Annotated in this window: 45 protein-coding genes and 1 pseudogene (1 of these 46 running past the window's edge); 22 read left to right on the top strand and 24 right to left on the bottom strand. The window is 64.4% G+C overall.

All coding sequences use genetic code 11. From position 1 onward, the window contains the following. Positions 1 to 852 carry the 3' portion of an MFS transporter gene (locus B8446_RS13760; RefSeq protein WP_084712352.1) on the top strand. The gene continues 312 nt to the left of window position 1, outside the view, so 852 of the gene's 1,164 nt are visible here — the last part of the coding sequence; the start codon falls outside the window, past its left edge; its stop codon occupies positions 850 to 852. 713 nt (positions 853 to 1,565) lie between these two features. Here B8446_RS13760 and B8446_RS13755 read toward each other — a convergent pair. Together B8446_RS13755 and B8446_RS13745 are read right to left on the bottom strand one after the other, a co-directional pair. Beyond that, a complete protein-coding gene (locus B8446_RS13755) occupies positions 1,566 to 2,930 on the bottom strand; it encodes a glycosyltransferase family 61 protein (protein ID WP_048850558.1) in 1,365 nt (454 codons plus the stop codon). A 1,055-nt stretch (positions 2,931 to 3,985) separates the two neighbouring features. Continuing rightward, positions 3,986 to 4,195, bottom strand: a complete 210-nt coding sequence (locus B8446_RS13745; protein ID WP_048850554.1) for a heavy-metal-associated domain-containing protein — start codon at positions 4,193 to 4,195, stop codon at positions 3,986 to 3,988. A gap of 359 nt (positions 4,196 to 4,554) precedes the next feature. Here B8446_RS13745 and B8446_RS13740 point away from each other — a divergent pair, with 359 nt between their 5' ends. Next, complete coding sequence (locus tag B8446_RS13740) at positions 4,555 to 6,807, top strand: putative bifunctional diguanylate cyclase/phosphodiesterase (RefSeq protein WP_084712350.1); 2,253 nt, start codon at positions 4,555 to 4,557, stop codon at positions 6,805 to 6,807. Between the two features lie 145 nt (positions 6,808 to 6,952). Here the strand turns inward: B8446_RS13740 and B8446_RS13735 are convergent, their stop codons facing one another. Beyond that, positions 6,953 to 8,041 (bottom strand): branched-chain amino acid aminotransferase, encoded by a 1,089-nt coding sequence (locus B8446_RS13735; protein WP_048850826.1) that lies wholly within the window; start codon positions 8,039 to 8,041, stop codon positions 6,953 to 6,955. A gap of 176 nt (positions 8,042 to 8,217) precedes the next feature. Between B8446_RS13735 and B8446_RS13730 the strand changes: the two genes are divergently transcribed. Both B8446_RS13730 and ada read left to right on the top strand, forming a co-directional pair. Next, the gene (locus B8446_RS13730) at positions 8,218 to 9,288 is read left to right on the top strand and encodes an XdhC family protein (RefSeq protein WP_048850551.1); all 1,071 of its coding nucleotides are present in this window, start codon (positions 8,218 to 8,220) and stop codon (positions 9,286 to 9,288) included. 1,074 nt (positions 9,289 to 10,362) lie between these two features. After that, a complete protein-coding gene (gene ada, locus B8446_RS13725; protein ID WP_048850824.1) occupies positions 10,363 to 11,421 on the top strand; it encodes a bifunctional DNA-binding transcriptional regulator/O6-methylguanine-DNA methyltransferase Ada in 1,059 nt (352 codons plus the stop codon). A gap of 455 nt (positions 11,422 to 11,876) precedes the next feature. Here the strand turns inward: ada and B8446_RS13720 are convergent, their stop codons facing one another. The 4 genes from B8446_RS13720 to B8446_RS13705 form a co-directional block, all read right to left on the bottom strand. Further along, positions 11,877 to 12,800, bottom strand: coding sequence for a S1/P1 nuclease (locus B8446_RS13720; RefSeq protein WP_048850549.1), 924 nt, complete (start codon positions 12,798 to 12,800; stop codon positions 11,877 to 11,879). Further along, positions 12,797 to 14,101 (bottom strand): alkaline phosphatase family protein, encoded by a 1,305-nt coding sequence (locus B8446_RS13715; protein ID WP_084712349.1) that lies wholly within the window; start codon positions 14,099 to 14,101, stop codon positions 12,797 to 12,799. The genes B8446_RS13720 and B8446_RS13715 overlap by 4 nt, the downstream gene beginning before the upstream one ends. An 80-nt stretch (positions 14,102 to 14,181) precedes the next feature. Continuing rightward, a complete protein-coding gene (locus B8446_RS13710) occupies positions 14,182 to 16,362 on the bottom strand; it encodes an AsmA family protein (protein ID WP_084712348.1) in 2,181 nt (726 codons plus the stop codon). A 55-nt stretch (positions 16,363 to 16,417) separates the two neighbouring features. Continuing rightward, positions 16,418 to 16,717: a hypothetical protein gene (locus B8446_RS13705; protein WP_048850547.1), complete on the bottom strand. Its 300-nt coding sequence runs from the start codon at positions 16,715 to 16,717 to the stop codon at positions 16,418 to 16,420. Positions 16,718 to 16,863: 146 nt separating this feature from the next. On the opposite strand from B8446_RS13705, the gene B8446_RS13700 reads away from it, so the two are divergent. From B8446_RS13700 to B8446_RS13690, 3 genes are all read left to right on the top strand, one after another. Then, positions 16,864 to 17,433, top strand: a complete 570-nt coding sequence (locus B8446_RS13700; protein ID WP_148506010.1) for a biliverdin-producing heme oxygenase — start codon at positions 16,864 to 16,866, stop codon at positions 17,431 to 17,433. A gap of 369 nt (positions 17,434 to 17,802) precedes the next feature. Further along, positions 17,803 to 18,045 (top strand): hypothetical protein, encoded by a 243-nt coding sequence (locus B8446_RS13695; protein ID WP_048850816.1) that lies wholly within the window; start codon positions 17,803 to 17,805, stop codon positions 18,043 to 18,045. Between the two features lie 36 nt (positions 18,046 to 18,081). Continuing rightward, positions 18,082 to 18,387, top strand: a complete 306-nt coding sequence (locus B8446_RS13690; RefSeq protein WP_048850544.1) for a hypothetical protein — start codon at positions 18,082 to 18,084, stop codon at positions 18,385 to 18,387. Between the two features lie 239 nt (positions 18,388 to 18,626). Here the strand turns inward: B8446_RS13690 and B8446_RS13685 are convergent, their stop codons facing one another. Together B8446_RS13685 and B8446_RS13680 are read right to left on the bottom strand one after the other, a co-directional pair. Then, the gene (locus tag B8446_RS13685; RefSeq protein ID WP_053053894.1) at positions 18,627 to 20,147 is read right to left on the bottom strand and encodes a DHA2 family efflux MFS transporter permease subunit; all 1,521 of its coding nucleotides are present in this window, start codon (positions 20,145 to 20,147) and stop codon (positions 18,627 to 18,629) included. After that, a complete protein-coding gene (locus tag B8446_RS13680; RefSeq protein WP_241767794.1) occupies positions 20,131 to 20,706 on the bottom strand; it encodes an HAD family hydrolase in 576 nt (191 codons plus the stop codon). The genes B8446_RS13685 and B8446_RS13680 overlap by 17 nt, the downstream gene beginning before the upstream one ends. A 269-nt stretch (positions 20,707 to 20,975) precedes the next feature. On the opposite strand from B8446_RS13680, the gene B8446_RS13675 reads away from it, so the two are divergent. Together B8446_RS13675 and exaC are read left to right on the top strand one after the other, a co-directional pair. Next, entirely contained in the window at positions 20,976 to 22,355 is a 1,380-nt protein-coding gene (locus tag B8446_RS13675) for an NAD(P)/FAD-dependent oxidoreductase (RefSeq protein ID WP_048850542.1), read from the top strand. Between the two features lie 762 nt (positions 22,356 to 23,117). Then, entirely contained in the window at positions 23,118 to 24,629 is a 1,512-nt protein-coding gene (exaC, locus tag B8446_RS13670) for an acetaldehyde dehydrogenase ExaC (protein ID WP_048850539.1), read from the top strand. 12 nt (positions 24,630 to 24,641) lie between these two features. Here exaC and B8446_RS13665 read toward each other — a convergent pair whose 3' ends face one another. Then, on the bottom strand, positions 24,642 to 25,274 hold the full coding sequence (locus tag B8446_RS13665) for a TetR family transcriptional regulator (protein WP_048850538.1): 633 nt from the start codon (positions 25,272 to 25,274) through the stop codon (positions 24,642 to 24,644). Positions 25,275 to 25,895: 621 nt separating this feature from the next. Here B8446_RS13665 and B8446_RS13660 point away from each other — a divergent pair. From B8446_RS13660 to B8446_RS13640, 5 genes are all read left to right on the top strand, one after another. Further along, positions 25,896 to 28,130: a TonB-dependent siderophore receptor gene (locus B8446_RS13660; RefSeq protein ID WP_241767793.1), complete on the top strand. Its 2,235-nt coding sequence runs from the start codon at positions 25,896 to 25,898 to the stop codon at positions 28,128 to 28,130. A 19-nt stretch (positions 28,131 to 28,149) separates the two neighbouring features. Further along, positions 28,150 to 28,419, top strand: coding sequence for a hypothetical protein (locus tag B8446_RS13655; RefSeq protein WP_148506009.1), 270 nt, complete (start codon positions 28,150 to 28,152; stop codon positions 28,417 to 28,419). After that, positions 28,407 to 29,897 (top strand): PepSY-associated TM helix domain-containing protein, encoded by a 1,491-nt coding sequence (locus B8446_RS13650; protein WP_241767792.1) that lies wholly within the window; start codon positions 28,407 to 28,409, stop codon positions 29,895 to 29,897. The genes B8446_RS13655 and B8446_RS13650 overlap by 13 nt, the downstream gene beginning before the upstream one ends. 6 nt (positions 29,898 to 29,903) lie before the next feature. Beyond that, entirely contained in the window at positions 29,904 to 30,284 is a 381-nt protein-coding gene (locus B8446_RS13645; protein ID WP_148506008.1) for a hypothetical protein, read from the top strand. Positions 30,285 to 30,548: 264 nt separating this feature from the next. After that, positions 30,549 to 31,745 carry a restriction endonuclease gene (locus tag B8446_RS13640; RefSeq protein ID WP_084712346.1) on the top strand — a complete coding sequence of 399 codons (1,197 nt, stop codon included), beginning with the start codon at positions 30,549 to 30,551 and terminating at the stop codon, positions 31,743 to 31,745. A 150-nt stretch (positions 31,746 to 31,895) separates the two neighbouring features. Here the strand turns inward: B8446_RS13640 and B8446_RS13635 are convergent, their stop codons facing one another. Beyond that, entirely contained in the window at positions 31,896 to 33,638 is a 1,743-nt protein-coding gene (locus tag B8446_RS13635) for a glycoside hydrolase family 32 protein (protein WP_048850528.1), read from the bottom strand. 266 nt (positions 33,639 to 33,904) lie between these two features. On the opposite strand from B8446_RS13635, the gene B8446_RS13630 reads away from it, so the two are divergent. Beyond that, positions 33,905 to 35,326, top strand: a complete 1,422-nt coding sequence (locus B8446_RS13630) for a glycosyltransferase family protein (protein WP_158507598.1) — start codon at positions 33,905 to 33,907, stop codon at positions 35,324 to 35,326. A 100-nt stretch (positions 35,327 to 35,426) separates the two neighbouring features. Here B8446_RS13630 and cls read toward each other — a convergent pair whose 3' ends face one another. Then, positions 35,427 to 36,875, bottom strand: a complete 1,449-nt coding sequence (gene cls / locus B8446_RS13625; protein ID WP_048850524.1) for a cardiolipin synthase — start codon at positions 36,873 to 36,875, stop codon at positions 35,427 to 35,429. 206 nt (positions 36,876 to 37,081) lie between these two features. Here cls and radA point away from each other — a divergent pair, with 206 nt between their 5' ends. After that, the gene (gene radA / locus B8446_RS13620; RefSeq protein ID WP_048850809.1) at positions 37,082 to 38,476 is read left to right on the top strand and encodes a DNA repair protein RadA; all 1,395 of its coding nucleotides are present in this window, start codon (positions 37,082 to 37,084) and stop codon (positions 38,474 to 38,476) included. A 216-nt stretch (positions 38,477 to 38,692) separates the two neighbouring features. Beyond that, positions 38,693 to 39,502: a hypothetical protein gene (locus tag B8446_RS13615; protein WP_048850522.1), complete on the top strand. Its 810-nt coding sequence runs from the start codon at positions 38,693 to 38,695 to the stop codon at positions 39,500 to 39,502. Between the two features lie 92 nt (positions 39,503 to 39,594). Here B8446_RS13615 and B8446_RS13610 read toward each other — a convergent pair whose 3' ends face one another. Beyond that, positions 39,595 to 40,332: a Crp/Fnr family transcriptional regulator gene (locus tag B8446_RS13610; RefSeq protein ID WP_241767791.1), complete on the bottom strand. Its 738-nt coding sequence runs from the start codon at positions 40,330 to 40,332 to the stop codon at positions 39,595 to 39,597. A 187-nt stretch (positions 40,333 to 40,519) separates the two neighbouring features. Between B8446_RS13610 and B8446_RS13605 the strand changes: the two genes are divergently transcribed. Then, a complete protein-coding gene (locus B8446_RS13605; RefSeq protein WP_048850519.1) occupies positions 40,520 to 41,293 on the top strand; it encodes an OmpW/AlkL family protein in 774 nt (257 codons plus the stop codon). A 186-nt stretch (positions 41,294 to 41,479) separates the two neighbouring features. On the opposite strand, the gene B8446_RS13600 is transcribed toward B8446_RS13605, so the two are convergent. Further along, positions 41,480 to 43,801 (bottom strand): FdhF/YdeP family oxidoreductase, encoded by a 2,322-nt coding sequence (locus B8446_RS13600; protein WP_048850517.1) that lies wholly within the window; start codon positions 43,799 to 43,801, stop codon positions 41,480 to 41,482. A 127-nt stretch (positions 43,802 to 43,928) separates the two neighbouring features. Between B8446_RS13600 and B8446_RS13595 the strand changes: the two genes are divergently transcribed. Continuing rightward, complete coding sequence (locus tag B8446_RS13595; RefSeq protein WP_048850515.1) at positions 43,929 to 44,162, top strand: hypothetical protein; 234 nt, start codon at positions 43,929 to 43,931, stop codon at positions 44,160 to 44,162. Positions 44,163 to 44,561: 399 nt separating this feature from the next. Here B8446_RS13595 and B8446_RS13590 read toward each other — a convergent pair whose 3' ends face one another. The 4 genes from B8446_RS13590 to B8446_RS16325 all read right to left on the bottom strand — a co-directional run bounded on the left by B8446_RS13590 (position 44,562) and on the right by B8446_RS16325 (position 48,526). Further along, positions 44,562 to 45,917, bottom strand: coding sequence for an 8-oxoguanine deaminase (locus B8446_RS13590; RefSeq protein WP_048850513.1), 1,356 nt, complete (start codon positions 45,915 to 45,917; stop codon positions 44,562 to 44,564). Between the two features lie 460 nt (positions 45,918 to 46,377). Next, positions 46,378 to 46,965 (bottom strand): IMPACT family protein, encoded by a 588-nt coding sequence (locus B8446_RS13585; protein ID WP_048850511.1) that lies wholly within the window; start codon positions 46,963 to 46,965, stop codon positions 46,378 to 46,380. Further along, entirely contained in the window at positions 46,965 to 48,335 is a 1,371-nt protein-coding gene (locus B8446_RS13580; RefSeq protein WP_048850509.1) for a sodium:solute symporter family transporter, read from the bottom strand. Before B8446_RS13580 ends, B8446_RS13585 begins: the two co-directional genes overlap by 1 nt. Next, positions 48,332 to 48,526, bottom strand: a complete 195-nt coding sequence (locus B8446_RS16325; RefSeq protein ID WP_048850507.1) for a DUF3311 domain-containing protein — start codon at positions 48,524 to 48,526, stop codon at positions 48,332 to 48,334. Before B8446_RS16325 ends, B8446_RS13580 begins: the two co-directional genes overlap by 4 nt. A 412-nt stretch (positions 48,527 to 48,938) precedes the next feature. Between B8446_RS16325 and B8446_RS13570 the strand changes: the two genes are divergently transcribed. Further along, positions 48,939 to 49,850, top strand: a complete 912-nt coding sequence (locus B8446_RS13570) for a lysophospholipid acyltransferase family protein (protein ID WP_048850807.1) — start codon at positions 48,939 to 48,941, stop codon at positions 49,848 to 49,850. Positions 49,851 to 50,374: 524 nt separating this feature from the next. Here B8446_RS13570 and B8446_RS13565 read toward each other — a convergent pair. The 6 genes from B8446_RS13565 to B8446_RS13540 all read right to left on the bottom strand — a co-directional run bounded on the left by B8446_RS13565 (position 50,375) and on the right by B8446_RS13540 (position 55,912). Beyond that, a complete protein-coding gene (locus B8446_RS13565) occupies positions 50,375 to 51,370 on the bottom strand; it encodes a peptidoglycan -binding protein (protein ID WP_048850505.1) in 996 nt (331 codons plus the stop codon). Positions 51,371 to 51,376: 6 nt separating this feature from the next. Then, complete coding sequence (locus B8446_RS13560; RefSeq protein WP_048850502.1) at positions 51,377 to 52,543, bottom strand: hypothetical protein; 1,167 nt, start codon at positions 52,541 to 52,543, stop codon at positions 51,377 to 51,379. Beyond that, a complete protein-coding gene (locus B8446_RS13555; protein ID WP_148506006.1) occupies positions 52,540 to 53,328 on the bottom strand; it encodes an OmpA family protein in 789 nt (262 codons plus the stop codon). The genes B8446_RS13560 and B8446_RS13555 overlap by 4 nt, the downstream gene beginning before the upstream one ends. 53 nt (positions 53,329 to 53,381) lie before the next feature. Further along, positions 53,382 to 54,194 carry an inositol monophosphatase family protein gene (locus tag B8446_RS13550; protein WP_048850498.1) on the bottom strand — a complete coding sequence of 271 codons (813 nt, stop codon included), beginning with the start codon at positions 54,192 to 54,194 and terminating at the stop codon, positions 53,382 to 53,384. A gap of 55 nt (positions 54,195 to 54,249) precedes the next feature. Next, complete coding sequence (efp, locus tag B8446_RS13545; protein ID WP_048850496.1) at positions 54,250 to 54,813, bottom strand: elongation factor P; 564 nt, start codon at positions 54,811 to 54,813, stop codon at positions 54,250 to 54,252. A gap of 91 nt (positions 54,814 to 54,904) precedes the next feature. Beyond that, complete coding sequence (locus B8446_RS13540) at positions 54,905 to 55,912, bottom strand: lysine-2,3-aminomutase-like protein (protein WP_241767790.1); 1,008 nt, start codon at positions 55,910 to 55,912, stop codon at positions 54,905 to 54,907. Positions 55,913 to 56,245: 333 nt separating this feature from the next. Between B8446_RS13540 and epmA the strand changes: the two genes are divergently transcribed. Next, positions 56,246 to 57,265 (top strand): EF-P lysine aminoacylase EpmA, encoded by a 1,020-nt coding sequence (gene epmA / locus B8446_RS13535; RefSeq protein ID WP_048850806.1) that lies wholly within the window; start codon positions 56,246 to 56,248, stop codon positions 57,263 to 57,265. Between the two features lie 125 nt (positions 57,266 to 57,390). Then, positions 57,391 to 57,671 (top strand): annotated as a pseudogene (locus tag B8446_RS13530) (hypothetical protein); the annotation flags it as partial.

The raw sequence follows: 57,671 nt of genomic DNA, 5'->3' as shown, positions 1-57,671 counted from the left end.
GGCGTGTTCCTCGCCTCGGGCGTCTATCTGGCATTCGGGCAGTATGGCTGGCGGTTCGTCTTCCTGCTCGGCGTTCTTCCGCTGGTTGCGGTCATTGCCGGACGGTTCTTCATCCGGGAGTCCGAGCGCTTCGAACACCTGCAGGACGTTCGGGAGGCACAGCGCGCAGGCAATGCGGACGCTGTGGCACATCTGGTGCAGCATCATGATGTGGATGTGGCAGCGCTCGAACGCGTGAGCCTGAAAGAGCTTTTTCTGACGCCCGGCCCTGTGCGCCGTCAACTCGTGGTCCTGTCCTGCGCCTGGCTGATCTACGCCACGAGCTTCGTCGCCTCGAATTTCTACATCACCTACTGGCTCACCAATTTCAAACATTTCTCGAGCGCGTCGGCCAGCACACTGATGCTGGTCAGCGGCGGCATCGGCTTCTTCTTCTACGTGCTCGGCGGCATGCTTGGCGAGAAATACGGCAGGCGTGAGGTGATCATCTGGACGAGCGCGCTGGTCGCGCCGCTGAGCCTGTTGTTCCTTCTCGTACAGGCACACTGGCTGGTCGCCATCGTCTATTTCTGCCTTTACCAGGCAACGAATGGAACATGGTCCGGTGCCGGCTACGCCTATCAGGGCGAGAGCTTCCCGACCCGGGTTCGCGGCACGGCGATCGGTTTTCTCAGCGCGGTCCAGGTCCTGGGGTTCATGGTGGGCACCGTGCTGTGGATGATCCTCAGTGCCTCGTCTCCGCCTTACATGACGTGGCTGGTGCTTGCGGTGATCGTTCCTCTGGGCCTGTGGATCACGGTCCTGTTCCGCAAGATCCCGCCTGGGCAGGAACTGGAGGAGATCAGCACCTGACGGGCGTTACGCACTTCGTGTCGGGCCTGCGGTATTACCGGTAGGAAGGCCCGAAGAGCGTCGGGTCGCGATTTCGCCTGGAAGAAACATGTTTCGTAGAAAAGGATCTTTTTCACGCTCGCCTGCTTTCTGGCAGAACGCCCACTCACGCCCGGCCGTTTGACGACGCATGATTCCTGCTGCAGGCAAAGCGCTGGTCGACGGAAGCTGCTGCAGAACTGATGCGGGTTGCCTTCTGACTTCGACAGCGAGAATTCTAGCCGTTCGTCAGCGCCGGCTGGCGTGACATTCAGGCTGCGGATAGCCGAGCGTTTCCGCCAGACCGTACGCATGATGGACCTGCGTCCGGTGCTGTCCGGAAATCGATCCTCTTTCTGGTCATGGCGCGTCGGAGCGGAATCTTCATAATTGCTTGGACGCTCAGGAAAAAGCGAAAATATGACCCGACTACGTTCGCGATAAGATCGGGAGAGATGCAGTGGCATTTATGGCGTGCGAGAGGCGGGTCTGACACGCTCCCTCTGCCATGTTTTCCCGACAGTTCCAGCGCATTATCTCTTCAGGCGGCTCCCGTTATGGCTGTCCGACGAATGCGGGGCTCATTTTCCCTTCAGCCTCTGCCCGTATGTCGATGCGCGGGTTCGTATTCGTCGGACATTTTCAGACAAAAGCGCATCAGACAGAATGCCAGTCTTCAAGCCGGACAATCGGCTTCATTTCGCTTCCGACGTCAGAGAGCGCTGAAGCAATGCGTATCGTTCTTCCAGAAAGCTCTGCTGCTCGGCCGAGGGGGGAACAAACGCAATGTATTCCCATCCCTGGAGGATATTCGCGCTGAAATGCGCATCATGGTTCCGGGTGTCCGGGACGATGGTCAGCAGCAAGCCGGTATCCGGCCGTCTGAGCCCACACTCGGTACGTGCGTCGTCTTTCCAGGCCAATTCACATTCAAGCCAGGCCGAGAGCAGACTTCCCTCTGTCCAGGCAATGGCAAAAGGCAGTGGCGAGGCCGCGAACAGGCGTATGCGCCCTTCCAGCATGATCGCCGCGATCGGAAAAGCGGAATCCGAATTCGACATATCGGCATATGTTGCGCACAACGCTCCGTCTGAAGAGCGCGCGCAAAGATGCTTTCCATCGGGACTGACGGGAAAGCGAAACACGTGCGCAGTTTCCTCCTGCGAAGCATGCTGTGGAAGCGGCCTGCGTGCCGCGCGCAGTTGTTCGTGACGTCGCGCAATTTCATCCGCCAAAAGGACAGGTTCCTGAAACCTGAATGAGCGGGAGAAGCCTGGTGCGGACTCGACTTCCTGTATGGTATTCGAGAAGAAGTAGGAGAAATCTGCGTTGTTGGCTTTGTCGGCGTAATAAAAACTGTCGGAAATGTGCGCGCCGATATTCAGGCAAGTTCCGAACGGCCTTCTCGCGAAAATGCTCGTGTGCATGTTCGACCCGAGTATCCCGGAGACGCCACCTTTCTGTTTGAATAGGGAAATTTGCTGACCGAGAGGAAGTTCTTCCGGACTCTCAATGCGAAAGCCAAGTTCCTCGAGCCGACGGCAGAGTTCATCCTCGTTGAGGAAGTTGATGACGCCGGATTTCAGGTTTCGTTTTGTCAGAAATACCGGCTGCTGACCGAGTCCGGTGTCGTGCAGCACGTTGTCGCCAACCCAGTTCGTGAACGCGGTGAAAGCGGGATGCGCAAAGCCATTGATCTGGAAGGTCGGATCGGGGATGAAAAGATGGCGGACAACACTCGTCTGCCGGGGTGAAATCAAATTACCTTTTCTGATCCCGATCAGCCCCATCAGGTCGCAAAACCAAGGCGTGTTCCAGGCGATCTCCAGGCCAGGCCCACAATGCACGAGAATCTTCGTCGTAGGCCCGGCTTTCTGCTTCAGGTACCAGAGCCTCGGCAGAAATTCCAGAAGAGTGTGGCCATAATGGAGGCCGATGACACCTCCGTAAAATGCACATTCGATTTCAGGAAGAAGTGCCGAGTTGCGCGGTTGATCGACGACCCATCGCTGGCCGCCCCCCAGATTCGTCCGGGAATACAGAAATGCCGCTGGCAGCACGAGACGGCCGGCGCCATCGTAAATTCCCCATATATCAGACCGAAACTGGTCGTTGTGGGGGAAAAACCTGCAATCCTGTATATAATGAATACTGGGTTCTGGTGCGACGATATCGTTTATATGACCAGGCTCTAAGGCAATCTTCGAGCATTATCCGTCGTTACCATGTCGTCTTTCTTTTATCATTCCATGAAACATGGCGCGTATGCAACTGATGCTGCCCGATTGCACCGAATTTGCCCTCGGCGTCAGTCGAAGACGGTTGAGTGATGCGAAGCCGTTATATAATGCGGCGGGGAAGAGGCTGACGAAGGAGCTGATTTTGTCGCAAATCCTTTTCGTCTGCCGTCAGCATCAAGGAATGACCACCGGAGCTGACGCTAAGGACGGTTCCGCTCCTGCAACCTGATCCGCGTTATTCGGTCGTTCCGTGCGCGGCGCTTCGTGATCCGCATGGCTTTCCCTTATATCGCTGCATGTTCGCAATCCTGGGACCGACCAGAACGCCCGGACGCCCGCGCAGGACGCTGCTGCACTTGTTCATTGGACGGCAGGATGCGTCGGGCGCTGCACTCATCGACAGCCGCATGTTCTGCGCGATGCCGCAAAGCGGCACCTGCGTCGCTCACAGGGATGCCAGACGGAGACGTGGGCCGAATTCACGTGTGGCCGGGGACATGTCTGGCCAATGAGTCACTCTGTACGCCACGTTGGCTGATTTCGATCACGAAGCCGCAGTCGGGCGTCTTGCCGCGGAGATCAGGAACGCTGCTGCAGCAGGCCCAGCTTCGGCTGTCGCCAACCGGGCTTCCCCTGACGAGGTTGAGGCTAAAGAACCTCTCGCATTGTCGAATTGTTGGGGGCGCAGGGCGGTCGTCCGTCCTGCGCCCCGATGTCAGGAACATCGCGAGATATTTTTCGGGCTACGACGCTGGCGTCGGTTGGTCTGAATGGATCGCCAGCGCCATGCCCGGACGCTTCCGGACCTGCCCGTCTCAATGCCTGAGGATCTGACATGGGGCGCTGACACCCTTCAGGTGGGTCGCGGCGCAGGGTCAGGACCGAACGTCGAAGCCCGCATCCTCGATCGCGGTGCGCAGGGAACCCAGCGGTGCGCGCGTTGCATCGTGTCGGATGGTCGCCGTACCGGTCGCCAGATTCACATCCGCGACATCGACGCCGGGCACGGCCTTGAGCGCCCGGGCAACCGAACTGGCACAGCCGTCGCAATGCATGCCATCGATATGGAGTGTGGTGTCGGTCATGCTGGCCTCCGCGGGGTCGTATCGGATGTCTGAAAGGATGATGGCCGCCGAAACGCGGCAGACGGCCTGAAATCGCCTTGCAGACGTTTATGCGCCGGCCCGGATCAGCCGAGAACAATTTTCGATCGGATATAGAATATTTTACAGTTCGATAAGCTTAAACCTATCCAGAGCGGGTTGAGGCTGTGATGCGGAACCCGTACCGTATAGTCAATGCAACGAGCCTTGGTTCAGCGAGCGGGCAGGGAAGGGAGCCAGGCGGCGTAAAGCGTACGTTGTGCGGTCCATTTGCAGTGTAGTCATATCGTAACGGTTTATTTGGAATTTCTGCTCGATGATGCCGTCATGACGGTTATCTCATGATGTATCGCAAGCCGTCTCGACTATCGTCCATGCTGTCATGGCGTGTCGTGGGCAGTCTCGCACGTCTGGCGCCTGCCGCCGTGCTGCCCTTCGTTCTGCCCTGGCGGTATCTTGCCGCCAGTCTGCCGGAACTCATGGTTCTGGGCGCGATCGGCATTGCGCGGCTGATCGTGCTGCGTCGCGAGCACCGTATGGGCGAACAGTGGCGCTGGTCACCCCTGTTCCAGGCCGTTACCGGGATCTCGTGGGGAATCCTGATCGTCCTGATCATCCGGGTCGATGCGACCTGGGCGACGAGCAGGTCCGGGCTGTGGCTGATCGGCGGCCTGCTGATCTGGCTCGTCTCGTTCGGCGCGGCAGGCGTGCGGCCCATCGGCAGCGGACTTTTTCTCGGCAGTCTCGGCGCGCTTGTGACCGGAGTGGCGCTCTGGGCCTATCCGGAGCCGTCGGGGTTGTTCGGCGTATTGTCCGTTGCGGACACGATCGGCGCGCTGGTATTCGGTGTTTCGCTGGGATGCTGGTGGGTCCTGCAGGCGCCGGCCCGTTTCGATGCATTCTCCATGCCGGGTCTGACCGTGCCCCTGGACTGGCGGACGGATACCCGGGGACGGCTTCTGGCGCCCTCCCCGGATCTGGCGGATCTTCTGCCCGGTCTGGCGCTTGCGCGTGGAAGCGGCGACCCAAATGCATCCATGACGCTGAGCTATGCGCTGAATGCGCCGCATGTTCCCATGCCGGATGACGACGCCATCCAGCACCGCCTGGATGCGCGCCGGACCTTTGGCGATCATCTGCAACGCGTGGTCGGTGTCGACGGCGCGGCGCGATGGCTTCTGGTTTCGGGCGATCCTGTCATGACCGGATCACGATTCGACGGATTTCGCGGTCGGGTAAGAGACGTCACCCGTGTCGTGAGCGCGCATCGCGACGTCGCGCGCCGGTCGGCCTTTGATCCACTGACGGGCCTCGCCAGCCGGGAAGCCTTCTTCGACGATCTGGCGGCGCATTGTGTCGATGGCACGCCGCATGCCCTGATCCTGTTCGCGTTTTCAGGCTTTCGAGCCATCAATACGGAACTGAGCCATCAGGTCGGCGACTGGCTGATCGAGGTGATGGCCCAGCGGCTGGTCGGAGCCGTCGATGCCAACGCGGTGATCGGCCGCGTGTCCGGCAACTGTTTTGCCGTTCTGCAGCCGATCGAGCCGGGTGGCGCGATCCTGCTGGCGGATCGCTTCGAGGCCGTGCTGCGCGCACCCTGCCTGATCGACGGCATGCGGCTGACCGTCCGGGTCGCCACCGGCGTTGCCATCTATCCGGAGCAGGGCGATACGCCCGAAACGCTGTTCCGTCGGGCGGACCTGGCTCTGCTGATGGCCAGTGACAACCTGGTGTCCGGCCCCGTCCTGTTCACCGAGTCCCTCGAGCGCGATTACGTCGGCGAGATCCGTCTGGGCGGCGAGCTGGCGCGCGCGATCGATACCGGCGAGATCGAGATCGCGCTGCAGCCGATCCTCGATGCAGGAACCGGCGTGCTGTTCGCGGCCGAAGTCCTGTTGCGCTGGCCGCGGCCCGATCAGCAGGCGATCGCACCGCATCGCGTCATCGCACTGGCCGAGGCCACCGGCCAGATCGAGGTGCTCGGCAGCTATATCCTGCGCGAGGCCTGCTTCGTGGCGGCCGAATGGGACACGCCGATGCACATATCGGTCAATCTCTCACCCCAGCAGCTGACGGGCGGCCGCTTCGTGGATGACCTGCGTGCGATCCTCGCAGAGACGGGGCTTGCACCCCAATATCTGCTGCTGGAAGTGACGGAAGGCGTATTTCTGGGCGCAGGCCCCGACGTGCGGGATCAGCTCGAGGCCATCCGTGCCATGGGGGTGGCCCTCATGCTGGACGATTTCGGCACCGGATTTTCGTCCCTGATCTATCTGCGCGACTTCGAGACGGACGGGATCAAGCTCGACGCCGGCTTCATACGGGATCTGCCGGACGCAAGCCGCTCCCGGGCGATCGTCGAGGCCGTCCAGAAACTGACATGCGATCTCGGGATGCAGCTCATCGCCGAGGGCGTGGAAACCCGTGCGCAGTCGGACTGGCTGCTGCAACATGGTATCGCCCTGCAGCAGGGTTACTACTTTGCAAAGCCGTGTACCCCTGAGGATTTTCAGGTCCGGCTTGCGCATGCCCGCACACTGGTCGCCGGGACGACGGCGCCCGCAGATCCTGCCCCGCAGTCCGGAACATAAGGGCCGGGGGAGGCAGCGAACCTCCAGCTTTTCCTGAAAGACACGTCCCTCAGGTCAGCTCGTCCCGAAGAGATGCGCTGTCGGACCTCCGCCCGGCCACGACCCGCACCACGGACAGGCGCGTTTCGGGCCATGGCCACACGGGTCAGAGGATGCGGTGAACCCAGCCGTTGGCGTCGTTGCCCCGGCCTGTCTGGAGCCCGACGAGCTCGTCCTTGAGCGAGAGCGACAGCGCGCCCGGCGTCACGCCATCGCCGAACACGGCTTCGCCGGTCGGACGGCGCAGCTTGCCGATCGGGCTGATGACGGCCGCCGTGCCACAGGCGAACGCCTCGGAAAACTGGCCCGATGCGGCCTTCTCGAACACTTCGTCAATCGGAAGCGGGCGTTCCTCAACCTTGAGACCGCGCGCGCGGGCGAGCATGAGGAGCGTGTCGCGTGTGATGCCCGGCAGGATGGTGCCGCCGAGCGGGGGTGTCACCAGCGTGTCGCCGTCCACGAAGACGACGTTCATGCCGCCCATCTCCTCGACATAACGCTGCTCGCGGCTGTCGAGGAACAGGACCTGATCGCAGCCTTCGCGCTTGGATTCAGCCTGAGCCTGCAGGCTTGCGGCATAATTGCCGCCACATTTTACAGCGCCCGTGCCGCCGGGGGCCGCGCGCGTGTAGGTCTCCGATACCCAGACCGACACGCAGCCGCCGCCGAAATAGGCGCCGACGGGACAGGCGATCACGCAGAACAGGTATTCGGATGCCGGTTTGACGCCGAGGAAGACGTCGTTCGAGATCATGAACGGCCGCAGATACAGGCTCTGGCCTTCGCCCGACGGCACCCAGTCCCGATCCGCGCGCACCAGCGCCTCGATCGCGCCGACGAACAGCTCTTCCGGCAGCTCGGCCATTGCCATGCGGGCGGCGGAATCGCGGAACCGGCGCGCATTGGCGTCCGGGCGGAACATGACGACACTGCCTTCCGGCGTGCGATAGGCCTTCAGACCCTCGAAAATCTCCTGTGCGTAGTGCAGCACGGACGAGGCGGGATCGAGGGACAGCGGGCCGTAAGGCACGACTTTCGCATCATGCCAGCCGCGCCCTTCGGTATAGGAGACGGTGGCCATATGATCGGTAAACACACGGCCGAAGCCGGGATTGGCCATCAGTTCCGCACGCCGCTCGGGCGACACCGGGGCAGGGTTCGGGGTGAAGCTGAATGAGGGCGTCGTGCTGTCCATCGGGCTCATGCATCCGTAATAGGTCGTAAACTTCGGGCGGGCAGCATAGCGGAGGCAGCCCGCCATGGGCGAGAGCGGAATTGTCCTGCGCCGCTCGACGCTTTATTTTGCGCCTGAGTGCCATTTTTGACTCTGCCGACGATCGGCGCCGATGATGGCGCTCCAGGGAGGATGCCATGAGCGATGCGCAGAACAGAGGGGCAGACCAGTCGGGCGATCCGCTCGCCGCGGCTCTTCGCCATGCGCAGGACGGACACGCGATCGCGGTCGCCCGCGTCATCGGCACATGGGGAAGTGCCCCGCGTCCCGTCGGCAGCGTGATGACGATCGACGCCTCGGGCCATATCGCAGGCTCCGTCAGCGGCGGATGTGTCGAGGCGGAGGTGGCGGCCACGGCGTCCGATATCCTGGGGGGTGCTGCGTCCCGTGTGATGTCGTTCCGGATCGGCAGTGCGGACGCACAGGCCGCAGGCCTTGCCTGCGGGGGGGAGCTGGAAGTTCTCGTGGAGCCGGTGCGGCCGGACGGACTGCCGCTCGCTCTGTTGGGCGGGGCCATCGCGGCCCGGCAGGCGCGCCGCCCCTCGGTATTGCTGACCCGGTTGGAGGCTGGCGCCCCCCGGACGACGGCGCTGCTGCTGGAGCACGACTTTTCGGATGCGCCGGCTGGACTGGACGGGGACGTACGTGATGCCGTGGCGACCGGCATCAGCCGCCGTGCGGTCGATACCACGGGCGCACCATGGTTTCTGCATGTGCTGGCGCCGAAGCCCCGTCTCCTGATCGTAGGGGGCGTGCACATCGCTCAGGCACTGGCGCCGCTTGCCACGCGGGTCGGCTACGAGGTGATGGTGATCGATCCGCGGGAAGGGCTGGCGACGGGTGAGCGGTTCCCGGACGTTGCCTGCTCGGATTTGTGGCCCGACGAGGCACTGGAGGCGGCCGGCATCGATGCCGAGACCGCAATCGTGGCCCTGACACATGACGAGAAGCTGGACGATCCGGCACTCGCGATGGCGCTGCGCTCGGGGGCGGCCTATGTCGGGGCGCTCGGATCAAGGCGGACGCAGCGCCTGCGGCTTGAGCGACTAGCGCAGGACGGGCTGGACGAGGCCATGCTCGGACAACTGCGCGGGCCGATCGGCTTGGCGATCGGGGCGGTCGGTGCCGAGGAAATCGCCATCTCGATTCTGGCCGAGATCATTGCCGTACGGCGCGCGGGGCCGCTGGCGCTGCGGCAGGGCTGGTAGTCGCCGACCCAGTGCGCCGCGAAAACAGTGGCTTCGCGGTGATACCCGGTCGGAACGGTGTGTCGACGCCTGCCGTGTCGAGATCATGCACATGCGAAGGGCCGCGTTTTCCATAGACAGGAAGCCGGTAAGGTCAGGATGGACTGGGCTTTCGTCGTGGGTTTCCGGTGACGCGGGGCAGAAGCCAGATGCAGCCGCTTGTCCGGTAGCCGCGACGGAATAACGAGAGCTTGCAAGTCCTGTATCGCGCACGCAATAGCCTTTGGCCTGCGCGAGGATATGCCAGCCGTCATGGCTCGGAACGTTCCAGACCGTGATGGCGCGAGCCTCGGAACCGTCCGTCCCGTGGCGCCCAACGGGTTCGTCGTTCGGGCGAACGGTTCCGCGCCGGTCTGCGTGATCCGCAGCGCATGTCGACCAATGCGCATGCAGGACGGCGTCGCTCCTGTCATTTGATCCGTGCATTCCGGACAGTGAGGCCGGACCAGCCTTGCTCGCTCCTGCGCAAACGTTCTGCCGGGCGTGCGGATTTCGATTTGACCGCAAGATCCGGGAGGCGACGCCGCGTTTTGCGCGCGACCATGGAGGCCTTCAGCAAGGAGGTCTCCGATGTCCATCCGAATGCCCGATCTCGATTGCATGCCGGATCATCCGCATCGCCGCCTGCCCAATGCGATGCAGGCTCCTGCGAGCGCGTGGCCGGCCATTGTCGGGACGCAGACCATAATCTTCAACCGCACCGGCAGCACGGGAGCTGCGCGGATCCTGTCTCCAAGGGGCCTGCGTCGGCTTGACGGAACGCCTTGTTCTGACGACCCCGCGCTTTTTATCCGCGAGAATGAAGCCCTTCCCGTGGCCGTGTATTTCCGGAGGCTTTCCCGGCGAGTTTTTGACGGCTCAGGGGAAGAGCGGGTCAAGGGCGCATGGCTGAACGGGCTGCCGGAACGTGGTATATCCACGTGGTTGTCGTGCTGTCTGCTCGACCTGGAACTGTCCGTCTTCAGCTGCATCACGTCCGGCCAGGGGGCCACTGCGCCCTGTGGACCGGGCGTAGTTGAGAGGAACAAGAGGGCGATGCAGGGCATGACGACGATCGACGACCCGCGCTGGACCCGGATCATGGCGCGGGATGCGACGGCTGACGGAGAGTTCTGGTTCTCGGTCACGACGACCGGCATCTACTGCCGTCCTTCATGTCCTGCGCGCCGCGCCAATCCGGACAACGTCACCATTCACGATACGCTGGATCATGCGAAGGTGACGGGCGCGCGAGCCTGCCGCCGATGCGATCCGGATGCGGCTGCGTCTTTGCGCGACAAGCTCGCGGCGCGGATCTGTCGCGCGATCGAGGCAGCCGAGACGCCGCCATCCCTGACGGCGCTCGCGCGTGCCGAGGGGCTGGGGCCGACCTATTTGCAGCGTGCCTTTCAGGCGGCGACCGGCATGTCGCCCAAGGCATATGCCGACGCCGTGCGCGCGCGCCGGGTTCGTGCGCGGCTGGCGGATGGGGCGCGCGTCACCGATGCGGTTTATGACGCTGGATTTGGCTCGGCCACGCGGTTTTACGATCGCGCGGAGGCCTTGCTCGGCATGGCCCCGGCGCGGTTCCGCGATGGCGGGCGTGGCGAGCGGCTGCGCTTTGCGATCGGCGAAGGATCGCTCGGGACCATCCTTGTCGCATCCAGCGATCGCGGCATTGCAGCCATACTGCTGGGCGATGGCCCGGATGCGGTGCTGCGTGACCTTCAGGGACGTTTTTCAAAGGCGGAACTGATCGGCGGTGACGCCCACTACGAGGCGCTCGTGGCGCAGGTGGTCGCCTTCGTGGACCGCCCGAATGCAGGGCTCGGCCTGCCACTCGATATTCGCGGCACCTTGTTCCAGCAGCGCGTCTGGGCAGTTCTTCAGGCCATACCGCCGGGCACGACAACGACATATGCCGAGATCGCGCAGGCCATTGGCGCGCCGCGTGCCGTGCGGGCCGTGGCAGGCGCCTGCGCTGCCAATCCGCTCGCGGTGGCCGTTCCGTGTCACCGGGTCGTGCGGCGCGATGGCGCGCTGTCCGGCTATGCGTGGGGTATCGAGCGCAAGCGCGCGTTGCTGGCGATCGAGGCGCCGCAGGCCAATATGTGAACAGTCCAAGGCCTTGTCATGCTTCTTTGCGGCAATGCACGCGCAGGCAAGGTCTGACCGGTCGGAAACCGTCCGTCCGGTGAGCGGCATTGATACGTCCCAACGGAGAGCCGGCTTGTTCGCCGGACGTTACAACCTGCAGGGTGCGTGACAAGCCGTCCGAGCGGCGGCGAATAACCTTGGAGGACATGATTGGTGGCGTCTGAACCAGCCGGTCATGGGGCCTATGCGTTGTGGCAGGATGGGGCGAGGCCGGTGGACAAGACGGCCGCAAAAAGATGATGTCTTCAACGTCCGGCCATTACGAGCCGGACGCGCCCATGGCCGGTTGTGAAGGGCGCCTTCTTCCGGGGGCAAAAAGGAACCTGCCGCGGGGCAGGAATTTCAGGAGTCCTTTGCCGTCTGTATGAAAGCGTCTCTGGACCTCTGTCCGGAACAGAGACGCTTTCTCCCGTTCAGCGAAGGGTCATCCCGACCGGCTGCGTCAGGTTCGCATTCAGGATGGCGGCCAGACGCACGCCGGCCTGCTCGAGGCGACGTTCGATGACGGGCCATGCGATCTTCGAATAATCGTCGCCGATGTCGGGGTTATTGCCTTTCGGCAGCGCGCCATAGGCGACTTTCGATGCCAGCACGTGGCTTTCATTGATCCAGCCGATGATGGCAGCCTGATCGTTGCCGGGGCCGACGCCACGGCCCCAGTCGGCGGCGTCCTCGGGCGAGATATGGGCATTGAGCACCTGCGCCTCGGCGCGGGCACGGGCGAAATCGATGCTGTAATGCGGGCCGACATGCAGGTTCGCCTCATGATCCAGCACGCCTTCGTCCCACAGGGAATGCAGGTTCATGTGACCGTGATGGTCGCTGCCGTAATAGGTGAGTTTGACGGCATTGCCGCCCTTGTCATCATTGCGCTCGCTGGTGTGCAGCGGCTGGTGCAGGTCGCCGACCAGATGCACGACCCATTTCAGCGCGATCAGGCGCTTGGCGACAGGAACCGCCGGGTTGCGCAGCGTGTCGATCAGTTCCGGCAGCTTGGCCGCGACGCATTCGCCGGTCGGGCAGTCCCGCGCAGCGTCATAGGCCGGATTGGCGACGTCGATATCGACGTAGTGCCAGGGAAGGGTCTGCGGCAGGCCGCCCTTGTTGGCCGGCACATGACCGATCTCGTCCGGCCAGGATGCGACCTGATCCATCGAACGTTCGCCGTCCAGCGCCAACAGATGCCGAACGCCGGCCATCGCGGTCGGCGTCAGGCGGGTTTCGGCGATATCGGCCACGATGGCATGGCCGTAACCACCCCAGGCGAACGCGGGCTCGGATACGGCAAGGGCACAGACGCCCGACAGAAGGGCGAGGGCCGAACGCAGGCGGGTCATGGATGGGTCTCCGGAGTCAGGACAGGGGTGAACGGCGCGATGGTGCCATCGTCGGGCTCGGGCGGCAGCCCCAGCAGATGCATCAGAAGCGGATAGACATCCACATTGTCGAACGGCGCGATCATGCGGCCGCCATCGAAGGCGGGCCCATGGGCGATGAACAGGGCCTGCATCTCGGGCGCCATCGGGTCGTAGCCATGGGTTCCCTTGTGGGGATGATGCGGCACGGTGTGATCGGCGTCGATGGTCCAGCCGACATCGGCCAGGCAGACGAAGGCCGGAACGCGCGGATTGCGGCCATAGGCGAAACGTGCGGGCACGTCGGCCTTGCGCCAGCACTGCATGTGAGCATGGCGTCCGAGCAGCGCCCGGGCGACAACCGCATCCGCGCCGGCGCGGGGATCGATCCCGGCATAGGCGCCGCCCGTGACGAGCGTGACATCGCGCTTCGGCATGAGGTCGGACAGGGCGATCGACTGTCCCGCTCCCACGGCCGCCATGCCGTGGTCGGCGACGATCACGACGTTCGCGGTAATGTGCCGTGCCTGCAGGCCTGCGATCAGGCGTCCCACGGCCTCATCCACTTCGGCGAGCGCCGCCCGCACGTCCGGGGAATCCGGACCACCTTCATGACCCGCGCTGTCGACCGCATTCAGATACAGTGTCGCAAAACGCGGGCGCTGGTCCGGGGACACGTCGAACCACGAAAGCAGCTTTTCCGTCCGGTCGTCGGACGTCATGTCGTTGTCGTAAGGCAGCCAGTCCGTCGGCCGGACATCGTCGATCGCGACGTCGGATCCCGGCCAGAACATCGTGGCCGTATGCAGGCCGTGGCGCTCCGCCGTGACCCAGATCGGCGTGGCTTCGTCCCACCAGCGGGCGTTCGCGGTAACGTTTTTGGCGCTCATCCTGAACGTGACACCGGGCATGGCCGGGTCCGTCATCGTGTTGCCGACGATGCCGTGCCGGTCCGGCCGGTCGCCGGTAACGAGCGTGTAGTGATTGGGGAAGGTGATCGAGGGAAACGACGGATGCATCCCGGTCGTAGTGACGCCGGTCCGGGCAAGACGTGCGAGATTCGGCGTCAGGCCGCGCTGGATATAGTCGGCGCGGAAGCCGTCGAGCGATACGAGGATCACCGGAACCGGTTGTTGGGCCGCCTGTGTCTGCACGGCATGAGGCGCTGTCTCGCAGGCCGTCAGCAGCAGGGGCGCTGCCAGCAGGTTCAGGGCGAGGGCGAGCAACGCGCGGGGGCGGCGTGGCCGGGAGTGGTCAGGTGCGGGAGAGCGCAGCTGGCGCATGGCGGAAGGGTCCGTTCAGTCGTGATCCGATCAATCTGACCGAACGGACATATTCCGCAAGCCCAATCAGTTTTACCCGATCAGTTCGTATGCTGCTTCTTCGCCCACGCGGCACGGACCTGCGCCGCCGAGGCGGTTTCACGCGGTGCGGCAGCCGTGTGCGCTGCATGGTGCGTCGCCGCATGAGTGGCGCGATGCGGTGCGGCATGGCTGGTTGCTGCCTGGGCCGCCCCAGCACGGGCCGCAGCCGAAGGATGCGCACCGGTGGTGGCACCCGGCGCGATCCCGGCCGCCGGGTTGGCATTGGCCTGCTGCACGGCCTGCTCGCAGACCGAGCCCTTGCCGACGCCGAGCTGGATGGTCGGCAGGATGGCGGCCGGCGGAAACAGGGCAGCGAGCCCTGCGGTCGCGGCGAGACGCCCGATCAGCTCGGCGCCCGGCAGGATGGTCGGGCTACGGATCGGACCGCTAATGTGAACGGCGCCGGGGAACGAGGCGACCGTGAAGTGGATCGCCCGTGTCGTGATTGCGTAGTCCAGCGTGTTCTTGCGGAAATCGACAGTGCCCGATCCCGTGGTGCGCGTATCGCCGGTCTGGATCAGGAGTGAATGCGTGGACAGGATACCGTTCCTGAGCGGCATGTCCGCAATGAAGCACTGCAGCGGCGTGCGATCCGGGATGCCCAGTGCCGACAGGATGGCATTGCCCACCTGAAGCCCAAGCAGATCCGGCAGGATGGCCGAGAGATTGCCACCCTGATCGAGCACGAGGGTTACGCCACCATCGCCGTTTGCCACGAGATCGGCCACGGAATGACCGGTCGATGCCAGCGTGATGTGACCGCCGATCGTGCCCTGTCCGTGCACCGCACCTGCGCCCTGCATGAGGCGCGCGACCTGCACGCGGGACACGTCCAAGCGGAAGCGGGTTGCGAAATTGTCGTTCGCCGCTGGCTTGAGTGTCGCATCCGAGGCCAGCGTCCCCGAGCCGACCGCGAAGTTCAGCTTGTGAACGTCGATCGCGCCATGCTGCACCGTGACGTCGGTATCGATGTTATCCAGCGGCAGGCGCTTATTCTCGATATGATCGCCGTGGTACACGATGTGGGCGTTGACCGAATTCAGCTTGGGCACGCTGATGCGCTGGTCAGGCAGAACATTGGAATCGGCCTTGACCGGCGTTGCGGGAGCATGTCCCGGCTTGCCACCGACGAAGCCCGCGAGATCGGCAAGATCCACGAGGTGCGAATGGAGTTTCGCATCGACGTAGGGAACGTGCTGATGCGGATCGACATTGATGTCGCCTCCGATGTCGGAATTGCCGAGACGGCCCTCGAACCGGTTAAACCGGATCATCGATTTGCTGTAATCGAGATTTCCCGTGACGGAGTAGTGCGGCGTCTGCGGGATGGGGATGCCGGTCAGCGGATATAGCAGGGCCATGTCGGGGCCCGCGAAATGCAGGGCCAGGCGCGCGCCTGCGAAATGAACGGGATCGTCTACCGTGCCATGCAATGTCACGTAGGTCGGGCCGTTCGCGACGCGCAGGTCGATCGGATACGGGTTTTTCGGATTGGCGAGCGTCAGCAGTGTACCGCCGACAAAATGCCCCGTGATCGGCGCGCGCGCATATCGTCCGTTCGCATCCGCAACGATGGTGCCGAGGTTGCCGTTCTCGGGGGGCGTGGTGTGGATCTTGAGGCGGAAATCGCTGTGCAGCTTTGCCATCGCGATGCGGATGTCGCCATTCGTGATGCGGAGCTCGCCAATTTTCGGAAGAGCGGTCTGCGAGGAGCTGCTGGAAGACGTGCTCGTGCCTTCACTGAAGGTGTAGTTGTTGCGACCATTCAACAGGGACACGATATCGCCACGCGGCGTGTCCAGTGCGATCAGCGGCAGGGTGATGCCGTGCCCCGTTATGTAGTCCCAGGGTTTCACGGACACCGTGACGGACCTGGCACTGGCGAAGTCTTCTTTTTCGCTTTTGAAAGTGTCAGGCTGGGCGACCCGCAGATCGTCCACGCTCACGGTCGTGGTCCATCCGAGATGGACATGGAGATGGGCGATCGAGACCGGCCGATGCGCAGCAGCGGATGCCCTGCGATCGATCGTCGGTACGAACCAGTCCCAGTCCCAGAAGATGATGAGCAGGATGAGAAGAACGACCACGACGCCCAGAAGGCTCCCGAAGGTCTTCAGGACGGGATGGCGACGTTTCGTGCGTGTCTTGGGCGCCGCATCCGCGCCAGTCTGTTCGGTCAAGAAAAGGGTCTCCCTGAGACGAAGATCCGGCGCGGCGGGCGGACTGAAGGCTTAATTACTGCTGCGGCTTGTTGTTGCCGGACATGCTCTGCGTGCTGTCCTGGTTGGCCTGATCCTGTGCCTTCTGCGTGGCGGCCGCCTTCTTGCGGGCCTCATGGCGACGGACCATGCCGGTCGCACAGCCGGCGGAAGCACCGGCCACGGCATGACCCTTGCCGATCATGTGACCACCGACGGCACCTGCCGCACCGTACTTCGCGCAGCCGCCGGGCTCGGCGAACGCCGTGCCGCAGGCGCTCGCGGCGCCGAGTGCAACGATCGCGGCCAGGGCGGGAAGTCGACGGGTGTGAGCCATGAGATGGCCTCCTGAAAAAACTGACAATGCGGGGACCATTACGGTTGAGCCCCATATGAGGTTCCCGGGCATGCAGTCCCGTGCGGTTCTCGCAGCCGGCAGTCTGGGATAGGATCGGACCGTCGCCTTGTGGCAGATGGATGAAGATGGCTGATTTGACCCAACCTGCCGATCTGATCGAACCCGGCGCCGCCCTCGCTGCGGTGCGCCGTGCGGGGCGTGCCGCCCATGAACGCGTGGACGTCGCGTTTTCCGGCTTCGACCTCGGCAATCCCGCGTCGTATGCCGCATTCCTCGATACGCACGCTGCCATCGTGTTGCCGCTGGAGCGCATGCTGGCCGAACGCGTACTGCCTCCATGGACGCCACGTGCCGAGTGTCTGCGTGGAGATCTTTCGGCATTGGGGCGTCCGGTGCCGCCGCCCCTGACGATTGCGGCATCGGGTGCGGGTGCCGCGTACGACGGATGGTGCCACGGGGCACTCTATGTTCTGGAAGGCTCGCGGCTCGGCGGTCGTGTGCTGGCAGGGCGCGTGCCTGATGGCCTGCCTCATGCCTATCTGTCGGCGGCGCATGGTCCCGGCGGCTGGCGCGCCTTTCTCGATGCGCTCGGTGCACGACTGGACGCAGGCGATACGGCATTCCGGGAGGGCGCGGTGACCGGGGCAGTGGAGACGTTCGCGTTGTTCGAGCGCGCTGCAGCAAGTCGGGACTGAGCGGGCCGAATGCTGGTAGCCCGTGTCGGAAAGCGCGGTCACGAGGACTGTTTGCGCCGTGTCGCGTCCGGTAGAACAGCCTTCCTGTCGAACGTATCGAGCGCAGATCAACTATTTTCTGAAATCGAGCTGATTTCGCAACGACGACGCTGTTATTGTCGCCTCTTTTCAATGGGATAGGAGGCAGGGCGGCCAGGATTTTTCTCTTCCTGCCTAAGGAATCCCAAAAATACTTCTTCCTTTCAGCGTCTTTCTTCACGCCTCGACAGACTACGGAACGCAACCATCGGGATCACGAAGACTTTATCTTTCCGTGTGTCAAAACGATGCAGAGGAACAACCCCTGCGACCGAGATCATGGAGGAAGTCATGTCCCATGACAGAATGCCGCGCGAAAGCAGCTCGCTTCACAAGCTCGCACATCGCGCGACGCATGAACCGAAGCTGCTGACGGCCCACGAGGTCATCGAGCTGGCCAACCACGTTCTTAAAAGCGGTGAGCATCCGACGGAAAAGGAAGTCGAGATCGCCAAGCGCGCCCTGCACAACCCGGAGGGCATGGAAGCGCACGATATTACGGCACTCGGCGAACGGACACTCGCAAAATCCTGATCAACCGGACAATCCGACGACAGAAGGAACGGCTCGATGAGCAACAAGGAAATCCTGCGCGAAGCGATCGAGAAAAAACAGGCGATCAGCTTTCAGCTTCATGGAGAACCGGAGATCGGTTCCCCTCATGCGCTGGGCGTCGGCGATGGCGTGGAACGGCTTCTGATCTATCGCGGCGAAGACTCGCACGAGAAGCGTGTGCCGCCCACCGGGAAATGGACATGCGTCCGGCTGACCGATATCGGCAACATCCAGATCCTGCCGGACGAGCCGTTTCACACGGGCCATCCCGGCGACCATGTGGGGAAATGCCTGCATGACATCGAGATAGGCGTTTCCTGAAAAACGGGCGCGTCTCCGGGCCGCAGTTCTGCCCTGACGATGGTCGTGTCGTGGGCAGGACTTCGGTCCTTCATGAAAGACCAAGTCTCCCTCGTGACGGCATAACCAGGACCGCGACGTCCCGGGATCGTCTGTTGAACGAGCGGAACCGCTGTCTTTTCAGGCTGGGGAACGGCGGAGCCGGCAGGCAGCGTTCTGCCCAAGCCGTATGACGGTCTCCGGGTCTTCTCGCCGGTCGATCACGATGCGCTTTCGCGCACCGTTTCGGCGGCCTCCCGTGCGTCGGCTGACAGGCTCGCCCGTCTCCGCGGCAGGTAGGTCGCGGCCAGCAGGGCGGCAAGGATCACGACGAAGGCGCACAGGAATGTCTGGCCGAACGCATGGGCCAGCGGATCGAGCAGATATCCCGGCACAGGCGCACTGCCGCCGATCCGCGCATCCGGCGCCAGTGCCGCGATGCGGTGGTTCAGGATCACGGCCAGCAGCGCCGTGCCGATGGAGCCGCCAACACGCTGGACGACGTTCAGCCCGCTGGTCGCGCGTGCGATTTCGTGCCGGGCCAGCGTGATCATCGCGGCGCTGGTTGCGGGCATGATGGTGGCCCCCATGCCGAGACCCGACAGGAAGAGCGCAATCGACGTCTGCCATACCGGTGTCGTCGCCGTGACCTGCGCCATGATGAGCATAGCGAGCGCGATCAGGACCAGGCCGGTCATGACGATACGGCCGGCGCCGGTGCGATCCGTCATCCGGCTTGCGATCGGCATCGAGATCATGGCGCCGAAACCCTGCGGCGCGATCATCATGCCGGCCTGAAAGGCCGATGCATGACGGACCAGCTGAAAATAGAGCGGCAGCAGGATCGCCCAGCCGAAGAAGGCGACCCCAAACAGGAAGGTCGTCAGCGCCGAGGCCGCGACCGGGCGGCGTGCGAACAGCCTCACATCGATCAACGCACCCGGCGTCCGTCGGGCATGGACGATGAACGCCGCAATCAGGGCCGCGCCGAGGGCCAGTCCGGCGTCGTCAGCCGGATCGAGCAGGTTGCCGTGTGCCGTGGTGCGGGCAAGCGCAAAGACGAAGAGGGCAAGACCCGGTGACAGCAGCAACAGGCCAAGGGCATCCAGGCGATGCGCAGGGCGTGGCTCGTCGGGTGCCAGTACGAGGAAGGCCCCGAGCAACGCAACCGCGCCGACAGGCAGGTTGACGAAGAAGATCCAGCGCCACGACGCATCATCCACCAGCCACCCGCCGAGGATGGGTCCCAAAATTGGTCCGAGCAGCATCGGAATGCCGACGATGCCCATCAGCCGCCCGATCCGTTGCGGGCCTGCCGCATGGCTGAGGATGGTCATGCCCGCCGGCATGATCATGCCGCCACCCAGACCCTGCAGGACGCGAAACAGGATCAGCGTGCTCATCGACCATGCGGCGCCCGACAGGGCCGATCCCAGCAGGAACAGGGTGATCGACGTGATGTAGAGGCGCTTGGTGCCGAACCGGTCGGCGGCCCATCCGGTCAGGGGAATGACCGCGGCGAGTGCCAGCGTATAGCCGGTCGCGACCCACTGGGTGGTTTCCAGAGGGCTTGCGAAGTCATGGGCGAGCGCGCGGATCGCGACATTGACGATCGTCGTGTCCAGGATCGACATGAACGAGCCCAGGACGACGACCGCCGCGATGCGGAGTGTCTGTATGTCGATGGCGGCTGGCGTGGATCCGGGCAGGGACGGCGCGTCGAGGCTATCGGATGTCCGCAACGTCGATCTCGCGCATGCCGGCACGGCGCGCCGCTTCGAGGCCCTGCTGGCTGTCCTCGAACACGATGCAGTGTGCGGGATCGGTTCCGAGGCGGCGCGCGGCCTCGAGGAACAGATCGGGCGCAGGCTTTGGATGGGCGACGTCATCCAGCGTCACGACCGTCTCGAACAGGGCATCCAGACCGGTCGCCTTGAGCGATGCGGTCACGATGGCGCGCGATCCGCCGGATGCCACCGCCATCCTGCGCTTGCCGTGGTTCTCCCGGGCGATGCGCGCGATGTGGGTGATTTCGCCCAGGGCGTCGATTTCGTCGAGAAAGGCCTGACGCATGATCTTCACGGTTTCCTCGCGATCGACCTTCACGTCGAAGTCGCTCTCGAACGCATCGATCAGCACATGTTCCGACATGCCGGCACGGTCGAGGTACCACGCTGTCGGCATCTCACGGCCGAACGGCAGAAAACCTTTCGCCCAGGCGCGGGCATAGACGGGCGGCGTGTCCACCAGCGTGCCGTCGCAGTCGAAGATCAGGGCGCGTGAATCGGCAAGGTCAATCATGATCGGGATATCGTGACACAAAACGGATGAAATGGTCGTCATTTTTTTGTGCGGCCATGATGTCCGTTCCGGAATGGCTCCCCATATCTGCGTCACGGGTTCACTGGAGCTCGGGAGCGTCACGGGCCTTTCGCGATACATTTGTCCGCCTGCGCCGAATACGCCCGCAAGGGCGCACGAGCCATCTGCAAAAATGACTTTGTCATCCCGAATGTGCATCAGCCGCATATGTTTCTGGTGCGTTACCTTCCGTTCAGGGAGAGAGTCTCATGGCCGCAGATCCGGTACAGTTCGAGCATGGACCGAGGCGGCGGATCGCGGTCGTGGGCAGCGGTATCGCGGGGTTGTCCTGTGCCTGGCTCCTGGCCCCGCGCCATGATGTCATCGTGTTCGAAGCGGACACGCGGCTTGGTGGTCATAGCAATACGGTCGTCGTGCCGGATCTGCATGGAGCACCTATCGATGTCGACTGCGGGTTCATCGTCTATAACGAGAAAACCTACCCGAACCTGACCGCGCTTTTCGCCCATCTCGAGATCGTTACCCATGCGGCGGACATGTCGCTGTCCATCGCGCGCACAGGCGGCGGCGGAATGCTGGAATATTCCGGCTCCGGGCTTGGGGGCCTGTTCGCCCAGAAGCGCAATATCCTGCGACCAAGGTTCTGGTCGATGCTCGCCGGCATCTGGCGGTTCTATCGGGAAGCGCCGCAGATCATGGACACGCTGGATGATCCGTTCGCAAGTCTGGGGACGATGCTCGACACCGCGAGATTCTCTCCGGCAATGCAGCGTGATTATCTGTTGCCGATGGCCTCCGCCATGTGGTCCTGCAGCCCGAACGCCGTTCGCGACTTTCCGGCACAGGCCTTCATGCAGTTCTGTGCCAATCATGGTCTGCTGCAGCTTCGGGAGCGACCGAAATGGCGCAGCGTGATCGGCGGGGCAGCCGTCTATGTGACGCGCATGGCACAGGACATCACCAGAAAAGGGGGGCGGATCGACAGCGGCTGCGCGGTACGCGCCGTCGCCCGGCGTCCGGAGGGCGTGCGGATCTGGACCGACCGGGGGCCGATGACGTTTGATGACATCGTGATCGCGACGCATGCGCCTGAAGCACTGGCTCTGCTTGCAGATGCAACACCCGAGGAGCGGGCAACTCTGAGTGCGATCCGCTACGGCAGGAACACGGCCGTGCTGCATGAGGATGCGTCGTTCATGCCCGGTCGCCGCCGCCTCTGGTCGGCGTGGAATGTGCAGAACACGGGCGAGGATACCGGGCCGCGCGTGACGTACTGGATGAACAGTCTGCAGGCGCTGCCACATGACCGGAACCTGTTCGTGACACTCAATCCGGATCGTCGGCCGACGCAGATGCATGCCCGGTTCGAATACGAGCATCCGATGTATGACGCGGCATCGCTCCGCGCGCAGCGCAAGTTATGGTCGTTGCAGGGATCCGCGCGAACATGGTTCTGCGGCGCCTATTTCGGGGCCGGATTTCACGAGGACGGGCTGCAGGCCGGATTGGCCGTCGGTGAAGCACTGGGCGGTATGCGCAGGCCTTGGTCGGTTCCCGACGAGTCGGCCCGGATCACACACGATGCCTGTTCAGGCTCACGAACGCACCCGCTCACTGCCGCGGCGTGACGGCCGGTTCCCGGGATATGCAATTTCCCGGGATATGCAGTCGGCCGCATCATTTCTGTCCGGTCACCTGCCGGCAAGGCGTCTCGCCTGATCGGGTCGTTCCATCGGTTTCAGGTTCATCCGCTCTCATCTGCCCCGTGTGATGGAACATATTGCAGCGGCCAGAAGATCATCGAAGGTTGTTGCATTCCACGTGACGGCGGCATCGGAACGTCCGGTGACGCACAAGATTCGGACGAACAGGTGTCCTGAGATCATATCCGTGACGATCATGCCGGACTGACACACAGGCTGATCGAATTGAGGGATGCTCGGTCGGCACGGTCTACATTGCAGTGGGACAGGCCTGCTGATCGCGAAAGTTCGCGACGCAGAAAGGCGTGAGGAGGACGTACGTGATCGTGGCGTACCCGAAATCGTGTTGCCCCGTCTCCGGGCAGTCGGCGTATCATTCAGCGAGCAAAAGACAAGGATCACGAAAAAGAGATAGTGCTGGCCAGAAGTGTGCAACGCACTCCAAAGGTTCCCTCTTTTTTTGCAATATAACGACACCAGGTGCCATAATCGCGTGGCCGTGATCGACAGCCCGATTGCACGTCAGGACAGGCCAGGATTAAGACACATGAAGTCCGAATACGGACAAAGTGCAGTCAGCGCTATGAACAGACCGTCTGACATTAGGTCGAAGCAAGCGGGCTTATAATATAGATAAAATACCCGTCATTATTCGGTCTGTTTCTGCTCTTCGGAAAGAAATGTCGAATGTCGTCCGTCGAAATCAACATGGTCCCTCCCTTCAAGTCCCGATACGGTAATTTTATCGGCGGGGAATGGCATACGCCGGTCGAGGGGAATTACCTCAAAAACCATTCGCCCGTGGATGGACGAGTGCTCTGCGAGGTTCCGGCCTCGACGGCGGCCGACATCGAGCGTGCCCTCGATGCCGCCCACAAGGCGCGTGCCGGCTGGGCCGCGACCTCGATCCAGGATCGCTCCCTTGCCCTGCTGCGGGCCGCCGACCGGATGGAAGCCAATCTCGATCTGCTCGCCCGCGCGGAAACATGGGACAACGGCAAGCCGATCCGCGAGACGCTGAACGCGGATATTCCTCTGGCCATCGATCATTTCCGCTACTTCGCAGGCTGTATCCGCGCCCAGGAAGGCGGGATCAGCGAAATCAACGACAACACGATCGCCTATCATTTCCATGAGCCGCTCGGCGTGGTCGGGCAGATCATTCCATGGAATTTCCCGATCCTGATGGGATCGTGGAAGCTGGCGCCCGCGCTCGCCGCCGGCAACTGCGTGGTGATGAAGCCCGCCGAGACGACGCCTGCCAGCATTCTCGTCCTCATGGAACTGATCGGCGACCTGTTTCCGCCCGGCGTTCTGAACATCGTCAACGGCCTGGGCAAGGATGTGGGTGCGGCCCTCTCCAACAGCAGCCGGATCGCCAAGATCGCCTTCACCGGTTCGACGCCTACCGGCAAGATGATTGCCCACGCCGCCGCTGAGCATCTGATCCCCGCGACGCTCGAACTGGGCGGCAAATCGCCCAATATCTTCTTCGCCGACATCATGAATCACGACGACGATTATCTCGACAAGGCGGTCGAGGGCTTTACGATGTTCGCGCTCAACCAGGGCCAGATCTGCTCCTGCCCGAGCCGGGCTCTGGTCCACGAGTCGATCTACGACCGGTTCATGGAACGCGTCCTGCCGCGCGTGCGTGCGATCCGACAGGGCAATCCGCTCGACCCCCAGACCATGATGGGTGCGCAGAATTCGAAGATGCAGGAAGACAAGATCCTGTCCTACATCGATATCGGACGAAACGAGGGGGCGAAGCTTCTGATCGGCGGCGAGCGGCCCGATCTCGGTGCCAGCCTCAAGGACGGGTTCTACGTCCAGCCGACAGTGTTCTCCGGCAACAACAGGATGCGCATCTTCCAGGAAGAGATCTTCGGCCCGGTGCTGTCGGTCACGACCTTCAGGACCGAGGAAGAGGCGCTCGCCATCGCCAACGATACCGAATTCGGCCTGGGATCAGGCGTGTGGAGCCGCGACGCCAACACCTGCTATCGCATGGGGCGCGGGCTTCAGGCCGGGCGCGTCTGGGTGAACTGCTACCACGTCTATCCGGCCCATGCGGCGTTCGGCGGCTACAAGAAGTCGGGCATCGGCCGCGAGACGCACAAGATGGTGCTGGATCATTACCAGCAGACCAAGAACATGCTGGTCAGCTACAGCGAGAAGAAGCTCGGCTTCTTCTGATCGTCCCGGCTGTCAGCTCTCTGGCGGCGTGGCCTGTGCCGCCCGCCAGACATGGCACTGAAGGTCGAATGCGTGACGCAGCAGGGGCTCGAAAGCTGCCCGGCCCCGGCTGCGGATCCACTCGTCCAATGCCGTCCGGAAGGTCGCGATCGCGGTGCGCGCGATCAGGCGGGCGGCGAAGGTGGGCGTCTCGCTGGGCGGCATGCGCGGCTCCAGCGACCGGGCCAGATTGTTTTCCCATTCGGAATATTTCTGCAGGCTGACGCTGCGCAGTGCCGGCGTGCGCTCGATCAGGAAAATCAGCGCGTAGGCATCCTTGCGGTGGGGCGAAACGTGCGGGATGACCGGCACGAACGCCCGCAGCAGCGCCTCCTCGAGCGGCATGTCGAGCGGACAGGCGTCCAGGCTGGTCGCGACCACATGGGTCATGCCGCGCGTCCAGGCGAGCACGATCTCGGCCTTCGTCGGGAAATACCGAAACAGGGTTCGGCGCGAGACCAGGGCCGCTGCCGCAATCTCGTCCACCGACGTCACGTCGTAGCCTTTGGCCGCGAACAACCGCATCGCTTCGCGGATCAGAAGAGCCGCAGTGCGATCCTTCTTGGCCTGTCGAAGGGGGAGGGGCGAGGCATCCGTAGGCGGCACGATGTAGGTCAGGGCAGCAGGCTCTCTGTTCGGGCGGAGATGGCCACATCGCAGGCGGCGGCAGCGGGACAGCTTTATGAAACAGCCGGAAGACGGTCTGCAAGCTGTCGGCGCAGGGCACGCGACAGGGGGTTCATCGTAAACGCTTCAATGAAGACATGGATCATCCCGGGATTGCAAACCATGACCCGGCCGGGACAGGGCAATTCCCTTCGGCGGATGGCGAGACAGCAATTCTGGCGCGGGATCGCGTTCCCGATATGCCGCTGCCTGCAAATCCATGACAAACTGCCTGACGATTCGTGAGGTCGGGCCGCTGTCGTCGGCGTGCCCTGGGATCGATACGGCGCCGTGCCGGCATTCTCCGGCTTGCTGAAGCCGGGTGCCTTGGGCTCCAGCGACAGGGCGCTTTTTCCCCAGTGCAGCCGTGACGGGCGCGAGACAGGGGCCGTTCCCAAGCATACGGTGGTCGTCCTGCTTCACAGGGATTGCCGGTCCGTTCCATCGCGGGTTCCCAACGCAAATCTGACAAAAGGTTACATCGCCTCTGTGCATCGCATTGCCTAGTTGCGACTTACTCTCATTATCGTCATAACCCGATCCGCAAAGAGGAGGCTGGGTGTGGCGGTCAACAAATGGTGTTCGGGGCGGATTCTGGCCCTGACGGGGACGGTACTGACGCTGCAGGTCGCGCAGGCGGCCGAGACGGCGACGTCCGTTCCGCACAAGACGGCCAATGAGAAGAAGCATGCGCAGGCTGCGCGCGAGCAGGCACGTCTAAGCGAGGAGCGGATCATGGTCCGGGCGCGCAAGGCGTCCACCGTGGCATCGTCGGCCACCAAGACGGATACGCCGATCGTCGATACCGCCCAGTCCGTCACGGTCATCACGCGCAACGAGATGGACATCCGCGGCGTCCTGAACCTCAACCAGGCGGTCCGCTATGCAGCCGGCATCACGCAGGACCAGCGTGGTTCGACCGCCACCCGCTACGACATGTTCGCGCTGCGCGGCTTCACCGTGCCGACATTTCTCGACGGCCTGAAACTGCAGTCAAGCCCGAATGGCTATGCCACCGCCCAGACCGACACTTCGCGTCTCGACTCGATCGAGATCCTGAAGGGGCCTGCGTCGGCGCTTTATGGACAATCGAGCCCGGGCGGCCTGGTCGCGCTGTCGAGCAAGCTGCCGACGGCCTCGAAATTCTACGGCTCCGTCGCCGCGACCGGCGGCAGCTTCGATCTCTACCGCGTCGATGCGGATGTGGGCGGCTGGGCCACCGATAATGGTTTCGTCCGCTACCGGCTCTATGGCACGGCCAACGGATCGCACAGCCAGTTGACCAAGACCGGCAACCAGCGTTTCAGCATCAGCCCCGCCGTCACCATCGGTGGTGACGGCCCCACCACCCTGACGCTGCTTGGCAATTATCAATACGATCCGGAAAACGCGTCCTACGGCTCGGTCCCGCTGCTCGGCTCGCTGACGCATGCGGCGTTCGGCCGGATCCCGCGTGACTTCTATGATGGCGATCCCTCGTTCGAGGAATTCAACCGCAAGCAGGGCTCCATCACCTACATCTTCACCCATCGCTTCAACAGCGACTGGAGCTTCACGTCGCGCGGGCGTTACGACAACATCCAGACGGCCTACAAGAGCGTCTACGGCACAGGCGTGTATGCCGATCCGGTGACTTACCTGCCCGATCTGGCGCAAGAGGAAGCGGGCAATTTCAACCGCGGCGCCATCTCCGCCAACGAGCAGATGAACAACCTGGCGTTCGACAACCAGTTCCGGGGCCATGTGAGGACGGGAATCCTCCGGCACACCATCATGGCCGGTTTCGATTATCAGCAGAGCCGCGCGACGGAAGTCGAAGGCTACGGTAGCGCGCCGGACATCAACGTCCTGCATCCGGTCTATGGCCAGACGATCGCGCCCCTGCCCACCATCGCCAATTATCTGACGAACCAGCACCAGATCGGCGCCTATGGCCAGGACGAGATCCGGCTGAACCGGTTCATCCTCATGGGCAGCCTGCGCAACGACTGGTATCGCAGCAACCAGACCGAATATCTGAGCGGCAGCCGGACGCATGAAAGCCCGGGGCAGATCACGTTCCGCGCATCGGGCCTCTACCACTTCGATTTCGGCCTTGCGCCCTACATCAGCTACTCGACGTCGTTCCAGCCGCAGTCGGGCGTGGTGTCGAACGACGGCGGCCGCACGACACGCCAGGCCGATCCTTCGATCGGAAAACAGCTCGAAGGCGGCGCGAAATATCAGATCCCGGGCACGCCCATCCTGCTGAGTGCCGCAGGTTTCCATATCGAGCAGACCAACGTGCTCGTGGCCGCCGGCAATCTCGGCTACAGCACGGAAAGCGGGAAGGTCCATTCGGACGGTTTCGAATTCGAGGCCCATGTCGACGCCTACAAGGGCCTCATGATCACCGCGGCCTACAGCACGCAGCGCACCCATGACGATTCGACCGGCAAGCCGCTCGTGCAGGCCGGGCGCGGCAATGCATCGCTCTTTGCCTTCTACACGCTGCCGAAGGGGCCGATGCAGGGTTTCGGCATCGGAGCCGGCCTGCGCCATGCGGCCAGCGCCTATGGCGGGACGGCCTCGTTCGGGGACGTGAACGTGCCGAGCTACACGGTCTTCGACGCCTCCGCGCGCTACGATCTGGGCAAACTGTCCCACTCCCTGCGGGGCTGGACTGTGTCCGCAAGCGTGCGCAACCTGTTCGACAAGCGCTATGTCGCGAGCTGCTACGGCTATGCACCGTATGACGAGTGGTGCTGGTATGGAGAGCGACGCAACGCACAGGGAACCCTTGGCTTTACCTGGTAAGACTTTTTCGACCGCCCGCATGATGCGGGCAACGGTCGCCATAAGGGTGGCTCTGGCCGCGGCCGGGGGCTATCTGGTCGCGGCTCTGGTGGGTGTCGTGCTGGCGCAATGGCTGCCATGGCCGCGAGCGGACAACGTCATCGCGGGCATGCTGGCAGCGCTGCTCGTATGGCCGCTCGCCGCGATGTTCTGCTGCGCGTGTCGCTCGACGCGCAGGGCCTGCGTCAGCATGGCGGCAACGGTAATGCTCCTTGCAGCCGCCGCCCTGTCACATGGATGGATATCGTGAGGGGCGGACTGCGCGCCTCGATGGCCTGGCTGCACAACTGGGTCGGGATCGTGACAGGCTGGGTTCTGTACGCGATTGCGCTCTCGGGTGCGCTCAGCGTCTTCCGTCCTGAAATCAGTGTCTGGATGCATCCCGAACTGGCCGGACGAACCGCACAGGCCGTGCCGGCCACGGCTGCCGCCATCGGCTGGCTGCAGGCGCACGCGCCTGACTCGCCGGCCTGGTACCTGTCGGCGGCGGGGCCCCGTGCGCCCTATACCTGGGCGTTGTGGTTGCAGGACGGACATTATGTCCAGCGTGCGCTCGATCCGCTGACGGGCGCGCCGGACGGGATCAGGGATACGCTGGGCGGCGAGTTCTTCTATCGGTTCCATTTCCAGCTTCAGCTGCCCTATCCATGGGGCAGGCTTCTGGCTGCCATCGCGGCCATGGTGCTCGTCCTGACGCTGCTGACCGGGATCGTCGTGCATCGCCGGATCTTCTCCGACTTTTTCACGTTCCGGCCGCGCAAGGGGCAGAGAAGCTGGCTCGATGCCCATAACCTCATGGGTGTCGCGGCACTTCCGTTTCACCTGATGATCGCCTTTACGGGGGCCGTAACCCTCGGAACGCTGCTGTTTCCCTGGGGCATCGGCGCCGCGTATCACCATGCGCCGGCCGCTTTCGACACCGACATGAGCCCTGCGACGGTGGCACGGCCGGCATCAGGACATCCCGGCACGCTGGCGCCCGTCGATGCGATGCTCCGGATGGCGGATCAGAGGCTCGGCCGAGCGGGACTGGGCGAGGTCTATGTCTTCAATCCGAAGGACGCGGCGTCGTCGATCGTCGTCACCGGCGCCAACGGCGATCGTATCGGCTATGCGACCCATGTGCTGCAGATCGACGGGACCAACGGACGGGTTCTGAAGGAAGATCGCGAAGATCGGCCGGTCATGGCGACGTTCGCCGTGCTGTACGGGCTGCACATCGCCCGCTTCGCACCTGGCCCCACGCGATGGCTGTATTTCGCATCCGGCGTGCTGCTGGCCTGCGTGATCGCAAGCGGACTGAGACTCTGGACGATCCGCCGTCGCAGACAGGGGCGCACGCGCGGGCTCGTTGCGATGGAGCGGCTGAATGCCGGCATGATTGCCGGAACACCGCTGGCATTCTCGGCCTATTTCCTGGCCAACCGGGTATTGCCGGTCTCCATGCCGGGACGTGCGGACCATGAGGTGCAGGCGGTTTTCATCGTCTGGGGCGCGAGTCTTGTCCTGGCCGTGCTGACGCCTGCGGTCTGGAGCTGGCGGATCCTGTGTGGCGCGGCAGTTGTGACGCTGGGCGCTATCGTCGTCCTCAGCGCGCCCTGGACGACGGGCGTCGAGCAGGGAACGGCAATCGTGGCGGCGGCTCTCGCCCTGGGGTTCGCATTCGCCATCTCGCGAACGCGGCGTGGCGGGATGTCGCGGGGCCGCCAGATCGCGGTGTCGCGATAGATGCTGATGACGACGAGCCTTTTCATGCTGATCGGCACGCTGCTGCTGGCGGGCGGCACGGTGCACGGCGGACGCGCGATATTCGGACGGCCCTGTTCCGGCCGCCGCCGGAACGCCCTGCGCATCGGCGCTCTCGTCCTTCTGGGATGCGATCTGCGCCTGATGATGACGGATCAGGACACGATCGGATTTGCGATCATCCTGTGGGTCGGCGCCTTTGGCCTGAGCACGATTGCCACTGCATTGATCTGCACTGTTCTGAACCAGCGCAACGCGTCGCGGTCAGCCGCAGCACAAGCTTCCTTTCGCCCGCAGCATTCCGCTGTGCGCTCCGGCTCGCGTTCCCTCTCTCACGCGCCACGGCACAGCGCGGAGCCGCAACGCTGACGGCGATTGCGCCGTCATGGACGCCGCATTGCCGTCCTTGCTGAACAACCCGGTGTCGCCCTTGAACCGGTAATTTCCGCACCTCGTGGAATCCCGTTCGGAACGACCGCGTTATCCGCGTATTGTTCGCGGACTGTTCTATATATGTTGACACATCCACAAGGAATCGACACGTGTCCGGGCGTCCGGCCGATAGGTCGAACTCTGTTGCCGGCCACGCCGCGAGAGAGTGCCTGCACGACGCGCATGGATGGGAGGAAGGCCATGAGAAAACTGCTGTCTGTTGCGGTAATGACGGCCTTTCCGCTCATGGCCCAGGCTCACGCCGATCGCGTCTTCCACACGACGGCGACGGTTCATGCCTGTGTCGATCCACGCGTCACCCGCGTTCTGGCCGATCCGGCGACGCTGCGCCAGCACGGCCCGGACTGGGTCAGGGGCATGCTGCGCACCGGTCGGTGTTTCGAGGCCAGCCCGTCCGAAGCCTGGGACGAGATCAGCGGCAGCGAGACCATGGTGCTGCTGCGACGCGATCCGCCGAAAATCGGCATGCCACCGCTATATTTCATGCGTGAGCAGATCTCGTTCGGCCCCCAGAAGGACGAACAGCCGGATTCTCCGCAATCTGCGGGCCCGGTGCTGCCGCCGGGTTGGGAAAAGCCGAACCTGCCGCCTGCCGACGAGGCGGGAGGTTCGGATATTCTCGGGCAGGTGGCGGCGTTGCGGGGGATGAGGTTGGATGGCCTCTTCGGTCTGGCGGCACTCGTCACGCTTTATGTCGTCTGGCGTATCGCGCGCCGGTTGAACCGGCGTCGTCGCGCCTGGCGCCTGATCGTCTCCGAGATCGACCAACAGGCGGGAACGCTGCAGGTCCGGCGCCTCCAGCTGACCGCGCCGGATCGCTACGGCACGGTGAACCTGTCGAAATGGCAGCGCGAGATCGAGTATTTCTGCAAGACGCGTCTCCTGACGATCCTCGCGGGCGATCGTCTCGGCGATCAGTGGCAGCCCCTGTCCATGCGGGCGGTGCGTCATATCGAGATGGTCTCCGCACTGGTTCCGCCGGTTGCAGGACTTGCAACCGGGCCGCCAGGCGATCCCGCCGTCTTCGATCCTGCGATGGACCCGCTGCTTTACGAGCATCATTGCGCGCTGTTGTTGCGCCGCGCCGGGTGGGACGCGCGCACGACGCCTGCCAGCGGCGATCAGGGCGCGGACGTGATCGCGATGCGCGCGGGCCGGAAAATCGTCGTGCAGTGCAAGCTTCACAGCCAGCCGGTCGGCAACCGCGCCGTACAGGAGGCTTTCGCGGCCGGACGCCACCAGCGCGCCCACGCGGCGCTGGTCGTGAGCAACGCCGGCTTCACGCAGTCTGCGCGGCAACTGGCGCACACGACCGGCGTGCTACTCCTGCATCATCGCGAGCTTGCGACGTTCCGGATGCCACAGCCGGTTCTCTGACACGTAGCACGACATCGGGCCGCCATTCGTCCGTCGTGACCGCCTGGGCACCGTTGTCCGAACCCATCGCGCGGCAGTCATGCAGGCCGGAAGGCTGTCGGATCGTGGCTGCTCCCTGTCGGACTGCCGCTTGCGGGATATCGTTGCGGCTCAGACCGCCGTTTCGCGGTCCATGACCTTCTGCAGCGGATAGAGCGAGAGCTTCTCGACCGTCGCGGCCGCACCGCTGGCCTCGAGCCGCAGGAAATCGAGCGGGCTGGCCGGGAAGATCAGCGCGGTGCCGACGGAAAGACCGCCATTGGCGAAGATCTCGAGGGTGGATGCGTCCATCACGATACGGATGTCGAAATGGCGATCGTCCGGATTGAGCACGGTCGAGAACTGGCCCGTGAAGAACGGCTGGGCGAAGCCGTGCAGATCGTTGCGATCCAGCCAGAGCTGGCCCGAGAACGCATCGAAACCGATCGTCAGGGATTCGCCTTCCTCGTTGCCGAACACGATGACGAAGCGGCCGGTGCGCCCCTTGTCGCCCAGCGGCAGATCGCGCGGCCGTTCATCGACTGTGACGCTCATCGACAGATCGAGGGCGACACCCGGCGGCAATGCCACCTGCGCGCTCGATCCGGCCGCGAGGCGCCTGGCCGCGAACGGGATGGCCGGACCGCGCAGCGCCTCGAGCCCGCGCGGCATCTGCGCAAGCCGGATCCAGCCCGCGAAATCGCGCCGCAGCGTCATGGTGCGCGGCAGTGTCATGATGCCGCGCCAGCTCTGCGTCGGGAGCTCCTGGCAGTACTGCCAGTTGCTGAGCCAGGCGATCGAGACGGCCTCGTTTTGCGGCATGTTGTGGAAGACCTGCAGCGCGTAGGCGTCCTTCGCGAAATCCGTCAGGCCGATCACGGTATCGTCGGGGATGAAGCGCGTGCCGTCGAAATCGCCCACGAAATACTGCGTGGTGCTGCCGCCGGTCGGGCCGCCCGGATTGACCGAGACGAACAGCACCCAGCGTGTGCCGCCGCCTTCCTGCGATATCTCGATCAGGTTCGGACATTCGTAGTCGACGCCGAACAGTCCCGATGGACCGAAATCGCTGAGATGCACCCAGTGGACCAGATCGATCGAGGCATAGAACGCGATCTGATGCAGGCGCGATTTTGCGACAACCATGACCCACTGGTTCGTGGGTTTATGGAACGTCACCTGCGGGTCGCGGAACGAGTTGCTGTCGATGTCGAGAACCGGATTATGCGCATATTCGGTGAAGCTGCGCCCGTTGTCGTGGCTGATCGCGAGATACTGGGCCTGCCTGTGCGGGCTGGCGCGCGTATAGATCGCGGCGATGCCGCCCTGCGCGGCGTCCGAACCGGTCGTCTGGGTCGTGGAAAACAGCCCGGATGCGTTCTTCGCATCCATGACGGCACAGCCCGTATAGGCTTCGCCGTCCTTCGTCTCCGGGATCGCAATCGGCTGATCCTGCCAGTGCAGCATGTCGGTGCTGATGGCATGTCCCCAGTGGACGCGGCCTGCATAGGGCGCGAACGGGTCATACTGGTAATAGAGATGATAGTGCGTGCCGTCGAAGATCAGCCCGTTGGGATCGTTCATGAAGCCGCTGGTCGGGGAGAAATGGATCGCCGGGCGGTAGAGGATGTCGCTCTGCGTCTTGACGACCGGACGGGAGACGACGCCCGGCTGGTCGGCAGGGGAAGGATGTGAGGCGTTCGGCTCTGCCTTGCGCGTTTGATCCGGGGCCTTCGGCGGCGTCGGATCGGCGGGCGCGGATGCGGCTTTGGGCTGCTGTGCGCGCGCGCTGGAGCCAAGACCGATCGCACCCAGCGCTGCCAGAGACGACAATGCACCGCGGCGGTTCAGGAAGGGGGGAAGCTCATCCGTCATGGGCCCGAGCTTAAACAGGCGCGCGACGGGTGAACACCGCCGTGGGCCGCATTACAGGTTCGGCACCGCGTGACGTTTGGTTGCTGGCAACATGGACAGTGATCGGATCGGCCGAGCGGGCAGATATGTCAGCAGGTCAGCCGAACCCGTTCGTCACAGCGTAACCTGCCGTGGCGTCGCCGACGGAAATTGATGATCCGCGTGACACGCCGTTACATACCGGTCGTTGCGGGCGCATGATCGTCCGCTATCGGTGCTGCATGGGAATGTCGAGATCGGGGCGCTGGATCGCCGGAGTATTGCTGGCAGCGTTCGCGGCGCGGCTCGTCTCGATATTCGCGGTCTCCTTCGTGCTCCGGCCTGACGAGATCTTCCAGAATCTGGAGCCGGCGCATCGTCTCGTCACCGGCTACGGTGTCGTGACGTGGGAATGGCGCGCAGGCCTCCGCTCCTGGCTGATGCCCGAATTCTATGCCGCCATCATGCGGCTTTCGGCAGACTTGGGTCTTGGTCACGCAGCGAATGTCGTGCACTGCGTTCTCGCAGGTCTGTCGCTCGGTCTGGTCGGGATCGCCATGGCGGCGGGACGCAAGGTCGCAGGTCCCGCAGGTGCTGCGCTGTGCGCCGTGGCCATCGCATTCTGGCCGGATTGCATCCTGTATGGACCGCGTACGCTGGCCGAGGCGCAGGGCGGAGAACTTCTGTCGGCGGGCGTTCTGCTGGCCGGATTATGGCTTCGGGGATCGCGCGGACGGGCGCAGGCCGTGGCGATCGGTTTCCTGCTGGCGCTGTCTGTCATGGTGCGGCTGCAATACCTGCCCGGTGCGGCGCTGGCCGTCCTCTGGTGCGCAGCAGCCCGGCCTGCCGCGATACCGTTCCTGCTGGCGGGCGCACTTCCCGCCCTGGTGCTGGAAGGCCTCGTGGACTGGCATGCGTCAGGCGTGCCGTTCGCGCCGCTCTGGGTCAACTTCCACATCAATTACGTCCAGCACCGGGCCGACGTCTTCGGGACGCAGTCGATCCTGTTCTATCCGTTCGTTCTGGCGCGCGGATGGGGTGCGCTGACAATTCCGCTCGTTGCGGGTCTCGTATGGGGCGCCCGCTCGATGCGGCTCGAACTGGCGGCGGCCCTTGCAGTGGTGCTGACCCACAGCGTCATCCCGCACAAGGAAGCCAGTTTCGTATTCGGTGCCGTCCCGCTTCTGGTGGTCGTCGCGGCGGCCGGGGTTGCGCGGCAGTGGCAGCGCATCGATCGGGCGAACATGCGGCTGAATGCGGCCTGTGGCGCGATGGCGCTGGCCTGTATCCTGGCTCTTCTATCCAGCTATCGCGTCGATCGGCTCGAAAACGTGCCTTACCTTCATGCCATGCACATCGCGGCCCGTACCCGCGATATCTGCGGTGTCGGGCAGTTCAATCCGGGTTTCGGGGACTGGATGGACAGCGGCGGCTACACCACGCTCGACCGACCGATCCCGCTGTATTTCGCGCGCACTGCACGGGAACTGGGGGCCATGGCGCCCGGCTTCGACCTGCTGATCGCGCCCGACGATACGCGCCCCCAGTTGCCATCGAGCTATGTGCCCGTCAGTTGCTGGCGCAAGATCTGCGTCCTGCGTCGGACCGGAGGATGCCGGGAGACGGCCGCGCCACAGATCAGCGCGGAACTTGCGGCCTGGGGGCAATAGGCCGGAACGCAGGCGTGCGACCGGTTCCGGATTGCCGTCGCAAAACGGGCTTCCAGAAATCAGCGCGCAGGAGCGATGGTCCCGATGCCGACGCCGCTTTTCACAATACCGGTCCGATCGTCGCCAGCGTGTTGTGCCAGAGCACGCGATATTGCGGCCACGCCAGGACGACGTCCTCGGTGATCTCGATGCTGTCGTCGAGATAGCTCTGCTGGCGTGCGCGGATCTGCGCCGTGAAATCAGGGTCGAACAGCAGGATATTGTTCTCGAAATTCAGATCGAAGCTGCGCCGGTCCATGTTGGCGGACCCGATCAGCGTCGCCTGCCCGTCGATCGTCAGCGACTTGGTGTGCAGAAGGCCGAGCGGATATTCGAAGATCCGAACACCCGCCTGCAGCAGTTCCAGATAGTAGCTCCGGCTGGCGCCCGCCACGACCCAGGAATCGTTGCGCTCCGGCATGACGATCGTCGTTTGCACGCCCCGATGCGCGCTGGCCCGCAGCGCGGCCTGCAAGGCCTCGTCCGGCACGTAGTAGGGCGTCGTGATCGTCAGTTCGTCCTTGGCGGCATCCATCAGGGCGATGAACATCTCGGGCATGGCCTCGTACCGGATCGCGGCACTGGTGCCGATCACCTGCGCCACGAAGCCAGGCTGGTCCTCCGGCACGGTCGCATCCGCCAGAAGGGGGGCCAGATCCTCGTTCGTATGGGCCATCCAGTCGGTCGCGAACAGATGCTGCATCTGGAGCACGACAGGGCCCTCGAACCGGACCAGAAGATCGACCCAGGGCGCGTATTTCGCCTTCACCCGGAATTCCGGATCGGCGCAGTTCTGGCTGCCGCAGAACGTGACGCGATTGTCGATGACCACGATCTTGCGATGGTTGCGCATGTCGAAGCGCCCATGCAGCGGTCTCATCAGCACGGTGCCGATCGGCAGGGCGCGCACCAGCCGGACACCGGCGTCTTTCATCTCCCGCCACAGCGCGCCATGGATCAGACGACGCGATCCGAGATCGTCGGCCATGACCCGGCACGTCACCCCGCGGCTGGCGGCCCGTATCAGCGCGCGCGCGACCTTGGTGCCGTTGTTGTCGGCCAGCCAGATGTAGAAACAGATGTGGACATGCGCCTGTGCCGCGTCGATGTCGGCCACGATCGCGTCGATCGCGGCATTGGAATCGGCCATGAGCGCTGCCCGGTTGCCGCCCATCGGCGGGTAGCCGTTGATCGATTGTCCCATGCGGAACAGCGGAACGGCGCGGGCAGGCAGATGGTACTGCTGCTCCACATCGATGAGCGCGTCGCTGCGCCGGCCCGGGACCGGCACATGGCGCATCGCGGCCCGGATCCGCCTGACGATCGCGCTGCCGGGATTGGTCTCCCCCAGCAGCAGATAGGCCGCAATGCCGATCAGCGGCAGGGCGCCGATGATGGCGACCCAGGCAAGACGGGATTCGGGCTGGCGATGGGGCCGGAGCAGGGCACGGATGATGAAGGTAACCTGCAAGGCAAAAACCGTGCCTACGCCGAGCCAACGCCAGTTCACCAGCCTGTTCTCCTTCTCCCGCCGGCCACAAGCCCGCAATTACGTGGTCCGACGCATGGAAGTTCACGCGCCCGTCGCGGCCAGTCACGTCGTGTCACGGAAATGCGCCATGTGCCAGCCGCGAGCGGCACCCACCCCTTGCAACAGGGCGCGATGACCCACACACAAGGGCAGATATTCTCACTTCGTTCATGGAGCTGTCGTCCTTGGCCAAACGTCCTGCGTCCCGGTTCGTCTGTCAGGCCTGTGGTGCCGTGCACACCAAATGGTCGGGCAAGTGCGATGCCTGCGGCGAATGGAACACGATCGTCGAGGAATCCCCGCGCCCGACGCCGCGCGCGGTCTCGGGCGTTGCAGCCCGTCCGGGCCGGCTCGAGGTAGCGCGGCTGGAAGGTGCGGCCGAGCCGCCGCCACGGGTGCGGACCTCGATTGCGGAATTCGACCGTGCGCTGGGAGGCGGGCTGGTGCCGGGCTCGGCCGTGCTGGTGGGTGGCGACCCGGGCATCGGCAAGTCGACGCTGATGCTGCAGGCGACGTGTGCACTGGCGCGCGAGGGCGTGGATGTTCTGTATGTATCGGGCGAGGAGGCGCTGGATCAGATTCGCCTGCGCGCCCGTCGCCTGCAGCTGGACGCACCGACGCTCGATCTCGCGGCGACCATCAACCTGGCGGACGTCGCGACCGCGCTGGAACAGGACAGCACGCACAAGGTCGTCGTCATCGACTCGATCCAGACCATGTGGCTGGAGACGGTCGACAGCGCGCCAGGGTCGGTCGCCCAGGTGCGGGCCTGCGCGTTCGAGCTGATCCGACTGGCCAAGACGAAGGGCTTCGCGCTGATCCTGATCGGCCACGTGACGAAGGAAGGTGCGCTCGCCGGCCCGCGCGTGCTGGAGCACATGGTCGATGCGGTGATGTATTTCGAAGGCGATCGCGGGCATCAGTTCCGCATCCTGCGCGCCGCCAAGAACCGCTTCGGCGCGACCGACGAGATCGGCGTGTTCGCCATGACCGACGAGGGCCTGTCGGAAGTCCCCAATCCATCTGCCCTGTTTCTGGCCGAACGGCGCGGCAACATCGCGGGGTCGGCGGTGTTCGCGGGCCTTGAGGGATCACGGCCGGTGCTGCTGGAGGTGCAGGCGCTCCTGTCGCCGAAGAGCGGGGATGCGGCGCCGCGCCGGGCCGTGATCGGCTGGGACACGGCCCGGCTCAACATGCTGATCGCGGTGCTGGATGCGCGCTGCGGGCTCCGGCTGTCGGGCATGGACGTGCATCTGAACGTGGCGGGCGGATTGCGGGTGACGGAACCGGCCTGCGATCTCGCGGTGGCGACGGCACTCGTGTCGGCGGCGACCGGCCGGGCGACGTCGGCCGGCGAGGTCTATTTCGGCGAGATCGGCCTGTCGGGCGAGATCCGTCAGGTGGCGCAGGCCGATCTGCGCCTGCGCGAGGCCCTGAAGCTCGGCTTTTCGGAAGCGGTGCTGCCCCGGCGCGTGTCCACCTCGAGCGCGAAGGTCCGGGCGCCGGAAGGGCTGACATTGCGCGAGATCGGGCACCTGTCCGACCTCGTGGCCCGGTTCGGTCCGCCGGAGGACGCATGAGCAGGGAGGCGCATCGGCCGGGGCGCTCGCCGAGGCATGGCCAAGGTGCGTCGTTGTCGTCCCTCCGTCGCGAAACACCTGTGGGCTGTCGGCTTCCGACGGGAGGGGTGCCGGGCTGGCGCAGGATGGTGAGGTGAACGAATCCTGATTGCTGCCGTTCATGAGCAGCCATTGCGGGGATCGGTCCACGGGTGGCCCTGAAGGAGTATCCGCATCATGTCTTCTGGTGATGGCGACAAACCAGTCTATATCGGCGGCGTCGTCGATCTGAAAAGTTTCACGAAACATGAGAAGATCGCGGGCCTCCTGAAGTCCGGGAAGGTCGGCTTCTACATGCAGGAGAGCGGCATTTTCGGCGCGTCCCTGAACGGTTCGCTCGAATCCATAGCAAAGGCGATGGCCGGAACCGGTCCGGGAGAAGCCGAGATCGGCCTCAAGGCCCCCGACTGGTTTACCGAGCACTGGGATGCCACATGGGTCAAGGCCGGGCTGTCGCCGACGCGCATCAACGTCATCATCGACTTCATGGCGGACGACTGGCTCAAGGACTTCAAGACGATGGTGGATATCGCGAAGACCCGCGGCGTGACGAGCCTGGCGCCGATCTTCTCGCCCAACGGCGATGACATGTCCCTCGATGATTTCGCTACGAACCCGGCTTATGCCGAAATTGCGGAGGCTGCTCTCTATGGTGGCGCGCTGACCCTTGATCCGCCCCCCAATTATTTCTTCTACCGTGGCGAGGCCTATCAGGAATTCTCGTATGGCCAGCTCCGCTGGGCCAGAGAAAACAACCTGCGCTCCACGGTGATCATGTCCCCTCACGGAGACAATCCGGACTTCCGCGAACATGCCATCGACTTTGTCGGCGCTTTCGAAAAGCACGATGCCCTGCCCAGTTCATGGGCCATCGAGATATATGACAGCGACAACAAGGTGGGTATCGGCAGTGCCCGCGAGCCCAACAGCATCGTCTCCGTTGCCCTGTGGCTGGCCGAGAATGCGCCGGTCGCAGGCTCTGAGTAACGTCGGCCACCAGATACCGGATATCTCACGGTAGTTGTCACAAGGGGCGCGCCTGCTGCCTGGCTGCGCCGCCCCGATGCCGTCCCCGGTCCTTATGACCCGGGTGTTGCGATCGTCTGCAGGCGTTCGAAATCGAGGACCCGCACCGCGTGCTGGGCATCGAGCGCGATCACCTGATCGCGGCCGAGCTGGCTGAGAGTGCGGCTGACGGTCTCGATCGTTAGCCCGAGATAATCCGCGATATCGGCCCGTGTCATCGGCAGAGCGGCGAACCGCTCCGCAGCGCACATGGCATGGCCGGAGGGCGGGACATGGGAGAGCAGGAAACTCGCAACCCGCTCGCGCGCGGTCTTGCGCCCGAGCAGCAGGATCTGGCTCTGGGCGCGTGAAAGCTCGCGCCCCGCTTCACGCAGCAGCCGATGCTCCAGTTCGGGAAAGCGCGTCATCAACGCATGCATGCGTGTGCGCGGGATCCGACAGGCGGTGATCGTGTCGATGGCCTCGACGCTTGCGGCATGAACGTCCGAGGCCGCAAGCCCGATGAAGTCGCCCGGGCCGGCGAAGCTCATGATCTGCCGTCGCCCGTCGGACAGAAGCTTGAACAGCTTGGCATTACCCGACGTGATGGTGAAGAAGTCGTGCGCGGGTGCGCCTTCCTCGACCAGAAGCTGGCCGGGCATGCGGATGATCTGGGTCGTGGCGCGGGCGAGATGGACGAGGTCGTCATCCGCGATTTCCGCGCAGACGCTGGCGCCCCGTGCATCGCATCGGGCGCAGCGGGCGACCATGGCAGGGAGCGGTGGCGCCGTGGGCGGCGGCGCATGCGTCACCACCGGAATGTCCGACGGGACGGTCCGGGCGGTCCATTGGACTGTGTGACCCTATGGTCACACAGGTAGGGCGCCACATCTTGCATCCCTCGTCGATACCGGGGCGGTTGATCCAGATCAAGGCATGGCGCGTCCTCGCGTGATCTTGAAGGGCCCAAGTTTCGCTCTCGTATGGATTTCCTGTCCCATGAAACATGCCCTCATCCTGGCCTCGGCTCTCTCCATGCTGCCCCTGGCCGCTCACGCACAGTCCAGCATGCAGGGTGCCTACGTGAACGCACCCGTGACCGCGCCGCTGACCAAGCCCATGTCGTCCAACGCGGGCTGCGGCCTGTTCGAGACGTGCGCCAACACCAAGATCGGCCTCGGGCGCGGCGACTTCCTGATCCGTGCGTCCGCGATCGGCGTGCTGCCTGAAGACATGTCCTCCAGCGTCGGCGTGATCGGCGGTCGCGTGAAGGCGACCAACCAGGTCATGCCGGAACTGACGTTCGAGTATTTCTTCTCCGACCACATCTCGCTCGACCTGATCGCCGCCAGCACGCGTCATGAACTGGCGGCCGAAGGCACGGCACTGGGCCATGTCGATGTGGGCAGCACCTGGGTCCTGCCGCCGACGCTGACGCTCGCGTGGCACTTCCGCCCGCACAAGCGCTTCAACCCCTATATCGGAGCGGGCATGACGCTCGCGTTCTTCTACAACATGCAGCCTGCCGGCGGCGCCGTGAACAAGCTCGACCTGCGGACCACCGTCGGCCCGGCCGCGGATATCGGTTTCGACTACCAGCTCGCGGGCAACTGGTTCCTCAATGTTGACGCCAAGCAGATGTTCCTCAGCGTCCCCGGCCGCCTGAACGATGGCGCCACCAACGGTGTCGCCGCTCCGTCCGGCCCGAGCATTCACGTGCGCGACAGCCTGAACCCGACGGTGGTCGGCATGGGTATCGGGTATCGGTTCTGATCAGACAGGCGGCGGCGCTCCGCTGCCTTGGGTCCGAAGAACGCCACGGAGTTCGGCTCCGTGGCGTTTTTTGTGTCCTGACGCTTGGGGTGCGCTGTGCGTGTGCCGGCACGCTTCCGGACCGGGGGCGGGCTTCAGATCACGGCCAGAACCTGAAGCAAGTCCGCTCGGTGTCTGGACAAATCTTCAGGAGATCATGTCCCGTCGGATCGTGACGGGGATCGACTTGGCAGCCGGCGTCTTGCTGCCGATCGCATAGTGACCCATGGGCAGCAGGACATTTGCTTCCGGATAGTAGGCGCCGATGCAGCCGACAGGAATGTCATACGGGATGATGGACAGGCCGCCATGACGGCGCTCGATGCCGTCGCGGGACACCGTCTGCAGTTCGATGCGATCGCCCGATGACAGGCTGAGCCGTTCGATATCGACCGTGTTCATGAAGACGATGTCGCGCGTTCCATGGATACCGCGGAAGCGGTCGGTGTAGCCGTAGACCGTCGTGTTGAACTGGTCGTTGCTGCGCAACGTCATCAGGTGGAACACGTCCTCGCCGTTGGAGGGCAGGTCCCGATCTTCGCCCAGCGATTTCGAGGTCGGCGTCATCAGGTTCGCCTTCCCGTTCTTCGTGTGCCAGCCGCGATGCCGTGCCGGCAGGGGGCGCTGGAATCCGCCGGGTTCCCACATGCGATCTTCGTAATCACTGAACGTATCGGGATAGGTTTCAGCAATGGCGCGGCGGACCAGGCTGTAATCCGCAATCCAGTCGTCCCAGGAAACCTTCGGATTGGGATCGAGCGTCGCCTTGGCGATCTCTCCGACCAGCCTGACTTCACTGATGAGATGACGGGAAGCGGGAAGACGCACGCCCCGGCTGCCATGGATGCAGCCTGATGTATCCTCCATCGAAAGCGCCTGCGGCCCGCATTCCGTCTTGTCGATCTCGATGCGTCCCAGCACCGGCAGGATGTAGCTCGTCGCGCCGGGCAGAAGCTGGCTGCGATTGAGCTTGGTTGCGATGTTGACCGTCAGCGGCATGTCCCGCCAGGCTTTTTCCATGCGCGGGCGATCGGGAACGGCACGGGCGAAGTTGCCGCCGAGCATGATGAAGGCCCGGATCTTGCCCTTCAGGATTTCCTCGCACGCTTCGACGGTATCCAGCCCCTTCGTCCGGGGCGGCTCGAAACCATATTGCTGCGCCAGCCGGTCGAGCGGCACGAGTTCCGGCTTTTCGGTAATGCCGACCGTCCGTTGCCCCTGCACGTTGGAGTGGCCGCGCACCGGACAGATGCCTGCACCCTGCTTGCCGATATTCCCGCGAAGCAACAGGAGATTGACGAGCATCTGCACGGTCTCGACACCTGCGCGATGCTGGGTGAGACCCATGCCATAGATGGCGATGGTGCTGTTCGAGTGCGCATACGTGACGGCAGTGGCTGTCAGGGCTGCGCGCGGAAGGCCCGAGATCCGCTCGATGGCCTGCCAGTCCTGCTTCCGCAACCAGGCCGAAAGCCTGTCGAAACCGTGTGTATGGCTGGCAATGAAATCCCGATCCAGCAGAGATGGCCGATGGTCCTGGATCGCCTTGTGATCGAGTTCGAGAAGTGCCTTGCAGATTCCAGTCAGCGCAGCGAGATCGCCGCCCGTCCTGACCTGATTGTAGGACGAGGAAATGGGCGTGGCTTCATGGGCGACCATTTCCGTGACGGACTGAGGGTTGGTGAAGCTCTCCAGCCCCCGCTCGCGCAAGGGATTGTAGGTGATGATGGGCACGCCGCGACGGCTGGCCTCCTGCAGCGGGTGCAGGATTCGCGGGCTGTTGCTGCCGGCGTTCTGGCCGAACGACAGGATGCATTCGGTCGTCGCGAAATCGTCCAGCGTCACCGTGCCGACGGGTACGCCGATGCTTTCAGGCAGGGCGACCGACGTGGTCTCGTGGCACATGTTCGAGCTGTCGGGCAGGTTGTTGTTGCCATAGAGGCGTGCAAACAGGCCGTACATGTAGCTTGCTTCATTCGAAGACCGCCCAGAGCTGTAGAAGACGACGTTTTCGCGATCCTCGATATCGTGCAGTTGCCGTCCGATATCGGCGACGGCATCTCCCCAGGAGACCGGAACGTATTTGTCTGTGGCCGCATCGTAGCGCATCGGATGGGTCAGGCGACCCTCCTGCTCCAGATGGTAATCGTCCCAGTCCAGCAGTTCCGTCACGGTATGTTCAGCAAAGAATGCAGGCGTGCAGCGCCGGCTTGTAATCTCCCAGGCCGTGGCCTTGACGCCGTTTTCGCAGAACTCGAACGGCAGGGGTTTGGCAGGCTTGATCCATGCGCAACTGACGCACTGGAACCCGTCGACCTTGTTCTGGCGGGTCAGCGTCAGCGCGCCGGATGCGGGATTGCCCTCGCGGCGCAGGATATTCGCGACAGAACGAGCGGATCCCCAGCCACCCGAAGGCGCAGTATAGGGTTTGAAATTCTTCGGCCGGGGAAGGTTGTTCTGTCTGCGCATGTTTTTCGCCTTTCGGCTTCGACCCAGAGCATCTCTCGTCGTTCCATGGCGTGCAACGTCATGGATGCACCAGCGTTCCGTCCCGAGCAGGGTCCGACAAAGCCTGCCGAAGAAGGAACAACGAGCCATGCCCGGGCAGTCATACATGATGGAAAAGGACCCCAAGGCCCGCCCTTCAGCCCTGGTGCGCGTCTGGCATCAGACCGTCATACCGGCGGCCATCAATGCCAGCGGCGCCATGGAGCACGTGGCGGAATTGTGGGCCGTGCTGATCAGGCGACATCCGGCGCCGCAGATCGGCCTGGGCCTTCTGCTGGGTCTGTCCATCAATTACGGCGTGACCAGACGCCGTCACACATGAGCGTCTGCCGCCGGATTTTCGCAGCGTCATGGTGAACCAGTTTTTCCGGGACGACGGCGCGGTGCCTGGAAGGACGATGTAACGAGACGCGCAGATAACGGCGCTATCCATGAGCCTTTGTAGCCCCTATCCCGGCAAGTGACCGGGGCCGGGATTGAGGAACTGATCGGATCGTCGTGACCACCGATTTTTCAGGTAAAATCGAAAAATTCCCGATCAATCCTGACTACATGCTGCTTCGCCGGCGTCATCGGTCAGGAACTCGATCCCACGGCGTTCGTTCGCCGCGTGCCGCATCCCAGCCGACTGTCTGACTGACGTCCGGATCCTGACCCGGACGCAGGCGCGCCGTCCCCTCGGCCATGGTGGTTCTGCAGGCAACAGCGGCCCTGACGTCTCTTATCCTTGTAGTCCCTGGATCCGCCGCGCCTCGCGGGCGTGATCGCGCAGTACGTCGGCCAGTCCGGCGAGCTGCGGCTCCCCGTTGTCCACGAGCACGCGCCCGTCCACGATCGTCGTGCCGGCAACCGCCGGGCCGCAGCGGAGCCAGGCTTCGACCGGATCGGTCAGGGCACCCGCGCGTGCGACAGGGTGGGCATCCCAGATAACCAGATCGGCGCAGGCGCCGGGCCGGAGATGGCCGAGCTCGTCTTCCCGGCCGAGGCAGGCGGCTCCGCCACGCGTCGCCATGTCGAGCGCATCGCGTGCCGTCATGGATTGCGGGCCATGGCGGAAGCGGCCCAGCAGCAGCGCCTGGCGCGTTTCCATCCACAGCGAGGCGGCATCGTTCGAGGCCGAGCCGTCGCAGCCCAGGCCCACGCGCAGACCGCGCCTGCGCATGTCCATCGCGTCCGCAGCCCCACCGCCGATCATCATGTTCGAGCACGGGCATTGCGCGACACAGACGCCGGCATGGGCAAGCCGGTCGATTTCCTCGGACGAGGGGAAGATGTAGTGCGCGACCCATGACCGCTTCGTCGCCCAGCCGACGCGCTCGAAGTATTCGGTCGGCGTGCAGCCATAGACGCGGGCGCAGTATTCGTCCTCGTCCGGGTCTTCGGCGAGATGGGTATGCAGGCGCACATCGTGCCTGTCGGCAAGTTTCGCCGATTCCACCATAATCCGTTCGGACACGCTGAACAGAGAACACGGCGCCAGCGCCACGCGGTTCATGGCGCCGGGCCGTGTGTCGTGGAAGGTTCCGATCAGGCGCTCGCTGTCGGCGAGGATCGTGTCCTCGTCCTGCACCACGGATTTCGGCGGCAGGCCGCCATCCTCGATAGAGCGCGTCATGGAACCGCGTGTCGCGTGGAAGCGGAAGCCGATCGCGTTGGCGGCCCGGAACTGCGCATCGATCAGCTTCGGCTTCGGATGGACATACATATGGTCCATCGAGGTGGTGCACCCACCCATCAGCAGTTCGACCATCGCGACATAGGTCGAGAGATAGACGGATTCGTCATCCAGCCCGGCCCAGAGCGGATAGAGCGTGGTCAGCCACTGGAACAATGTGCCGTTAACGGCCGGCGCATAGGCGCGCGTCAGGTTCTGGTACATGTGATGGTGGGCGTTGATCAGCCCGGGCGTGACCAGCCGTCCCCTGGCCGACAATGTTCGCGCGGCGGACGGCGGCGGCTCGGCCGTGGTGCCTGCGGAATGGACGCGGCGATCCTTGATCGCAATCCAGCCGCCGGGAATTTCGTAATCGCGGTCGAGATACAGGTAGGCGTCGGTAATCAGCAGATCGACGTGCATGGCGGTCGCCCTTCTCACGGCTGTCGAACGACACAAAGGCGGATCGGCCTTCGTCGTCTCGCAATGAGCCCTGTCCCGGAGGCGCGACACTCCGGATCGTCATCGAACAGGTGTTGAACGGGCGGTGTGGACCCAATGCTATCACCGGGCAGCCAGATGACGCGACGGTTTTTCGCGTGCCTGCGTCACATCGTGTGTTGCGCGGCCCGGCACCGGTGCGCTGCCTGTGTCACAGGCGCTATGTCTCACGCAGTGGCACGGGGGCGGTTCCTGTGTCTCTCCAGCGCCACGTCGGCTGGTCGCGCGAAACTGTTCCATATCGGAGCGCTTGTGGGCCCCATGAGGGCGGGGCTTTTGGCGGAACGTGCTGTTCGCACGCCTCCGACTGGCCGCGTATGCTCCACGGCGAGGAAGACGTCATCAGGCAGCCAGTTATGGCCCGGCCTGCCCCACCCCACTGTCAGTCGTCTTCGCGTGCGATCGGAACCTGCCCGCGGGTAAGATCGCGCAGATTGTCCATGATCTCGTCGGCACGCGCGGTCGGAAGCGCCAATGTGAGGGCCGCGCCGGTTGCATCGAAATCGCAGCTGTCCTCGGTCGCATCCCAGACCGCGAGCCGGGACTGGACGATGGCGAGATCCGAGAACGGACAGTGGAACCGCAGCCGCGTCATGGCGACGATCGGGGCCGAGGCGGTCTCGCGCAGGCAGCTTGCCGCCGTCCCGCCATAAGCGCGCACGAGGCCGCCCGCACCGAGCTTCACGCCGCCATACCAGCGCGTGACGACCACCATGACCTGATCGAAATCCAGCATGTCGATTGCGGACAAAATCGGCCGCCCCGCCGTGCCGCCTGGCTCGCCGGCGTCGAAGCTGCGGAAAACGGACCCCACGCGATAGGCCCAGGCCTGATGCGTCGCCTCGGGCTCGCGGATCGTCTCGAGAAAGGCGAGCGCGGTGTCGGCACTGGAAGCAGGGGCGACGTCAGCGCGAAAGCGGCTGTGCCGGATATCCACCTCCAGCACGTGATGGGCGAGCGGACGCTGCATCAGGCGGTGCGGCGCAGGCCGGTCGCAACGATTGCGGCATTCAGCACAAGCCCGATCAGGCCGGCGTTGATCCCTGCGCAGTCAAACCCGCCGAGGAACAGGCTGACGCCAACTGCATCCCCGACGATCAGGCCCAGGGCCAGCCGGACCGGCGACACCGGACGGGCAAGGCCGATCACGATCGCGCCCGGCAGGAACTGCGTGATACCGAGATAGGTGAGGTTGTTCAGCGTCACGATCAGGCCGGGTAGGGCGAGGGCCGCGGCCATGGACAGCACGAGATAGCCGACCATCGCGCCCTGGGCGTAGGCCTTCTGTTTCGTCTCCGGCAGCTGCGGCAGCAGGTTGCGCGAAATCAGCGGCCCGATGGCCAGACACGTGCCGGCCAGCACGACGAGGCCCGCCAGTGCCGCGGCCCCCGCGGCCAGTCCCAGCAGTCCCGGGGACAGCAGCGTTCGAGCCGAGGCGATGAAGGCGTCGTTGGGCGAGCCGAGCGGGACGGCGCTGGCCCGCGCGGCGAGCGCCACGAGGGTCAGTGCCGGAAACATCGCCATGTAGAGCGGCATCGGGATCTGCGCGCGACGGATCGCGCGGGCCGACCGGGCCGTGAAAATGTAGGCCATGGTCAGCGGCGACATGTAGAGGCCAAGTGCCTGGAAGATCGTCGTCGTGATCGCATACCGCTCCTGATGTGGCGTCAGCAGCGGGCCGTCGGGTGGTATGGCGGGCCAGGCGCGGGCAAGGCTTCCCGGCGGAAATCCGGCCATCAGCACGGCGCCCGCGACCAGCGCGATCGCTCCGATCAGCAGCGCGTCCTTCAGCACGGAGACATAGGCCGGCGCCCGCACGCCCGACAGGGCAAGATAGGCAAAGGCCAGCACACCGGCACCGCCCATCAGTCCCGCTCGCGGCAGATGCAGCCCCAGCCCGGACAGCGCCACGTTCAGGCCTGCAAACTGCATGGCGCCCCAAGGGATCAGGAACCCGATGGCGCAGAGGGCCACGAGAATCTCGAGCCCCCGGCTGCGCGTATGGCCGCCGTAGAGATCGGCAAGCGTCAGCGCATCCAGCCGTTTCGCCGCCCGCCAGATCAGCGGGTTGACCAGATAGCCCACAGGCACGGACAGGACGAGATAGCCCACGAACCAGACCGCGAACGGAAGCCCGCGCGCATAGACCCCGCCGGGAAAGCCCAGCAACCCGCCGATGCTGTAGGTCTCGCCGACAGACAGGAAGAACACCAGCACCGCACCGAACTGGCGCGACGCGGTAAAATACTCGCGCAGGGAAGGGTGGGCATGCCCCCGGCGGGATGCCCAGGCCAGAACAAGCGACAGCGCGATGACCAGGGCGAAGACGAGCGTCGTCATGACGCGTCCTCGTCCGTCCGGTCGCGGTCGAACAGGATCCATGCCGCCCACAGGCAGAGCGTGGTGCCGAGGAACCACAGGAACAGCCAGTCGAGCAGGACCGGCATGCCGAACAGCATGGCGTGGCTGCGGTCGAGGACCGGTATGGCGCCCAGAACGGCAAGGCCGGGGAGGCCGAGCACAAGGGCCATGCGCGAAAGAACTGCGCGTCCAGGGGCGCGGGGAGGCGGAACGGAGCTCAGGGTACAGATCTCTTGCCGAAAGGTCGCTCGTTGCGTGGTCGCATCAGGGTAACAGGAGCAGGCCGGCCTGTCTGCCGCAAGGCTCTTCTGGTGAAGACATATGTATGCAGTCCGGACCGCCGGACACATCAGGCAGGGCGGTCTGTCGTTTCTTGCCGAACGACAGGTCATATCATGTGCTGTAGTTGGACAGTCCTGTAAGAAAACGAATATATTATCGGCCTTGTGACAGTAATTATTCTGTCGGACTACTCATGGTTCATTTGGTTTGGGAGTTACACATTCCGTACGTATCCGTATTGTATTTTGCGACGATACGATTCGTCTTAGCGAGTAACATGGACCTGTGTCATGGTTCTGCATGACGACACGCCTGCAACCGACCCATCGCCTGTCATATCGTGTTCTGTCCGTCGTCCTGCGCGGTGCGATCGGCTGTCTCCGGCTCGCCGGCGCATCAAATGCGTCCGCGGCCGGCGGCTATCTGGCACGAACGATCGGCATGCGGCTGCGGGCAACATCCGTCGCCGAGCGCAACCTTCGACAGGCCATGCCGGAACTCGATGCGGCCGGCCGCAGGGCCGTCATTCGCGACGTGTGGGACAATCTCGGCCGGACCGTTGCCGAACTGCCCCATCTGCGTGATTTCAGGCGGACCGCGAGCGGCCCCGGCTGGGAGATCGAGGGTGAAGCACATATCCGCGCCTTGCAGGCATCCAACAGGCAGGCGCTCTTCTTTTCCGGGCATCTCGGTAACTGGGAACTCATTCTGCCGATCGCCTCGCGCCTCGGTCTTCCCGTGTCGGGATTTTACCGGGAATCGTCCAACCCCGTCGTCGATCGTGTCGTGCAGGCCATGCGTCGGCGGGCCCTGAATCCCGACAGCAAGCTGTTTCCCAAAGGGGCCTATGGCGCCCGTCAGGCCGTCTCCCATCTCCAGCGCGGCGGCTCCCTCGGGTTTCTCGTCGATCAGAAGATGAACGACGGGGTTGCAATCCCCTTCTTCGGCCGGGATGCCATGACAGCGCCGGCAGTGGCGCAGCTCGCCCTGCGGTTCGATCTTCCGATCATCCCGGTTCAGGTCCTCAGGCTCGGCGGTGGCCGGTTCCGGATGGTCTGCGAAGCGCCGCTCGATGTTGCACGCAGTGGAACGCGGCAGAGCGATATCCGCGCGATCTGTATCGCCATGAACGAAACGCTCGAACGCTGGATTCGTGCGCGTCCTGGCTCCTGGCTCTGGGTTCACCGGCGTTGGCCAAAAGAAGCTGGGTAACCTGAGCGCCCAGGACATCGTGGCCGCAAGCAGGTTCGCAAGCTCGCTACAGCGGTAGCGACGTGGTCCCCAGACTGTTGAGCGGATCAGGTTCAGGCGGGACAACTGCAAACGCGTGTGGTGCGGTCTCGGCGACGGAGATTGTTTCGGCGTCTCCAGGCAGCTTCAGATGCATCGCTGCGCGCTTTGATGAGCCGTCTCGGCGACCATCCGCGAGTGCCTTGAGCGCCATTGTGGCGTCTCGTGCCGGAGAACCGCTTTCACAGGGTCGGACGGGCCTTCTGTGGCGATGGGCATCATCATGACAGGGACACCCGCGGGCCCATGCGGAAATTTCTGTCCGGCATTTCAGCCGCAAAGGCGCGATATCAGGACATCGGGACGTTCGCAGAGCGCACATGGTCGTCCGATAGTCAGGCCATCCCGCTCCAATCGGATGGCCACAGTTTCTGATCGCTTACGATCAGAAACTGTGGCCAGTCCAGACTGTCCCGTCGATCGCATCCGGCCTTGTGCACGCAAGATCAGCGATCCGTCAGGCGGAACTCGATGCGGCGGTTGCGGGCATAGGCGGCCTGTGTGCTGCTGGTATCCAGCGGCTGATAGTCGGCGAAGCCGGTCGCGGCGAGATGATGCGGATCGACGCCCTCGCTGATGAGCACGCGCACCACGGTGATCGCGCGCTCGGATGACAGCTCCCAGTTGCTCGCGAACGTCCCGTGGATCGGCTGGCGATCGGCATGGCCGTCCACCCGCAGGATCCACGGGATGTCGGTCGGAATCTGGGACGAGACCTGCTTGAAGGTGCGCGCGAGGGTGCGGATCTCGCGCGTGCCTTCCGGTGTCAGGTCGGCGCTGCCCTGCGGGAACAGGACTTCGGACTGGAACACGAAGCGGTCGCCGACGATCTCGACGCCCTTCTGGTTCTTCAGGATGTCGCGCATCCGGCCGAAGAATTCCGAGCGATAGCGTTTGAGCTGATTGACGCGATCGGCCAGCGCAAGATTGAGCTTGTTGCCGAGATCGTTGATCTGCTGATCGCGCGCGGTCAGATCCTTCTTCGCGATGTCCAGCGCGGCGGTGATCGCCGCCAGCTGCTGGTTCAGTTCGGCCAGCTGCTGGTTGAGCTGCGTGATCTGCTGCGCCTCGGACTCATTGGTCTGTCCGGCGGACGCGAGAGCCGCGTCCTTCTGCGTGATCTGGCCAGTGAGGGTCGCGATCTGGCCGGACAGGGCCGCGGCCTCGGCGCGCGTCTTGTCGCGCTCCTCGGTCAGGGACGCGACATTCAGGCCGAGCGCGCGGCTCTTGCCCTGCTCCATGGCGAGCATGGCGGACAGCTGCGCCATCTCCTTCTGAAGCGCATCGAGCGTATGCTGGCGCTTGGACAGCGAGACGGACAGGAAGGCCTGCCCGAGCACGAAGACCAGCAGAACGAACGTGACGACCATGAGCAGCGTGGACAGCGCGTCCACGTAGCCGGGCCAGACGTCGAGGTGAAAGGTGCGACGGCGGCGCGCCATGGCCGATCAGCCCGGGTTGGTGTTGGTGGTCAGCCCCGACGAGGCTGCAATCGTCCGGGCGAGCAGGCGCAGGTCGTTGCGGATCTCCCCGGTGGCCTGTGCGCGGCCCTGATGAAGTTCTTCGATCAGCTTGCCGATCATACCTTCGATGGACCGGAGCTGATCGCGCTGGGCGCGGCCTTCCTCGAACGCGGGCGTGCCGGGCGTACGGGCTTCGCCGGAGTGACGCAGGAAGGCCAGCAGGGCGGTCTGCGTGTCCGTGTTGCGGGCCATCAGTTCCCGATTGGCCTGCAGCAGTTCGGTCATGCTGCCAAGGCGTTCCTGAAGCCGGTCGAGGCTCTGAAGCTGGCGCACACGCCCTTCCTCGCCGCGCGACAGCACGTTCTGCAGCGTCTCGAGGTTTTCGGCGGTCTGTTCCAGCAGCGCCTGCACATAGGCCGGGATCGGAGCCTCGGAGCCTTCAACCGACGCGCCACCCGCGATGCGGGTCACGGTTGCAAGCCACTCCTCGAGCTCGTTGAAGAAGCGATTTTGCGCCTGTCCCGCCGTCAGGTCGAGGAAGCCGAGCACCAGGGCCGAGGCGAGGCCGTACATCGAGCCGGAGAAGGCGGTCGCCATGCCATGCAGCGGCTGGGCGAGGCCGGATTTGAGCTGGTCGAACATCGGGCCGACATCGCCGCTGCCGATCGACATGTCGCCAATGACGCCTGCGATCGAACTGACCGTGAGCAGCAGGCCGTAGAACGTGCCCAGCAGGCCGAGGAAGATCAGCAGGCCCGTCATGTAGCGCGAAATCTCGCGCGATTCGTCCAGGCGCGCCGACAGGCTGTCGAGCAGGGCCTGCGACGCATGGGTCGAGAGCGTCAGCCGGTCGGTGCGGTTGCGGGCCGAAAGCATGCCCGCCATGGGCGCCAGAAGGCGCGGCGGCGGCGGCGGCGCAAGGCCGGTCCGGGGATGGCGCAGGGTCTCGATCCAGCGCACTTCCGGCAGGAGGCGCTGAACGAGGCGCAGGTTGTAGGCGATGCCGAAGAGCAGGATCACGAGGATCAGCCCGTTGAGCAACGGGTTGTTGAAGAACGCCGTATACAGCGTGCGGCCCAGCAGGGCGGCAACCAGAACTGCCGCGATCAGAAAGGCGGCCATGCGCACGAGATAGAGCGTCGGTTTGGTCACGGAGCGGTGGCCTTCTGCGCGGAAGCGGTGGGAACGGGTGGCGGGCCGGGATCTCCGGCATAGGTCAGGTCGATCCGGTCGGTCGGCGCCCCCGTATCCGCCCCTGTTTTCGGGGGGAGACCGATCGGGCGCGGATAGATCCGGGTCGGTGCGATTCCATCGTTGATGAGAATCGCGCGCGCATTCAATGCCCGTGCGAGCGAAATTCGTCTTGGAACCGAAAGATCGTCTTCCGTCCCGTGGGCGTAGGCCAGAATCGAGACGCGTTGCAATGGATTGTCACGCAGATGCTGCGCCACGGCATGCAGCGAATCGATCATCTCCTGGCTCATGTCGGCACTGTCGGCGCCGAACGTGACACGCAGGCCGTTGTCGATCGGCGCGACCGACCCTTGCGCGTCTTTCACCGCTGTGACCGGCGGCGGCGGCGGCGGTGGATGCAGCGGAACCAGCACGCCGGGAGGCGGGATCACGACAGGTGGCGGCGGATGATCCGGGACACTCGGGGGATTGCGCAGCCCGGTGTTGGGGGCGGCCGCAGGTTTCGCCGCGGCCGTGCGGGGCGAAGAATGCGCTGGAGCGCTGGAAGGCTTCGGGCGAGTGCGGCTGCCGGACGGAGCGGCCTTGGGCGCGGCTTTCTGGGCCGGCGCCGGGCCAAGGGCATCCAGATTGCTCGACACCTGCGCCCAGGCTGCCGGTCCGGGGCCGACAGCGGAGGCAGCGATCAGGGCCGCGAGAGCAGAAAACGCGCGGGAACGCACGGGGAAACGAAACGGCCTTGGCATGATGGGCGCGATCCTAAACACGGCCCGTGCGGCGCGGCAAATGGAGCAGGGCGTCAGGCGGTGCGGGTCAGGGCCTCGGCCACGATCTCGCGCAGGGGAGCGTGCAGATGCGTATTGCCCGCGACCACGTTGACGTCGTGGTCGAGCGCGCCGAGATCCCGTCCGGCCTCGTCGGTCGCATAGCCGCCGGCCTCGCGGACGATCAGCAGGCCTGCCGCGCAATCCCACGGCTTGAGGCCGAATTCCCAGAATCCGTCATAACGGCCGGCCGCGACCCAGGCGAGGTCGAGGGCCGCGGCGCCGAAGCGGCGAATGCCCGCGACCTGCGGCATCAGGGTGCCCAGCACGCGGGCGAAGGGCAGCCGGCGCGAGCCGGGTACCTTGGCAAACGGGATGCCGGTTGCGAACACCGCCTCGATCATGTCGCGGCGGGCCGAAACACGCAGACGACGCTCGTTGAGGAACGCGCCCACGCCCTTCTCGGCCCAGAACATCTCGTTGTTGACCGGGTTGTAGATCAGGCCGGCCGCCAGCTCGACGGTGCCGTCCGGCAGGCGGCGCTGCAGGCCGATCGAAATCGCCCAGTGCGGAATGCCGTGCAGAAAGTTCGTCGTCCCGTCGAGCGGATCGACGATCCAGCGCCACGTCCAGTTGTCACCGCCTGACGAGCCACTCTCTTCCATGAGAAACGCATAGCCCGGACGCGCGCGGGCCAGATCCTCGCGGATCGAGGCTTCGGCGCGCATGTCGGCCTGGCTGACGAAATCGCCCGGGCCCTTGATGCTGACCTGGAGCTGCTCGACTTCGGCGAAGTCGCGCAGGAGCCGCTTGGCGGCTTTCTGGGCAGCCATCTGCATGACGGTCATGTGCGGCGAAAGGCGGGGCACGGCGGCTCCTCGAAAAACGGTGCGGGGGTCTGTCTTACTTCGCGCGCTCGACGTAGCTCGCGTCGTCCGTGCGGACGACGACGCGCTCGCCGGCCTCGATGAACGGCGGCACCAGCGTCTTCACGCCGTTGGACAGCAGGGCGGGCTTGTAGGACGAGGACGCGGTCTGACCCTTGACCACCGGATCAGCCTCGGTGATCTCGAGGGTCACCTGCGGCGGCAGCGAGACGCCGACCGCATCGCCTTCGACGAGCTTGACGTTCAGCGGCATGTTGTCCTGCAGGAACGGCAGCTGCTCGCCGAACAGGTCCTTGTGCAGCAGCACCTGCTCGAACGTCTCCGGATCCATCAGGACGATGTTGTCGCCGTCCTCGTAGGAATAGGTGTAGTCCTTGTCCTCGGTCATCAGGCGCTCGACCGTGTCGGCGGTGCGCCACCGCTCGTTGGTCTTGTTGCCTGTCTTGAGGTCGCGCATCTCCACCTGAATGAAGGCGCCACCCTTGCCCGGGGTGATGATCTGCTGCTTGAGCACGGTCCAGCGGCGGCCGTCATGTTCGATGACCTGGCCGGCGCGGATCAGGTTGGCCTGCTGCTTCATGGATCGTATCCCAGGTTTCTGGCGGATGGCGCCGGATGGAGGTCGCGGAAATCGAGGGGGCTTCTAACGCCCCGCATCGGGAAGGGCAAGCTCAGGCAGGTATCCAGCGACCGTCGCGATCGCGATATTCCGGGCCGAGCGGCACCTTGCCATGGCCGCCGGGGATATCGAGCACATAGGTCGGCCAGGCCAGGCCGGTCACCCGTCCGCGTAGCGATGCGAGCAGGGCACGCCCTTCCCCGATCGGAACATGGAAGTGCGACGTGCCCGGCGCGGCGTCGAGCTGATGCAGGTAATAAGGCTTCACCCGCGCGGTGACGAGCGCGCGCAACAGGGCCTCCAGCGCCTCCGGCGTATCGTTTACGCCCCGCAGCAGCACGGACTGGCCCAGCACCGGGATCGCGCGCGACTGGATGCGCCGCAGCGCCGCGCGGGCATCGGGCGTCAGCTCGCGCGCGTGGTTCGCATGCACGACGACCCACATCGCCCGATCGGTTTCCAGCGCGTCCAGCATGTCGCCCGAAACGCGCGCCGGATCGGCGACCGGCACGCGGGTATGGATCCGGATCGTCCGCACATGATCCATGGACGACAGCGCGGAGATGATCTCGCGCAGGCGGCGCGGGCTCAGCATCAGCGGATCGCCTCCTGTCAGGATCACTTCCGTGATGGCCGGCCGTGCGCGGAGCCAGGCGAGCGCGCGGGTCAGATCCTCATCCGACAGCACGCCGCCGCCTGGCCCCACATGCTCGCGTCGGAAGCAGAACCGGCAATAGAGCGGACAGACCAGAAGCGGCTTGAGCAATGCGCGATCGGGGTAGCGGTGCACGATGCCCGGGATCGGCGACAGTGCGTCGTCGCCGATCGGATCGGCCTGTTCATGCGGCGCCGTGTGCAGCTCCCGCGCGTCGGGGATGACCTGACGGCCGATCGGGTCGTCCGGGTGTTCGATCAGATCGGCGAATGCGGGCGGAACGGCCGTGGCATAGCGGGCCGAGACCGCATCGAGCGCTTCGCGATCCCGGGGCTGGACAAGACCGGCCTCGATCAGGGCGTCTGTCGTGCGGAGCACACGGGGCGCGCCGTCTCTGCGAAGCACGCGGGGTACGCCATCTCTGCGCTGCATAGGATGCGCCTCTTCCCCCTGCTGCGCGTGATGGGCTTGGCCCTCGCACGGCAGGCGGCCGGGCTCATCGCTGCAAGGCGTGCGACCATCGTCTTCAATGTGAAGGACATGGCCGTTGCCCGGAGATAGGCCGTGCTTGCCGGTTTCGGCGCCGGGCACGGACGCGCGGATCGCCTTGGCTGCAAGGGCGCTGTCGGATGGGGAGCGGGACATGCGGCCGCTTTACGCGCGCTGCAGGCACGGATGCAACGGGTCTTCCCGGGGCTGCGGCTTGACGTGCGGGCGCGACGGTGGCGTGTTCGCCCGATGACCGTTGCGCCATCCCAACCACCTGCGGCACGCGATTCGGCGTTGGCGCGCATGGCCGAGCGCCTGCCGCTCCTGCGGCGGCGCGCGGAGATTGTAGCGGATGTGCGGGGCTTTTTCGCTCGGCGCGGCTGCCTCGAGGTCGAGACGCCGTATGTGGTGCCGACGCCGGGGGAGGAAGTGCACCTGCGCGTCTTCCGCACGGAGCTCGAAGCGCCCGATGGCACGCGCGGGCTCCGCTTTCTGCACACCAGCCCCGAATTCGCGATGAAGCGGATCCTGGCCGCAACCGGTGTTCCCGTCTTCCAGCTGGCCCGTGTCTGGCGCAACGGGGAGGCGAGTGACCTGCACGCGCCGGAATTCACCATGCTCGAATGGTACCGGCCCGGCTTCGATCTCGAGGCCATGATGGACGAGACCGAGGCGCTGGTGCGAGCGATCCTGCCGCCGGTCGTGCAGCGCGGTACAGACAGCGTCGAGATCACCGGTGCGTTCGAGCGATTGACGATGCAGGAGGCCTTTGCCCGCCATGTCGGCGCGGACCTGCTCGGCACGATCGGCGATGCGAAGGCGCTGGCCGGACAGGCAGGTGCCGTTCTGCGGGCGGACGAAACCTGGGAAGACCTGTTCTTCCGGCTTCTGCTCGAACGGGTCGAGCCGGTCATCGGCCGGACGCGGCCGACCTTCCTGACGCATTGGCCGAAGCCCCAGGCCGCGCTGGCCCGGACGGACCCGGACGATCCCCGCGCTGCACTCCGGTTCGAGCTTTATGTCGCCGGCGTGGAGCTTGCGAATGCCTTCGAGGAACTGACGGATGCCGTCGAGCAACGGGTCCGGTTCGAGGAGGATCGCGCGCGTCGCGTAGAATTGTATCCGGATCAGGATTGGCCGATGGACGAATGCCTTCTCGCCGCGTTGCCGTCGATGCCGGCAGGCAGCGGCATCGCGCTCGGACTGGACCGGCTGGTCATGCTGGCGGTTGGCGCGCCGCGGCTCTGTGACATAATGTGGCTGCGCTAAAGGATTCGTAATCTATAACGAGTTTAATAAACCCTGGCGGAAAACTGCGCGTAAACTGCCACGAAACGCACACCCTCCGGCCTCAAGCCGGCACCTCGACCTTCAGACGATCGGTAAACGACCCAATGAAAACTTCACGTCTCGTTCCGTTTGCCGCCTTGCTGGCATTGACTGCATGCGAGGTCCCGACGGCAGCCCAGCGTCGCCAGCTTGATGCCATGGTCGGCAAGTCCGAGGTGGATGTCCTGCGTCAGTTCGGCGTGCCGCAGCGGTCGTTCCAGGCAAGCGGCCACAACTTCCTCGCCTACATCGACAACCAGACCAACTACTCCGGTGGCGGCGGCTGGGGCTGGGGCTGGGGTGGCGGCCCCTGGGGCGGCGGCTGGGGTGGTGGCTGGGGCGGCTG

Source organism: Tanticharoenia sakaeratensis NBRC 103193 (assembly GCF_000963885.1).
Taxonomy (GTDB): domain Bacteria; phylum Pseudomonadota; class Alphaproteobacteria; order Acetobacterales; family Acetobacteraceae; genus Tanticharoenia; species Tanticharoenia sakaeratensis.
Note: the sequence above shows the minus strand (reverse complement) of the source record. Positions and strands in the feature narration are given on the sequence as shown.

What these genes read in the sequence shown, in the direction of transcription:
- B8446_RS13745 (WP_048850554.1), bottom strand. Translation starts at nt 4,195, where the DNA reads ATGACCGACACCACACTCCATATCGATGGCATGCATTGCGACGGCTGT.
- B8446_RS13740 (WP_084712350.1), top strand. Translation starts at nt 4,555, where the DNA reads ATGATGTATCGCAAGCCGTCTCGACTATCGTCCATGCTGTCATGGCGT.
- B8446_RS13735 (WP_048850826.1), bottom strand. Translation starts at nt 8,041, where the DNA reads ATGGACAGCACGACGCCCTCATTCAGCTTCACCCCGAACCCTGCCCCG.
- B8446_RS13730 (WP_048850551.1), top strand. Translation starts at nt 8,218, where the DNA reads ATGAGCGATGCGCAGAACAGAGGGGCAGACCAGTCGGGCGATCCGCTC.
- ada (WP_048850824.1), top strand. Translation starts at nt 10,363, where the DNA reads ATGCAGGGCATGACGACGATCGACGACCCGCGCTGGACCCGGATCATG.
- B8446_RS13720 (WP_048850549.1), bottom strand. Translation starts at nt 12,800, where the DNA reads ATGACCCGCCTGCGTTCGGCCCTCGCCCTTCTGTCGGGCGTCTGTGCC.
- B8446_RS13715 (WP_084712349.1), bottom strand. Translation starts at nt 14,101, where the DNA reads ATGCGCCAGCTGCGCTCTCCCGCACCTGACCACTCCCGGCCACGCCGC.
- B8446_RS13705 (WP_048850547.1), bottom strand. Translation starts at nt 16,717, where the DNA reads ATGGCTCACACCCGTCGACTTCCCGCCCTGGCCGCGATCGTTGCACTC.
- B8446_RS13700 (WP_148506010.1), top strand. Translation starts at nt 16,864, where the DNA reads ATGGCTGATTTGACCCAACCTGCCGATCTGATCGAACCCGGCGCCGCC.
- B8446_RS13695 (WP_048850816.1), top strand. Translation starts at nt 17,803, where the DNA reads ATGTCCCATGACAGAATGCCGCGCGAAAGCAGCTCGCTTCACAAGCTC.
- B8446_RS13690 (WP_048850544.1), top strand. Translation starts at nt 18,082, where the DNA reads ATGAGCAACAAGGAAATCCTGCGCGAAGCGATCGAGAAAAAACAGGCG.
- B8446_RS13680 (WP_241767794.1), bottom strand. Translation starts at nt 20,706, where the DNA reads ATGATTGACCTTGCCGATTCACGCGCCCTGATCTTCGACTGCGACGGC.
- B8446_RS13675 (WP_048850542.1), top strand. Translation starts at nt 20,976, where the DNA reads ATGGCCGCAGATCCGGTACAGTTCGAGCATGGACCGAGGCGGCGGATC.
- exaC (WP_048850539.1), top strand. Translation starts at nt 23,118, where the DNA reads ATGTCGTCCGTCGAAATCAACATGGTCCCTCCCTTCAAGTCCCGATAC.
- B8446_RS13655 (WP_148506009.1), top strand. Translation starts at nt 28,150, where the DNA reads ATGATGCGGGCAACGGTCGCCATAAGGGTGGCTCTGGCCGCGGCCGGG.
- B8446_RS13650 (WP_241767792.1), top strand. Translation starts at nt 28,407, where the DNA reads ATGGATATCGTGAGGGGCGGACTGCGCGCCTCGATGGCCTGGCTGCAC.
- B8446_RS13645 (WP_148506008.1), top strand. Translation starts at nt 29,904, where the DNA reads ATGACGACGAGCCTTTTCATGCTGATCGGCACGCTGCTGCTGGCGGGC.
- B8446_RS13640 (WP_084712346.1), top strand. Translation starts at nt 30,549, where the DNA reads ATGAGAAAACTGCTGTCTGTTGCGGTAATGACGGCCTTTCCGCTCATG.
- B8446_RS13635 (WP_048850528.1), bottom strand. Translation starts at nt 33,638, where the DNA reads ATGACGGATGAGCTTCCCCCCTTCCTGAACCGCCGCGGTGCATTGTCG.
- B8446_RS13630 (WP_158507598.1), top strand. Translation starts at nt 33,905, where the DNA reads ATGTCGAGATCGGGGCGCTGGATCGCCGGAGTATTGCTGGCAGCGTTC.
- B8446_RS13615 (WP_048850522.1), top strand. Translation starts at nt 38,693, where the DNA reads ATGTCTTCTGGTGATGGCGACAAACCAGTCTATATCGGCGGCGTCGTC.
- B8446_RS13605 (WP_048850519.1), top strand. Translation starts at nt 40,520, where the DNA reads ATGAAACATGCCCTCATCCTGGCCTCGGCTCTCTCCATGCTGCCCCTG.
- B8446_RS13600 (WP_048850517.1), bottom strand. Translation starts at nt 43,801, where the DNA reads ATGCGCAGACAGAACAACCTTCCCCGGCCGAAGAATTTCAAACCCTAT.
- B8446_RS13595 (WP_048850515.1), top strand. Translation starts at nt 43,929, where the DNA reads ATGCCCGGGCAGTCATACATGATGGAAAAGGACCCCAAGGCCCGCCCT.
- B8446_RS13590 (WP_048850513.1), bottom strand. Translation starts at nt 45,917, where the DNA reads ATGCACGTCGATCTGCTGATTACCGACGCCTACCTGTATCTCGACCGC.
- B8446_RS13585 (WP_048850511.1), bottom strand. Translation starts at nt 46,965, where the DNA reads ATGCAGCGTCCGCTCGCCCATCACGTGCTGGAGGTGGATATCCGGCAC.
- B8446_RS13580 (WP_048850509.1), bottom strand. Translation starts at nt 48,335, where the DNA reads ATGACGACGCTCGTCTTCGCCCTGGTCATCGCGCTGTCGCTTGTTCTG.
- B8446_RS16325 (WP_048850507.1), bottom strand. Translation starts at nt 48,526, where the DNA reads ATGGCCCTTGTGCTCGGCCTCCCCGGCCTTGCCGTTCTGGGCGCCATA.
- B8446_RS13570 (WP_048850807.1), top strand. Translation starts at nt 48,939, where the DNA reads ATGACGACACGCCTGCAACCGACCCATCGCCTGTCATATCGTGTTCTG.
- B8446_RS13565 (WP_048850505.1), bottom strand. Translation starts at nt 51,370, where the DNA reads ATGGCGCGCCGCCGTCGCACCTTTCACCTCGACGTCTGGCCCGGCTAC.
- B8446_RS13555 (WP_148506006.1), bottom strand. Translation starts at nt 53,328, where the DNA reads ATGCCAAGGCCGTTTCGTTTCCCCGTGCGTTCCCGCGCGTTTTCTGCT.
- B8446_RS13550 (WP_048850498.1), bottom strand. Translation starts at nt 54,194, where the DNA reads ATGACCGTCATGCAGATGGCTGCCCAGAAAGCCGCCAAGCGGCTCCTG.
- efp (WP_048850496.1), bottom strand. Translation starts at nt 54,813, where the DNA reads ATGAAGCAGCAGGCCAACCTGATCCGCGCCGGCCAGGTCATCGAACAT.
- epmA (WP_048850806.1), top strand. Translation starts at nt 56,246, where the DNA reads ATGACCGTTGCGCCATCCCAACCACCTGCGGCACGCGATTCGGCGTTG.